The sequence below is a fragment of the uncultured Victivallis sp. genome, from assembly GCF_944391105.1.
Classification (GTDB): domain Bacteria; phylum Verrucomicrobiota; class Lentisphaeria; order Victivallales; family Victivallaceae; genus Victivallis.
Genome location: NZ_CALXSK010000011.1, coordinates 1 through 57671 on the forward strand (window position 1 = coordinate 1; position 57671 = coordinate 57671).

Annotated in this window: 48 protein-coding genes and 1 pseudogene (1 of these 49 running past the window's edge); 19 read left to right on the forward strand and 30 right to left on the reverse strand. The window is 57.7% G+C overall.

The window, feature by feature from the left end:
• The first annotated feature begins 310 nt into the window (after positions 1-310).
• Entirely contained in the window at positions 311-910 is a 600-nt protein-coding gene (locus tag Q0K10_RS05355; protein WP_294504247.1) for a hypothetical protein, read from the forward strand.
• Positions 911-1282: 372 nt separating this feature from the next.
• Here Q0K10_RS05355 and Q0K10_RS05360 read toward each other — a convergent pair.
• Together Q0K10_RS05360 and Q0K10_RS05365 are read right to left on the reverse strand one after the other, a co-directional pair.
• Positions 1283-1663, reverse strand: a pseudogene (locus Q0K10_RS05360) (transposase); the annotation flags it as partial.
• On the reverse strand, positions 1614-1913 hold the full coding sequence (locus tag Q0K10_RS05365) for a transposase (RefSeq protein ID WP_294504249.1): 300 nt from the start codon (positions 1911-1913) through the stop codon (positions 1614-1616). The pseudogene Q0K10_RS05360 and the gene Q0K10_RS05365, both read right to left, overlap by 50 nt.
• A gap of 117 nt (positions 1914-2030) precedes the next feature.
• Between Q0K10_RS05365 and Q0K10_RS15585 the strand changes: the two genes are divergently transcribed.
• Positions 2031-2342 (forward strand): PD-(D/E)XK nuclease domain-containing protein, encoded by a 312-nt coding sequence (locus tag Q0K10_RS15585; protein WP_366942964.1) that lies wholly within the window; start codon positions 2031-2033, stop codon positions 2340-2342.
• A 60-nt stretch (positions 2343-2402) separates the two neighbouring features.
• On the opposite strand, the gene Q0K10_RS05370 is transcribed toward Q0K10_RS15585, so the two are convergent.
• Both Q0K10_RS05370 and Q0K10_RS15590 read right to left on the reverse strand, forming a co-directional pair.
• A complete protein-coding gene (locus tag Q0K10_RS05370; RefSeq protein WP_294504251.1) occupies positions 2403-2951 on the reverse strand; it encodes a hypothetical protein in 549 nt (182 codons plus the stop codon).
• 174 nt (positions 2952-3125) lie between these two features.
• Positions 3126-3410 carry a DDE-type integrase/transposase/recombinase gene (locus Q0K10_RS15590; protein ID WP_366942958.1) on the reverse strand — a complete coding sequence of 95 codons (285 nt, stop codon included), beginning with the start codon at positions 3408-3410 and terminating at the stop codon, positions 3126-3128.
• A gap of 252 nt (positions 3411-3662) precedes the next feature.
• Here Q0K10_RS15590 and Q0K10_RS05375 point away from each other — a divergent pair, with 252 nt between their 5' ends.
• Positions 3663-4187, forward strand: a complete 525-nt coding sequence (locus Q0K10_RS05375) for a hypothetical protein (RefSeq protein WP_294504253.1) — start codon at positions 3663-3665, stop codon at positions 4185-4187.
• A gap of 67 nt (positions 4188-4254) precedes the next feature.
• Entirely contained in the window at positions 4255-4797 is a 543-nt protein-coding gene (locus tag Q0K10_RS05380; protein WP_294504255.1) for a hypothetical protein, read from the forward strand.
• A gap of 96 nt (positions 4798-4893) precedes the next feature.
• Here Q0K10_RS05380 and Q0K10_RS05385 read toward each other — a convergent pair whose 3' ends face one another.
• The 5 genes from Q0K10_RS05385 to Q0K10_RS05405 all read right to left on the reverse strand — a co-directional run bounded on the left by Q0K10_RS05385 (position 4894) and on the right by Q0K10_RS05405 (position 8865).
• Positions 4894-5217 (reverse strand): EamA family transporter, encoded by a 324-nt coding sequence (locus tag Q0K10_RS05385; RefSeq protein WP_294504257.1) that lies wholly within the window; start codon positions 5215-5217, stop codon positions 4894-4896.
• The gene (locus Q0K10_RS05390) at positions 5210-5611 is read right to left on the reverse strand and encodes a hypothetical protein (RefSeq protein WP_294504259.1); all 402 of its coding nucleotides are present in this window, start codon (positions 5609-5611) and stop codon (positions 5210-5212) included. Before Q0K10_RS05390 ends, Q0K10_RS05385 begins: the two co-directional genes overlap by 8 nt.
• A 3-nt stretch (positions 5612-5614) precedes the next feature.
• Complete coding sequence (locus Q0K10_RS05395; protein WP_294504260.1) at positions 5615-6490, reverse strand: glycosyltransferase family 2 protein; 876 nt, start codon at positions 6488-6490, stop codon at positions 5615-5617.
• Positions 6491-6507: 17 nt separating this feature from the next.
• The gene (locus tag Q0K10_RS05400) at positions 6508-7488 is read right to left on the reverse strand and encodes an SDR family oxidoreductase (protein WP_294504262.1); all 981 of its coding nucleotides are present in this window, start codon (positions 7486-7488) and stop codon (positions 6508-6510) included.
• A 93-nt stretch (positions 7489-7581) separates the two neighbouring features.
• Positions 7582-8865: a nucleotide sugar dehydrogenase gene (locus Q0K10_RS05405; protein WP_294504264.1), complete on the reverse strand. Its 1284-nt coding sequence runs from the start codon at positions 8863-8865 to the stop codon at positions 7582-7584.
• 423 nt (positions 8866-9288) lie between these two features.
• Between Q0K10_RS05405 and Q0K10_RS05410 the strand changes: the two genes are divergently transcribed.
• The 4 genes from Q0K10_RS05410 (at position 9289) to Q0K10_RS05425 (ending at position 15218) form a co-directional block, all read left to right on the forward strand.
• Positions 9289-10299 (forward strand): LacI family DNA-binding transcriptional regulator, encoded by a 1011-nt coding sequence (locus Q0K10_RS05410; RefSeq protein ID WP_294504267.1) that lies wholly within the window; start codon positions 9289-9291, stop codon positions 10297-10299.
• Positions 10300-10310: 11 nt separating this feature from the next.
• Positions 10311-11036 carry a DUF1559 domain-containing protein gene (locus tag Q0K10_RS05415; protein WP_294504268.1) on the forward strand — a complete coding sequence of 242 codons (726 nt, stop codon included), beginning with the start codon at positions 10311-10313 and terminating at the stop codon, positions 11034-11036.
• A 24-nt stretch (positions 11037-11060) separates the two neighbouring features.
• Positions 11061-13775, forward strand: coding sequence for a hypothetical protein (locus Q0K10_RS05420; RefSeq protein WP_294504271.1), 2715 nt, complete (start codon positions 11061-11063; stop codon positions 13773-13775).
• A gap of 96 nt (positions 13776-13871) precedes the next feature.
• On the forward strand, positions 13872-15218 hold the full coding sequence (locus Q0K10_RS05425) for a mechanosensitive ion channel family protein (protein WP_294504274.1): 1347 nt from the start codon (positions 13872-13874) through the stop codon (positions 15216-15218).
• Positions 15219-15234: 16 nt separating this feature from the next.
• Here the strand turns inward: Q0K10_RS05425 and Q0K10_RS05430 are convergent, their stop codons facing one another.
• From Q0K10_RS05430 to Q0K10_RS05445, 4 genes are all read right to left on the reverse strand, one after another.
• Positions 15235-15981 carry an NAD-dependent protein deacylase gene (locus Q0K10_RS05430; RefSeq protein ID WP_294504276.1) on the reverse strand — a complete coding sequence of 249 codons (747 nt, stop codon included), beginning with the start codon at positions 15979-15981 and terminating at the stop codon, positions 15235-15237.
• Positions 15982-16009: 28 nt separating this feature from the next.
• Positions 16010-17473 (reverse strand): MATE family efflux transporter, encoded by a 1464-nt coding sequence (locus tag Q0K10_RS05435; RefSeq protein ID WP_294504279.1) that lies wholly within the window; start codon positions 17471-17473, stop codon positions 16010-16012.
• Positions 17467-17925: a MarR family transcriptional regulator gene (locus tag Q0K10_RS05440; RefSeq protein WP_294504281.1), complete on the reverse strand. Its 459-nt coding sequence runs from the start codon at positions 17923-17925 to the stop codon at positions 17467-17469. The genes Q0K10_RS05435 and Q0K10_RS05440 overlap by 7 nt, the downstream gene beginning before the upstream one ends.
• Before the next feature lie 133 nt (positions 17926-18058).
• Positions 18059-18943: a helix-turn-helix transcriptional regulator gene (locus tag Q0K10_RS05445; protein ID WP_294504284.1), complete on the reverse strand. Its 885-nt coding sequence runs from the start codon at positions 18941-18943 to the stop codon at positions 18059-18061.
• Positions 18944-19175: 232 nt separating this feature from the next.
• On the opposite strand from Q0K10_RS05445, the gene Q0K10_RS05450 reads away from it, so the two are divergent.
• Positions 19176-20999, forward strand: coding sequence for a hypothetical protein (locus Q0K10_RS05450; protein ID WP_294504287.1), 1824 nt, complete (start codon positions 19176-19178; stop codon positions 20997-20999).
• Here Q0K10_RS05450 and Q0K10_RS05455 read toward each other — a convergent pair.
• Complete coding sequence (locus Q0K10_RS05455) at positions 20978-22900, reverse strand: hypothetical protein (protein WP_294504289.1); 1923 nt, start codon at positions 22898-22900, stop codon at positions 20978-20980. The two genes, Q0K10_RS05450 and Q0K10_RS05455, sit on opposite strands and share 22 nt — an antisense overlap.
• A gap of 214 nt (positions 22901-23114) precedes the next feature.
• Between Q0K10_RS05455 and Q0K10_RS05460 the strand changes: the two genes are divergently transcribed.
• On the forward strand, positions 23115-24371 hold the full coding sequence (locus Q0K10_RS05460) for a hypothetical protein (RefSeq protein ID WP_294504292.1): 1257 nt from the start codon (positions 23115-23117) through the stop codon (positions 24369-24371).
• A 10-nt stretch (positions 24372-24381) separates the two neighbouring features.
• Here Q0K10_RS05460 and Q0K10_RS05465 read toward each other — a convergent pair whose 3' ends face one another.
• From Q0K10_RS05465 to Q0K10_RS05495, 7 genes are all read right to left on the reverse strand, one after another.
• On the reverse strand, positions 24382-25035 hold the full coding sequence (locus tag Q0K10_RS05465; RefSeq protein ID WP_294504295.1) for a carbonic anhydrase: 654 nt from the start codon (positions 25033-25035) through the stop codon (positions 24382-24384).
• Between the two features lie 100 nt (positions 25036-25135).
• Positions 25136-28309: a hypothetical protein gene (locus Q0K10_RS05470; RefSeq protein ID WP_294504299.1), complete on the reverse strand. Its 3174-nt coding sequence runs from the start codon at positions 28307-28309 to the stop codon at positions 25136-25138.
• A gap of 79 nt (positions 28310-28388) precedes the next feature.
• Entirely contained in the window at positions 28389-30449 is a 2061-nt protein-coding gene (locus Q0K10_RS05475) for an alginate lyase family protein (RefSeq protein WP_294504301.1), read from the reverse strand.
• A gap of 35 nt (positions 30450-30484) precedes the next feature.
• The gene (gene metW, locus Q0K10_RS05480; protein WP_294504304.1) at positions 30485-31102 is read right to left on the reverse strand and encodes a methionine biosynthesis protein MetW; all 618 of its coding nucleotides are present in this window, start codon (positions 31100-31102) and stop codon (positions 30485-30487) included.
• Positions 31095-32216 (reverse strand): homoserine O-acetyltransferase, encoded by a 1122-nt coding sequence (locus Q0K10_RS05485; RefSeq protein ID WP_294504307.1) that lies wholly within the window; start codon positions 32214-32216, stop codon positions 31095-31097. Before Q0K10_RS05485 ends, metW begins: the two co-directional genes overlap by 8 nt.
• A gap of 88 nt (positions 32217-32304) precedes the next feature.
• Positions 32305-32811 (reverse strand): phosphoribosyltransferase, encoded by a 507-nt coding sequence (locus tag Q0K10_RS05490; protein WP_294504310.1) that lies wholly within the window; start codon positions 32809-32811, stop codon positions 32305-32307.
• Positions 32812-32830: 19 nt separating this feature from the next.
• On the reverse strand, positions 32831-35152 hold the full coding sequence (locus Q0K10_RS05495; protein ID WP_294504313.1) for a right-handed parallel beta-helix repeat-containing protein: 2322 nt from the start codon (positions 35150-35152) through the stop codon (positions 32831-32833).
• Between the two features lie 173 nt (positions 35153-35325).
• Here Q0K10_RS05495 and Q0K10_RS05500 point away from each other — a divergent pair, with 173 nt between their 5' ends.
• Positions 35326-35826 (forward strand): flavodoxin family protein, encoded by a 501-nt coding sequence (locus Q0K10_RS05500; protein ID WP_294504316.1) that lies wholly within the window; start codon positions 35326-35328, stop codon positions 35824-35826.
• A 77-nt stretch (positions 35827-35903) separates the two neighbouring features.
• Here the strand turns inward: Q0K10_RS05500 and Q0K10_RS05505 are convergent, their stop codons facing one another.
• The 3 genes from Q0K10_RS05505 to Q0K10_RS05515 all read right to left on the reverse strand — a co-directional run bounded on the left by Q0K10_RS05505 (position 35904) and on the right by Q0K10_RS05515 (position 40425).
• Positions 35904-38018, reverse strand: a complete 2115-nt coding sequence (locus Q0K10_RS05505; protein WP_294504319.1) for a polyribonucleotide nucleotidyltransferase — start codon at positions 38016-38018, stop codon at positions 35904-35906.
• Between the two features lie 236 nt (positions 38019-38254).
• On the reverse strand, positions 38255-39478 hold the full coding sequence (locus Q0K10_RS05510; protein WP_294504321.1) for a glycosyltransferase family 9 protein: 1224 nt from the start codon (positions 39476-39478) through the stop codon (positions 38255-38257).
• Entirely contained in the window at positions 39454-40425 is a 972-nt protein-coding gene (locus Q0K10_RS05515; RefSeq protein WP_294504324.1) for a hypothetical protein, read from the reverse strand. The genes Q0K10_RS05510 and Q0K10_RS05515 overlap by 25 nt, the downstream gene beginning before the upstream one ends.
• 138 nt (positions 40426-40563) lie before the next feature.
• Between Q0K10_RS05515 and Q0K10_RS05520 the strand changes: the two genes are divergently transcribed.
• On the forward strand, positions 40564-41892 hold the full coding sequence (locus Q0K10_RS05520; protein WP_294504328.1) for a flippase: 1329 nt from the start codon (positions 40564-40566) through the stop codon (positions 41890-41892).
• Between the two features lie 12 nt (positions 41893-41904).
• Here the strand turns inward: Q0K10_RS05520 and Q0K10_RS05525 are convergent, their stop codons facing one another.
• The 5 genes from Q0K10_RS05525 to Q0K10_RS05545 form a co-directional block, all read right to left on the reverse strand.
• On the reverse strand, positions 41905-42558 hold the full coding sequence (locus tag Q0K10_RS05525) for a hypothetical protein (protein ID WP_294504330.1): 654 nt from the start codon (positions 42556-42558) through the stop codon (positions 41905-41907).
• A 59-nt stretch (positions 42559-42617) separates the two neighbouring features.
• Positions 42618-44189, reverse strand: a complete 1572-nt coding sequence (locus tag Q0K10_RS05530; RefSeq protein ID WP_294504332.1) for a 3-phosphoglycerate dehydrogenase family protein — start codon at positions 44187-44189, stop codon at positions 42618-42620.
• 135 nt (positions 44190-44324) lie between these two features.
• Positions 44325-45176: a metallophosphoesterase gene (locus Q0K10_RS05535; RefSeq protein WP_294504334.1), complete on the reverse strand. Its 852-nt coding sequence runs from the start codon at positions 45174-45176 to the stop codon at positions 44325-44327.
• Positions 45173-47275 (reverse strand): GreA/GreB family elongation factor, encoded by a 2103-nt coding sequence (locus Q0K10_RS05540; protein ID WP_294504337.1) that lies wholly within the window; start codon positions 47273-47275, stop codon positions 45173-45175. The genes Q0K10_RS05535 and Q0K10_RS05540 overlap by 4 nt, the downstream gene beginning before the upstream one ends.
• Positions 47256-47507, reverse strand: a complete 252-nt coding sequence (locus tag Q0K10_RS05545; protein WP_294504340.1) for a hypothetical protein — start codon at positions 47505-47507, stop codon at positions 47256-47258. The genes Q0K10_RS05540 and Q0K10_RS05545 overlap by 20 nt, the downstream gene beginning before the upstream one ends.
• Here Q0K10_RS05545 and Q0K10_RS05550 point away from each other — a divergent pair.
• Positions 47484-48551: a glycoside hydrolase family 43 protein gene (locus Q0K10_RS05550; RefSeq protein WP_294504343.1), complete on the forward strand. Its 1068-nt coding sequence runs from the start codon at positions 47484-47486 to the stop codon at positions 48549-48551. The two genes, Q0K10_RS05545 and Q0K10_RS05550, sit on opposite strands and share 24 nt — an antisense overlap.
• Here Q0K10_RS05550 and Q0K10_RS05555 read toward each other — a convergent pair.
• Positions 48543-50969, reverse strand: coding sequence for a homocysteine S-methyltransferase family protein (locus tag Q0K10_RS05555; RefSeq protein WP_294504345.1), 2427 nt, complete (start codon positions 50967-50969; stop codon positions 48543-48545). The genes Q0K10_RS05550 and Q0K10_RS05555 overlap by 9 nt on opposite strands.
• 156 nt (positions 50970-51125) lie before the next feature.
• On the opposite strand from Q0K10_RS05555, the gene Q0K10_RS05560 reads away from it, so the two are divergent.
• From Q0K10_RS05560 to Q0K10_RS05585, 6 genes are all read left to right on the forward strand, one after another.
• Positions 51126-53060 (forward strand): hypothetical protein, encoded by a 1935-nt coding sequence (locus tag Q0K10_RS05560; protein ID WP_294504348.1) that lies wholly within the window; start codon positions 51126-51128, stop codon positions 53058-53060.
• A complete protein-coding gene (locus Q0K10_RS05565; RefSeq protein ID WP_294504351.1) occupies positions 53057-54034 on the forward strand; it encodes a radical SAM protein in 978 nt (325 codons plus the stop codon). Before Q0K10_RS05560 ends, Q0K10_RS05565 begins: the two co-directional genes overlap by 4 nt.
• A gap of 32 nt (positions 54035-54066) precedes the next feature.
• Positions 54067-54336 (forward strand): ACT domain-containing protein, encoded by a 270-nt coding sequence (locus Q0K10_RS05570; protein ID WP_294479136.1) that lies wholly within the window; start codon positions 54067-54069, stop codon positions 54334-54336.
• Positions 54337-54338: 2 nt separating this feature from the next.
• Positions 54339-55697 carry a PFL family protein gene (locus Q0K10_RS05575; RefSeq protein ID WP_294504354.1) on the forward strand — a complete coding sequence of 453 codons (1359 nt, stop codon included), beginning with the start codon at positions 54339-54341 and terminating at the stop codon, positions 55695-55697.
• 22 nt (positions 55698-55719) lie between these two features.
• Positions 55720-56784 carry a LacI family DNA-binding transcriptional regulator gene (locus Q0K10_RS05580; RefSeq protein WP_294504357.1) on the forward strand — a complete coding sequence of 355 codons (1065 nt, stop codon included), beginning with the start codon at positions 55720-55722 and terminating at the stop codon, positions 56782-56784.
• Between the two features lie 148 nt (positions 56785-56932).
• Positions 56933-57671, forward strand: the 5' portion of a protein-coding gene (locus Q0K10_RS05585) for a type II secretion system protein (protein ID WP_294504360.1). Its footprint extends 14 nt past the window's final position; the window shows 739 of its 753 coding nt (coding positions 1-739); it begins with the start codon at positions 56933-56935; its stop codon lies beyond the right edge, outside the window.

The window sequence follows — 57671 nt, forward strand, 5'->3', positions numbered from 1 at the left end:
TGGGAGAGTAGCACGGCGCCGGGAATTTTTTTACCCGCTCTCGCGTTTCGCACACACGAGCGCGGGTCTTTTTTTTGTATATACACTATGCCTGATCCTCTCCCAAAGCTGTTCCGCGGTATTTGGGGGAGAAGAAAATCAATTTCTCTCCCGTCGACAAGGTGAAACAGTTGCCCGCTGATTTTTTCCATTACTGATTTGCAATCAAAGTTTCCTAGGCTATCTTACTTTTATCGGCAGAATATGATGCCATATTGCATCATATTGACTGCTAATTTATGAATCTGGAGAAACTGTCTCCTGTTTTTTTATGAAAAATAGAACCATTATTCTCGCACATGGCAAAATGAAGTTATTTTATAAATCAATTAAAATAGCACAATATTTATTGATTGTTATATCAATGGGGTTATTGTGTTCTTGCATATCGGATGTTTCTCAAGATCCACAGTATAATTACGGCTTCATATATAATCATGTCTATAAAACAATTGATGAAATTTTACTGCATAAAGATCCAAGTAGTAAAAACCTTTATTTTTTGGAACAAATGGGTGATGTTGCCAAAGAATATAGGTATAATTATTTATCTACGAAAGGTAAAATGGTGATTTTGCCTAAGGGCACTTTATTTAGGGTTGAACAATTAATACGAGATATAAATCCTGAACAGAGTACTCTTTTTGTTAAAGTCAGAATATTAAATGGTCATTTTAAAAATATTCAAGCCACATGTTTTTTGCAAGTAGACAAATATACAAACCCAATAGAGCGCGATAAGAGTTATAAAGAATTACGGTTGATTGCAAAAATTCCAGATCCTGCTGTTGTAATTGATTTGGGAGAAATGCCGGAATATAAAGATGAAAAATCAATCCCGGAGCCGGAACCAATCACATACACACCGTAACCATAAATACGTGTACGACGGTTACAAACTGGTCGAACGACACGCTGCTGGTAGCTTCACGTGGCGCCGAAATCTGTCGGCGGTCTGGATGTGCCGGTAAGTATGACCTACGCGGGTGTCATGCGTGGGAATAAATGGTTCTGTTTTTCAGTAGAAAACAGGTGACACTTTTCTCCATGTTAATAAATTGACAGTCAATACGATGCAACATAACAGTGTGGAAACTCCTCCTCAGTAGTGTCCGATGTTTTGCACACATTTGTTTCTGAGCGATTACAGATGACAAACGTGAGTTGGCGCAGCCGAAGCAACCGACCGACCAGAGAGCTCCGGAGGAGCAGGTCGGTTGCGTAGGCGGAGCCTCCCGCCTTTTTACCTTATACCACCTTCGTAAAGTTTGCAAATATTCATGTACTGCCGAGTGCCCCATTTTGTTGTAGAAATATGCCTGAGTCTGGCGCCGACCAGCATCATAGCCGAGTACCCATCCGGAAAGCTGCCGACAACCCGGGTTCGGCGACGAATCTCTTTCATGATGCGCTTGAGACCGTTATTTGTCCGCAACCGGTTCCAGTGCTCATACGGGAAGTCCATATAAGACAACGTCACCTCCACGCTGGTTTCTACAAAACTTGCGATCCGTTCCAGTTTCATGGCTCTTAATTTTTCGGCCACCAGAGCGGCTTTCTGCCGGGCAGCCGCTTTATCTTCTTGAGCATGAATCGCTTTGAGCATCGCCACCACCTCGCGAAGATGTTTCCACTTCTCCCGCTTTCGTCAGGAGTTTGCGTTTGTAGCTTCCGGCCCGCGTATCCTGCCGATCCGGGCTGCGCTGATACCTCGAAGCCTGGCAGATCGCGTCGGCTTCCGCATTCAAAAGCGCATTCAGCGTGTCCTCGACGGACTGTCGGACAAGTCCGTCGAGATGCGTCCGAATCTCTTTTTCATCGATTTTAATCGCTCCGGAGATTGCCTTTTCGTTTTCTTGCGCTACATTTTCCATGGCCTGTTTCCCTTTCGATTGATTGTTGTGTGATACTGTAATCAATCAGAAAACAGGCCCTTTTTCAAGTGCCCTCTCTCAAAATGTGCGCAATTTTCCGGACGTTATCCGTATGACATTCAGCTCAGCAACGAGAAGTATTATCAAACGATTTTCTTTCTGCTGTTCCTGATGCTCGGCGTTTACATCGAGGCGGAATCCCGTACGAACGACGGTCGGATCGATGCCGTTGCCATGTGCGGCGAGTGGATCTACCTCTTCGAATTCAAAATCAACCGGAACGCGGAGTGCGCCCTCGATCAGATTTCAAGTACCCTCTCTCAAAATGTGCGCAATTTTCCGGACGTTATCTCCTGGATCGTCAAACCGCTATCCCAATATTCCGTTAACTGCTATTCCCAATACTCACGTGAACCACGTTTCATTTAGGCGCCTCATCAATATATTCTTATGAGGGCTAATCCAAATCATACCTGATGAAAGGAAGTATCACTCTGTGCGGTTACTTTTAAAATTATAGTAAATAATTCTTTGCCAGTTTGAGATTATTTTTTTATTCTTGGTTAGAGCAACCTGAGCGTCTTCTTGATCAAGTAAAAATGCCGGCACTTTTTCAGCTTTCATGAAGTTAATCACGCCTAAATAATATAGTACAACTTTTGCACTTAAATCATTATCTCTGATATGAAATGGATCAATATCAAAGTAAAATTTGTTTCCATTATAAAAAAGTACAAAACCATCTGCTTCAGGGGTCAGCCCCATCCAAGTAATCCATAATGTGAATATTGGTCTTGGCTGGAAAACACAGCTAACAATGATTGGCGTTTGATAATCTTTTTTTTGCGTTGCTCTATTAAGGTAATTGGTTATTGCATTATAATTTATTTTGTATAATCCCGTAGTATTTTTGAAATATGCTATTTGTTTAATTGACTCTTGGTAGCGTTGGTCAAAATTATTGTTTGTACAGCCACATCCAAAGATTATCCAACCAAGGAGAACAAACACCATTCTATTCATCATCAAAGTTTTCATAAGGTGCGCCTCTCTCTCCAATTGGACAAACTTTTATTAAAAGATTGGTTTAAAGCCCCTTGGTTTACTATATCCCGCAATTAGCTGATTGCAAGTTCCGAAATAGACTTCATCCGGCATCCGATATTGGAGTGCCGAATGAATCCGCCTGGAGTTGTAAAAGTTCACATAATGCTACCACCCCGAAGCGAAGCTGCGGCAAACTGATGTAATCAGCCCGTCTATGCTGATCAGAATGCCATGATCCCGAAGTTCCGCCATAAACTCCGAGCTGGTGAATTGGTTCCCTTGATCCGAATTAAAAATCTCCGGTTTCCCATAGGAATCCACAGCCATTCTTAATGTTTCGACACAATGAAAAGCGTCCATTGTATTCACTACATTATAAGCCAACTCCTTGCGGATGAACCAGTCGACGATTCCTATCACAAATGCCCGTTTGAATCGGAGCGGAACCAATCACCCGCTTTGAAATGTCTATTTCATCGCAATTCGTGCGCAGCACCCAACCATGCGCGGTATGAAACGAGATCGGCAGTTTCCCATCACGCGCCAACTCCTGAACCGCACGACGGTAATTCGTCTTGCTTGCCGCTTCAACAACCAGCTTTTCCAATTCATTGGTTTTTGTCTGATAACGCCCCAGGTGAATGAATCGCTTGACAAAACGGCAAGTCGATGCTAATTTTACTCTGTGTTTGCGTTTCCTTTATGTTGGATTTTGAGCAAACTCAAAATAAGGGGCAGATGCACCTCTGTCAAACAACACGTCCCATCACGAAATTTGGACATTATCGACTCGTTATGGAATGGATTTTTCTTGAAAAACTTGACGCTCTAAATGTATTTGTCAACGAATTTGTTTGGCATGATGCATTTATCAAAGATATAAAAATATTTTTACCTGTATATGTAGATGAGGATGGAGTAACTGGCGAAGGGACACGGTCATCCATTGCTTTGATTGTTTCAGACGGAAATGGGGAGGCATGGGAGTTTTTATTTATGAATGTAAGTGAGCATAATTTAAATGCTCAAAGCTACCTTGATGATTCTTTTGCCGAGATGAATTCCCTGCAGAACGAAATCACATGGCATTGGGGAGGAGAATATATTAAAGCGGAAAAAGTCTGTTATCGTAAACGCTCATCCGAGGTTTTAGCTTATAAGAGCATATATTCATATCCAAACTTATATTCAGAAGACGGAAGCATTGATTTGAAGGGAAGCATCTGACTGATATCGCAAAGAGGTTTCTGAAGATGATTTGATATCATTCAAAAGTCGTAATAAGGAGAAATCCATGTTGAGTTTCATGAAAAAACATCGTGCATTATCGATTTTCATCGGGGTCCTTGTCGTTCTGCTTCTTGTATTGCCGGTGGTTTCCCTGATCGGTCGATACTTCCTTCTGCAAACCTCTGCTTACCGGCTCTATCTGCTGGAGCAGGGGGAATCTTCCGATGAGGAGGTTGTAACCTGGTTTCGCGATGCCGCCGCAATCCCGGAACCGGATTCCGGAGATGTTCTTCTGCTGTCCCGTCTTATGGCGGAGCTGGACAACCGGGGGATTGAACTCGGAAAAGAGGAGCTGCTGGCATTGCGGAATCATCCGGCGCAAGTCATCCGTTATCAGGCGACTCTTCAACTGGGCTCCCGGCTCGATCCCCGGAATGTCGCGTTGCTGATTCAGGCATTGGATACCCCCTTTGTCAAATCGCATCACAACGTCATGCTTCTGTTGCGGGCCACGACCAGGATGGAGTTGCCGGATGATCCGCCACTCTGGAAAGAGTGGTACAAAAATCTCCCGGAGACTTCAGAATTCAAACAGAATCAGTATTGAAAATTCGGCCTTCTCCAGGGCGCCCATCAGGCGAAGCGGTAGAGTTCCGCACTCACTCGGAATCGTTCCCCGGACGTTGATCGTCAGTTTCCGCCGTTATTTCAGCACCAGAATTCCGATGACGATGAAAACCGATCCGACGATTTTGCGAATGTCAAGTTTTTCCCGCAGAAACAGCCAGGTCGCAAGCATGATGAAGACATAACTCAGAGAGGAAAACGCATTCATCCTGCTCAATGTCGTTCCGTTTGCCGCCAGAGCCAGGTACAGCGGCGATTGCATCATGCAGAGCAGTCCGAAAATAAAACGGCGACTCCGAAACTTCTGCCAGAAGCTGCAGTTGCTTTGGGCCGACGCCTTGATCAGCAACAGACCGGCCGCATTGAAAAACGCCATTGCAATTAAAAACAGATCAGCCATTTTTCTTCTCCGTCTCCGGTTGGTTGAGGCGATGAGATGACGTTGTGATGATCAGCACCCCGAGGCAGATCGAGGCCAGACCCCCCATCTGCAACCAGGAGAAGCGCTCCCCCCAGAACAGAATTCCCACCAGATAAGTCAGAAAAAAATTCAGTTCCATAATCGGATAGATGAATGACAACTGGTACTTTTTCCCCACAATCATCCACAGAATCAGCCGGAACAAATAGGTACTGCCCCAGATTCCGACGTAAACCAGCAGAAGCAGGAGCTTCGAAAACTCCATCTGCACCGGAAAACGCCCCGCTACAACCTTGGCCATGACGACGCTCAGAAGATTGCAAGCCATCAGGGCGCCGACCGCGGCTGCGGATTTCGCCGTATCGCTGATCATCGCTCAATTCCGTTCATGCAGCTCCCGGCGCATTGCCGATACCTGGTCGCAGACCAGACCGAAGAGAAAAACCTGCACCGTAGTGATCATCAGCATTTGTGAGGTCATGCTCAATTTCAGTCTTTCATAAAACCAGATGTCCCAGGCCAGACTCAGGAGCGAAAGGACGAAAAAGATTCCGGTGAGATGCAGAAACACCTTCAGCGGATCATACAGCATCGTCAGGCGCAGCATGAGCATGAGCGTATCCGTGCCGTGGCGAAGCTGCCGGACCGAACTCTTGCCGATGCGCGGTTTCACGATGATCGGCACATACTTGATTCGCCGCCCCGTCTTGAGCATCGTAAAGCTGCTCGTGGTCGAAAAACTGAATTTGTCGGAGGCCAGGTGCATGTATTGTGTAATCACCTTACGGCGGAAAATCCGCAATCCGGAGTTGAAATCCGGCAGTTTTTCTCCCGCAAGCCAGTTCGCGAAGTGGCGCAGGATGAATTTCCCCGGCCGGCGGCTGAGTGGCGCGGCACTGCCTTCTCCGCGGATTCCCACAACCATGTCATAATCATCCGCCGCCTCCATCACTTTACGGATGTCTTCGATGCGGTGTTGTCCATCGGCATCGCACATGAGGACATATTCCGTTTCCGCTGCGCGAATTCCGGTCTTCAGAGCGGCTCCGTAGCCGCGGTTCTGCTGATGGTGGATGGCTGTGATTCCCGGCGTGGAGTCGATGATCGCTCCCGTATCATCGGAGGAGCCGTCATCCACGATGATGATCCGGCAGCCGGGGAAATTCTCCCTCAGAGACTCCGCCACCTGGCGGATCGCTCCGGATTCGTTATATGCCGGGACAATGATCGTGACATCTGCTTCTTGTGGCATTGCAATTCCCCGATACGTTAAAGATTTTCATAATACCATTCTGTGGCGGCCTTGAGGCCCTGCCTGACGTTGAATTTCGGGGCGTAGCCGAGCAGCTTTGCGGCCTTGTCGATGCAGGCCAGGCTGTGAGGAATGTCTCCCGCCCGGTTCGGTCCGTAGATCGGCTCGATGCCGCTGATCCCGGGATCGAACTTGCTTAAATTTTCCCGCAGACAGATGAACAGTTCATTTAAGGTCGTGCGCTCTCCGAACGCGATGTTGTAGACCTGGTTGACCGCCTCCGGATTTTCCGTCAGCAGAGCCAGTTCGTTGGCCTGTATGACGTTGTCCACATAGGTGAAGTCGCGGCTGTAGGAGCCGTCCCCGTTGATGACGGGACTTTCGTGCTTCATCAGACTCATGACGAATTTCGGAATCACCGCCGCGTATGCACCGAACGGATCCTGACGGCGGCCGAATACGTTGAAATAGCGCAGCCCGATCGTTTCAATCCCGTACAGCCTGCTGAAATTTTCGGCGAAAAGCTCATCCACATATTTCGTGATGGCATAAGGACTCAGCGGTTTGCCGATTTCGTTTTCGACTTTCGGCAATGTCTTGCTGTCTCCGTAGGTCGAGCTGCTCGCTGCGTAGACGAATCGTTTGACTTTCGCCTCCTGCGCGGCGAACAGCATATTGACGAAACCGCCGATGTTGATCTCCGTCGAGGTCATCGGATCCTTGATCGAGCGCGGCACACTGCCGATCGCGGCTTCATGAAGCACGTAATCCACGCCCTCGACCGCTTCCCGGCATTTGGCCATGTCGCGGATATCGCCGACGATCAACCGGAAACGCCGGTTGCCGATGAACGGTGCGATGTTTTCCGGTTTCCCGGTCAGAAAATTGTCGAGAACGATTACTTCATTCTCCTGGGCCAAAAACCTTTCCACCAGATTTGAGCCGATGAAACCGGCACCGCCGGTAATAAGTATTTTGTGTTTTTCCACTTTCTGCATGATGAGGTGCCAAATTATCTGGAGTGATGAATTTCAATGATCCGTCCGCCCCTGGACGGTAGATTCCGGATGCCGTCTGCCGTAAACATGATGCTACAATCTTCCGCTTACGAGTTCTCTGGGCAGAAACCCCTTGATGTCATAGACAACCGCTTCGCTCTTTTTGTACCGGGCAACATCCAGAGTTGCGAATTCCCGGTGAGACACGGCCAGCACCACTGCGTCGTATGGATCCGACAGCTGCGATAGGTCGCGGAACGATGTCAACCCGTACTCCTTCGCAATTTCCGCCGGATCCGCCCAGGGATCATAGATGTCCACCTGACAGCCGAACTCCTCAAGGCCGCGAACCGTATCGACCGCATGGCTGTTGCGGATATCCGGACAATTTTCCTTGAACGTGATTCCGAGCTGCAGAATTCTTGCTCCGAGGACCTTGTGTCCCTTCCGGATCATCAGTTTCACGATTTCCGCGGCGATATACCGCCCCATGCCGTCATTGATGCGACGCCCGGCAAGAATCACTTCCGGAAGATAGCCGAGCGCCTGAGCCTTGTGCGTAAGGTAGTAGGGGTCAACCCCGATACAGTGCCCCCCGACCAGACCGGGTTTGAACTTGAGGAAATTCCATTTGGTCCCTGCCGCTTCGAGAACTTCACCGGTGTCGATGTTCATCAGATGGAAAATCTTGGCGAGTTCATTGACAAATGCGATGTTCAGGTCGCGCTGGCTGTTTTCAATCACCTTCGCAGCTTCTGCGACTTTCAGGGAGGACGCCCGGTGTGTCCCGTTGGTCAGGATGGTGTTGTACAGGGCGTCTACGACATCGGCCGCACCGGGGGTCGAGCCGGAGGTGATTTTCAAAATCCGGGTCAGAGTGTGTTCCTTGTCGCCGGGATTGATCCGTTCGGGACTGTATCCGCAGAAGAAGTCCCGGTTGAACTTCAGCCCGCTGAATTTTTCGAGAACGGGGACACACTCTTCTTCCGTGCAACCCGGATACACTGTACTCTCATAGATCACGATGACGCCGGGTTTCATGATTTTCCCCACTGTTTCGCTGGCTTTGTACAGTGGAGTCAGATCGGGCCGGTTGTATTTGTCCACGGGAGTCGGAACCGTGACGATGAATATGTCGCGATCCCGCAGATCATCCATCTCTCCGGAATATCGCAGAAAACGCGTTGTTTGAAGTTCTTCCGACGATGTCTCAAGAGTTGTGTCGACACCGCGGCGCAGGGAGTCCAGCCGTTCTTTCTTGATGTCGAAGCCGACCGTGTCGAATTTTTTCCCGAATTCGACCGCAAGCGGCAGACCGACGTAGCCAAGGCCGATCACGGCGAGTTTGAGTTCTCTGTTTTTAATTTTGGACAGCATTCATTCATGTTCCTTCTGTCACAATGCCTTCGTCCGGTAAAAACGGCCGGCGCCGATTGTTGAAAACGGGGCTTGCGCTGTGTTGAAAACCGCCGACGTTTCTCTTTTTCAGAGAATTCCTGCAATCCAGATAAAATAGCATCATTCACCGACTTTTCAACTTCCACCCCTGCTTCCGGTCCGGAAATCCGGCGAAAAAACTCTTTCGCTCATGCTGTCGCAGTCGAAGATCGCTCCGGGTAGTTTTTGCGAATGGCGGGAGGAGGGCGGGGGAAGAAGTTTTCTGAAGCCGGAGTGAAAATTTTTTTTCAGGAATTTTCCATGAATATTTTATTTCCCAAATATTCAAAAAATATTCCATTCATGCTATTGCACCTGTGGGAAAAGTCACTATAGTTAAAGATAAAAGAATGAGGAATTCAGATGAGAACGGCAATGGTATCGAATCCTGGCAGAATGAAATCCGATGTGACGATGAACGACATCGCCGAATATGCGAACGTATCCCAGACAACGGTTTCGCGGGTGATCAACAATCATCCGGGGATCAACTCCGCGACCCGGCAGCTTGTGCTGGATGCGATGCAGAAGTTGAACTATCGCAATTGCGTCCACACCAGGGTTGCGATTGCGCTTTGTCCTCTTCCGGAGCAGAATGATCCGCTGGCGCTGGACTGTTTCAGTTCGATTGTTGCGGGGATTCAGGAGAGTTTCAATCCGCAGGAGTTTGATTTGTCGCTGCAGGTTCTGCCTTTCGGCGCGGAGGAATTGCCGAAACCGGAAAATCCTCAGGGGGTAATTCTGCTTGCCTATCCGGGAGAACAGCTCCGCAGCCATCTGCGTGAACGGAAAATTCCCTATGTGATCGCATCGACGGACTGTTACACTCAGACGGAGGATCTTGTTGCTGTTGACGGGTTCAATGCCGGAGTGGCCGGGGCGTCGTGGCTGCTTTCCTCGGGTCGTACGCGTTTTGGTTTTCTGTTGACGGAATATGATTTGCCGCGTTATGCCGGATTTCAGATGGAGTTGATGCGTCGGGGAGTGCAGATCCGGCCGGAGGATCTCCGGCTGGTTCGTGATTCCGAGTACTCCTCTTTCATGGAGGAGGCCTATCAGTGGCTTGCGCAGGGTGATTTGCCGGAGGTGCTGGTCATCAGTTACATCGATATTTCGATTGTGATAAGAAAAATGCTGATGATGAACCATATTCGAGTTCCGGAAGATGTGCTGATCTTTTCATTTTCCCATCGTCCGAGGAAGAATTCGGAAATCTTCTATGCGAGTTTCGATCCCCGTTTGCTTGGGCGGCGTGCCGCATTGCGACTGATCGAAAAGTTCCGTTCTCCGGACGATTCGCCGATTCAGATCATGATCCCGATGCTGCCGGATGAAAACGAACGGAAGGCAAGAACCCTTAACACCCTATCATAAGGAGTTATGCAATGAACCGACACTTTTTCACACTTATCGAGCTTCTTGTTGTAATTGCGATCATCGCAATTCTTGCCGCGATGCTGCTGCCGGCATTGCAGAAGGCGAGAGAGAGCGCCCGGGCATCGACCTGCATGTCGAATCAGAAACAGATTGCGCTGGCCGCGGTTCAGTATACCGGTGACAACAATGATTTCCTGCCGATGACCGGGGGCGCAGGGGGAACCCTGGGAAATTATGCCTGCTATCTCCTGAAAGGGCGGTATTTGCCAAGTACCGGAACGTTTGGTTCTGACTGGTGGTTGTTTGAGAATGCGCCGATGGGGATTGGCTTCAAACAGAAAAATGCGGGTGACTCCAGTGACGTATTCAGTTGTGCCGGAATTTCTCCTGATGATCTTGATCCCACTGTCGGGTTTTACCTGAACGGCTTCGGTACCCCGAGCGGAGTTATGGGCAACACGGCCGGAATTCGGATCAATCTGATCAAACAGCCGACTGTGGTTGTCCTGACCTATGACGGTACCAATTTTGCAAATGGTTCCAATGAGAAATTCTGGGCTCCGGTCTGGCATGGGTTCTGGAATTATGATTATATGGTTGTCCAAATCGCATTCCGTCACTCTTCAAGGAGCAACGTTTCCCGGGTGGATGGTCATGTTGACCGGATTCAGCGGAATCCGGATGACGTGACGGAAGTCTCTTTCGCACGTGGCAGCGCGTTCGCTTACAAGTAATTCGGGTAGCAGGAGGTTTTCATCATGAAATTTCTGATTGTTCTTGTGGCGCTGTTTATTCTTGTCCCGGGGCTAGAGGCTGCTGATGGGCCACTCTCCTCAGTGAAAGGTGTGATTTACCGTTATCTTGATGCCGATGGGGAGCCCGTTCCCGGCAGTAAGTGGAACGATCCGGAGAATACGTATCTGACCGACGGCGCGGTCGATACCAAGCAGGTTGCCCAGACCGTCTTTCGTGAGCGGCAGGAAAAAGTTATGCGTGTCCGCTTTGAATTTCCGTTTCCGGTTACGGTGACACGGGCGCAGCTCGGCTGGATGTGGGGATTTAACGATGAGCACTGGTTCGATACGGCGGAGTTTTTTTCCGGAAATTCCGCAGAGGCTATGACGCCGATTTGCGTGTTTTCGAATCCCGGAGACCGGAAAGAGAACTGTGCGGTTTTTGAAATTCCGTTTCCCCAGCCGGTGTCGGCACGTCTCTTTGAGATCGTCATCTCCCAGAAGGCCGCGCCGAAGCGGTTTATGTTTGCCATATCGGAAGTTTCGCTTCTGGGGCCGGATTCGCAGTTGGGGCGTCTGCAGTTGGCGGGGAACCGGGAGAGCGGCGAACTTGTGTTTGTCCGTCAACTGCCGGCAAATGTGTACGATTCAGCTTCTCCGGTTGAGCCGGAGATTTTCATCGGAATGAGACCGGGTGAAACCGGCGTACTTGGTTACGCCGTATATGACTATTTCGGCAATCGCGTCGATGACGGCAGATTTTCTTCGCTCAGACAGGAGGAGATTTCATTGCCGCTCGGGAAGATGGAGCCGGGGTATTACACGATCGAAGCGGAAGCGGAGCTGACCGGTTCGGACGGTGCCGTGCGACGTTCCCGGGGATCGACGGCTCTGGTTGTTCAACCATTTCGGCTTCGGAGTGCGCAAGAGGCGAGGGAGGCCGATGCCAGGTTCGGGATTCAGCTCGGGTTCGGGACTCCGGAACTCTCTGACGCATTAACTCGGCTCGGTCTGCCGTTCCGCCGCGGACTGCTCTGTTTCGGCCCGCTGGCCGGAACGAAGGAGAAACCGGACTGGAGCCGTGAGGATCGTTTTTTGAAAGAGTATTTCATCGATCAGCCGAACATCGGCTGCTATGAAGTCAAAACCTATCCATCTTATTGTACGGATGATACTTCCAATCCGAACTGGTCGATCCGGAAACCGACCCGACGTGAGGAGTACATGGCGTTCATCCGTGAACAGGTTCGCCGCGTCCCCGCCGGGCAGAATCTCTTCGAGGTCTGGAATGAGCCATGGGACCACATCAACGCGAAGGAGTTTGCCGAGCTGGCACAATGGACCGTGCAGGCGATCAAGAGCGTTCGTCCCGATGCACAGGTCGGGCCGAATCTCGGGCCGATGGGGCATCTTGCGGGTGTCTGCAGGGCAGGCGGCATGAAAGATATGGATTTTCTTTCGATTCACCCTTACAGTCCGGATTTTACATCGACCCCGGAGAGTGCCGAGTTGCGGCAGCGGATTCGCAATTACCGCAAACTGTTGCGCGAGGAGCTCGGGCGGGAGTTGCCGCTTTATGTCACGGAGATCGGCTGGCCGACGCCGAAGTCCGGGCCGTGCGTGAACAGCGAGAAACAGCAGGCCGCCTACATGGCGCGCGCTTCCCTCATCATGCTCGCCGAGGATGTCAGGGGAATCATGCCTTACTGCCTCGGCCAATCGGAGAAGAATCCGGCCGACAAGGAACATTTTTTCGGTTTCTTCCGCAGCGACAACACCCCGAAGCCGGTGGTCGCCGCCTATGCGACGGTCGCGCGCCTCTTCGAAGGATGCCGGTTCCTCGGCGACCTGAAGCTTGGAACCGACATCGGCGCGATGCTGTTCCAACGTCCCGACGGCGTGCGGATTGCGGCGCTGTATACCGACGGCATCTCCGCGAAGATTCTCTTCCGCCCCGATGCGGAATCCGTGAGGCTGACCGACATCACCGGGCGCGAGCGGAAAATCGAGGTGCGGAACGGTAAACTGCCGCTCACGCTGACCGATGATCCGATCTATCTTACCGGAGTCGGTCCTGCTCTTGAAAAGCTGCTCTCCCCGACGGGTGGCGACTGGAGCCGCATCCGGAAACGCATGGAACGCAACTGCCGGTATGCTGAAACATTCGAAACCGCGTTTGCCGGGGAAACTCCACAATGGAAATTTTCTCTGCCGGGCGTTCCGGAGAGCGAATTCTCCGTTCGCTGGGATGCGGCCTGGAATCGGGAGTATCTGTTTTTGCATTTCGACATCACCGACATTCAGCCCGGATTCAACCCCGCATCGGGCGCGGGCATCTGGCGAGGGGATGCGATCGAACTCTTCATCGGTGCGGAACCGGATCGGATCGTGCCGGGATTTTTGAAGGAGGCCGACCATCAGCTGCTTCTGACTCCGTTCGGTGACGGCGGAAAAAAGGAAATCGCCGTCTATGGCGTCTGCGGCCGGGAGGAGTTACGGGAAAAAAACGTTCCCGGTGTGAAAACCGTCTATACACGCGGCGAAAAGGGATGGAAGGCGCGACTCGCGATTCCGTTCGCAGCGCTCGGACTGCCGGAAGGGCCGGGGGAGACGATCGCGCTTGAAGTCGCTGTCGACGATCTGGGGAAAAATTATCCGCGGCGACAGGGAAACTCGAACTCCTACGCAGACAACAGCGGGAATCCGGCCATCTGGTCACTGTTGCATTTGCGCCGTTGAAGGCATCTGCGCAAGAGCGGTGTTTCCCGCTTGACAAATCCATTTTTCGGCGGTAGTGTAAGATTGAGTTGAGCTGAGCCGAGGGAGGGATTTGTCATGAGGCGTATGGTATGGGTTCTGATGTTGTGTCTGGCCGCTGCGGTCGTTGCTCCGGCCGAGGAGGCGCTGTCGCTGCCGGAGCTTCCGGAACGTGTCGCCGAAACCAGTTCGGAGAAGAAAAATCCCGCTCCGGAAAAAGAACGGGAGGAGGATACCGAACTCGACCGGATCCTCTCCGGCGAACAGGCTCTTCCCGTTTTGAACGAGGAGCGGATCGCCGCAAAAGTCGATCGCCGCTTCACTGAGGCGGAAAACTGGTTTGTCCGCGAAAAGGATGCGCTTTTCACTCTGCTCATCGCTTCCGGTATCGCGATTCTTGCGGGCGCCGCGCTCGCATTCGGACTCCGGTGGCTCGTCGCGCGCAGCGACGCCGAATGCCGCAGAATGCGCTGGCAGTTCATCGCGGCGCTTTCCGGACCGGTGATTCTTATGGTCGTTTCCGGGGTCATCTTCCTCTTTCTGCTGCCGGTGCTCCACTCGCTGCCGGAACTTTATCCGCTCGACGCACGGCTCTTCTTCACGTGGATCACGCTGCTCGCGGCCCGGGCCGGGTTCCAGCTCATTACGCTGCTCGACGTCAAGATGCGCGCATTTGCAAAGCGCCCCGACAACAGTCTCGATTCGCTCATGGTCGACATCACGCGGAAGCTCCTGAAGATCGTCCTCGCGGTCGTGACCGTTCTCTTCATCGGGCAGAGCATCTTTCAACTGAACATCACAACTTTGCTGGCAGGCGCCGGCGTGGTCGGACTGGCCGTCGCATTCGCCTCGCGCGAGACGCTGTCGAATTTCTTCGGCACGCTCGTCATCATTCTCGACCGTCCGTTCCGGATCGGCGACCGTGTGCAGATCGGCGACGTGAACGGCCTCGTGCAGTCGGTCGGTATGCGCAGCACCCGCGTGATCACCGCGAACGAAAGTGTTTTTTCCATCCCGAACAGCCGCATCGCCGAACAGCCGATCGAAAACATCAGCAACCGCGGCGTAATCCGCTACACGCTGGTTCTGGGACTCGATTACGCAACCTCCGCCGAACAGCTCCAACAGGCGATGACGATTCTGCGCGAGATCACGACCGATTTCAAGGGAAAAGATCAGCCGCAGTATTTCCCCCGGATCTTCTTCGAGGAGTTCGGCGCTTCCGCGTTGAACATCCGGGTCATCATGTGGCTCAAGACCACGAGCTTCGATCGGGAGGAGCAGCTGCGGACCGAGGTGAATCTGACGATTCTGCAACGATTCAACGAGGCGGGACTTTCGCTCGCATTCAACACTGTGACGAACAATCTCACCGGCTCGGTCCAGCTTTTGCCGCCGCCTGTTCCTGCGAGTCCGCAGTCGTAATCAGGGGGAGGGGCGCTCACTGGTTTTCGAGCCAGCTTTCGAGGTCGCCGAACACCTCCTGCAGGTCGCTGTACCGTGCGGCGGCGTAACGGTCGAGCGGCGTCGGCTGGGCGTTTACGATCACGATTTTTCCGCCGCCGTAGTGGGTCGCCAGCGGCAGCGAAGCGGCGGGCTGTACGGTCAGGCTGCTGCCGAGCACGAGCAGCAGATCCGCTTTCCCCATCTCCTTGAACGCCTGATTGAGCAGCGACTCGTCAAGATTTTCGCCGTAAAAGACGATGTCCGGCTTGATCACGCCGCCGCAGGAACAGCGCGGCAGCTCATCGGCGAGCACTTTCGGCGCGATTTCTTTGTAGGAGAACTCCTTCCGGCAGCGCAAACAGTGGTGATGAGCGGGACTTCCGTGCAGTTCATAGACGTTTCTGCTGCCCGCTTTCTGATGCAGCAGATCGATGTTCTGCGTGTAGACGCTCGAAAGCATGCCGCGCGCTTCGAGTTTCGCGAGAACCCGGTGGACGGCCGCGGGATGGAAATCGTCGAGCCGGTAGATGAACTCCTTTGCCCATTGGTAAAAGAGGGAGGGATCTTCATAAAAGCACTCCAGTGAAAGAATTTCCTCCACCTGCCGGCCGTGCCACGGCTGAAGATAGACGCCGTTTTTTCCACGGAAATCACGGATTCCCGAGAGCGTCGAGATTCCCGCTCCCGTGAATGCGATGGTGTTGCGGGACTCCCGCAGAAATTGTTTGAGATCATCGTGCATGGTGAACAACTCCCTGTCTGTGAGCTGGTTATTGTGTGTCGCTCTGACTGTCGATTTCATTTTGGTGCGTCGCGAGTACCCGGAGTCGGTTCAAGAGTCCCCGCCCGGGTTTCATCGGGACGGCGCTCTGCTGCGGCGGGGCTCCGTCGGCAGGGAGGTGGTTGACCATGTGCCGCGCAAGCAGATAGCCGATGCCGCCGGCAAGCACGTCGGCCGCAAGCCGTGCCGCGAAGAGCGCAACGAGCGAATGCAAATAGAGCGCGAGCAGTGAGAGCGGAATCATCAATCCGATGATCCGCAGCGCATTCAGCCAGGCCGCCACGGCCGGTCGTCCGCAGCCGGTGAAGAAAAATCCCGAGTAACGGTGGATTTCAATCATGCCGAACCCCCACGGAATGATGTACATGCAAAGTGTCATGATCTGCTGGACATCCTGATCCGGCGAGAAGAACCGCACGAGCACCGGCGCCGCGAAAAAGTAGATCACCGCCATCCCCAGCAGGAACAGAAATGCAAACCGCATGGCAAATCTGCGACAGGCCCGGATCCGGTCGTAGAGTCTTGCTCCGTAGTTCTGACCGACCATCGAGAGCAGCGGGATGCCCAGCGCCATCGGGAAGATGAAGGCGACCATTTCAAGCCGCCCGGCCGCCGCTGTCGCCGCGACGGCCGTGTCTCCGAATGCCGCCGTGATCCGCGTGATGATCGTCGACCCGATCGGCATCATGAGCATGCCGAGCGAGGCCGGAATCGCGAACCGGATGACCAGTTTCCAGGAACCTTTGAGCTGACGCCACGGAATCCGTTCGAACCGGAGCAGTCCGTGCCGCTTGTAAAGCACATAAAGCACCACCAGTGTCGCCACGAGCTGTGAGCCGATGGTCGCGAGAGCCGCGCCGCGGATTCCCATCGCCGGAACAGGGCCGAATCCGAAGATGAAGATCGGGTCGAAAATGACGTTGATGAACATTCCGATAATCATCATGCCGCTTGCGACCTTCGAGTCGCCCGCCGCGATCAGCAGGTCGTTCCCCGTCATCGAGAGTGACGCGGTCGCGCAGCCGAAATACCAGATGTTCATGTACCCCTTGACCAGTTCCAGTGTCTCGCCAGTCGCGCCGAACTGTTCGAACGTCCATTCCGATGTGGCCATTCCCAGCAGCGCCAGCACGATCGAAACGAGGAAGATCAGCAGGATTCCGGAGGAGACGAGCCGCGTCGCCTTGCTTTTGCGCCCGCTCCCGAGCGCCTGTGCGGCAGTGGTCATCACGCCGGAGGCGAGCCCGCGGAAAAGACAGCCGATCAGCATGATGACCGGAAACGTGAACCCCATCGCCGCCAGCGGCGACTTGCCGAGCTGTCCGACGAAGTAGGTGTCGGCGATGTTGTAGCCGGACATGGCGAGTGTTCCGGCCAGCATCGCGCATCCGGTTTTGAGCATGGTTCCCTGAATGGAACCGCGGGTGTAAACGGCATCGTCCTTTTTCAGCATGATTTGGTTTCTTTCGGTTCGAGGAGGCGGCGGAGAAAATCTCCCACGGTCTCCAGTGCTTCGAGTTCCGCTGAAGTGGCGGAGCGGAACAGTTCGGCAACGTGCTCCTTGAAGTTCGCATCGATTTCCGCGAGATTTCTGCGGAATTCCGGCTCCACCGTGATGAGCACGCTGCGGCGGTTCTGCGGATTGACCTCTCGGCGCAGAATCCCCGCCCGCACGAGTTTCGCCACAAAAGCCGAGGCCGCCGGGGCGGACAGCCCGGTATGGCGCATGACATCATGGAGCGAACAAGGTTCGTTCCGCAGAATGGCGCTCAAATGATTCAGCATACGGGGCCCGAACTGTGCGAGCGGATCGTCGGCGTTGCGCTGCTCCCAATATTCGATCACGCATTTCCGCCGCAGATCCTCGACCAGCCCGTGCATCCGATAAAACGAGGTCAAATCCATATTCATTTCCAAAATGGAACATTTTTGTTTTGGAATTATAATATAACCCAAATGGAAGGAAATGCAATGGCGTCTCGAACTTTTCGGGATGGATTTCGGAGAAAAAGGGCGAGGCGGAGCTTCCGGACCATTGTCAGCCGGAAGGGTGGCAGTGGGCGCGGAACGCCCGCGGTGAACAGCCGTATTTCCCGCGAAACGCCGTGGAAAAATAGTAAGGGGAGGTGTAACCGCACCGCCAGCTGATTTCCTTGAGAGGGAGATCGGTGGCTGTGACCATGGATTTGGCGATTTCCAGCCGGAGATCGATCAGCCAGGCCATCGGATGTTTTCCCAGATGACGATGGAACAGACGAACCAGGGTAGACTGGCTCACTCCCGCATTGTATGCGATCTGGGCAAGTGAGATTTTGTGCTGGAACGAACCGTTCATGAAGTCCAACGCGGCAAGCAGCGGCGCGGGAAAGACGCTGCGTTTGGAGTGGAAACATTCCGCCAGCCGAAAGAGAAGCTCATACACATTTCCTGCAATGCGCGATTCGGAATCGTGTTCTTTGCAGCAGAGCTGTTTGAGCAGGGAGTCGATGCGCGACTCGAACTCCGCCGGGTTCTCCGGTTTCAAATGGCGCATCCCCACCAGTTTCAGCGATTCGACGATGGAGTCCAGCAGGCTGCCCGTGAGACAGAGGACTTTTTTCCGGTAAAATCGTCCCTCATCGGTCCGGATGATCGTATCCGCATTGTGATGAACCAGATAGATTTCTCCCGGGAAAACCTTCTCCGCGCAGTGATCATCCTCGTAGACGACCGCCCCGGCGGTTACCAGCTCGATGGCAAGGTCGGGGTTGTGGTTGTGCTGAAAATAGCTCGACCCGTTGCGTTCCACCTCGAAGCCGCTTCTCAGAAAAAGACTCCGGGCGGACATTGCGGAAGTCGGCCAGGTGTGAAACTGCATTTTCATGCTCTGATAGTAACCCGGACTGTACAGATCTCCGTGCTGGTTTTGCAACAGATTCGGCATGTTGAATCCTTTTGACTGTTTTTTGAATCTTTTATGACTCGGGTATGGTTCTCTTTTTGTAGAAAATAGCATATAATAGAAAAAAGACAAGCGTGAATTTTAGATTGATCTACGGAGCCCGGGAGGAGCTTCGGGGAAAACGGCACGTGATCCGGCGAGCCGCTTCCCGGGTGGGAAACGGCAGAAAAACAATACAGAGAGGAAAGAGAAAGGGATTTAGAGGAGTGTGAAAATGGAAAATACGATGCTGCTTTATCGTCTTCCTTACGGGAAATTTCTGCACACGGAGTGGGAAACGCTGGAATTCATGCGGGACGCGGGAATCGATCTGATCGAAATCTCCCCGATGAACACCGCCAATTCGCTGGGGGAGCCTTATTCCGATTATCCGCTGATCTGGCAGCGGGAACGCCTTTATGATTTTGATCTTCTTGATCGTCAGTTTGAAGAAGTTCTCTCGCACCATCCTTCCGCGCGGTTCATCACGACCGTCGATTTAAATTCTCCACTCTGGCTCACGCGGGAACTTTCGATGGATTCCTTTTACAATCTGAGCGACTGTTTTTACCACAAACGGTGGATGGAGCTGACGATGAGCTATCTGGATGCGTTTCTCAACCACTGTGAAACCCGCTGGGGTGACCGTGTGGAAGGGTATGTGGTTGCCTGCGGACGCACATTGGAATGGATTGAACATGCGAATGAAAAACTGACGACTCAGAAAGTTCTCCACTTTCAGCAGTGGTGTGAGAAATATGAGCCCCGTCAGTATCTTCCGCCTCTGATTTATCCGGGTGTTCCCCATCGGTACGATGCGGTCTACGATCCGGATACGGAGGCGAATTTCCCGGCGTGGCTCCGGTATGTCAATGCATCGACGGCGGATCTGGCGATCGAATTCATCACCGCAACCCGCGCCCGGATCCGGAAGGAGGCCCGGATCGGCATCTTCTATTCACACATCCGCAACAGCGGAATTTACGGACAGCTCGACTGCGAACGGGTGCTCGACACTGCTCCGCCGGATTTCGTGATCGGTGCGGCCTGCAACCGGCCGTTCGCCATCGGCGGCAATTCCGGTTACATCGGCGTGACGGAGATGCTGCGCCGCAGAAAGATCAATTTCCTGTTCGAATGCGACCGCATCACCAGCGACGCCAATCTGAAGCTTACGGATTACTTCACTCTTTCCGGTGGAATCTGGAACGGCTGGAAAAATCCGCGGGAGGATGTCGCCGGACTCAAGCGGGAACTCGGCATGTGCATGGTCAACCGGCTCTCATTCTGGTTTTTCAATATCTGGGGCGGAATGTATCGGGCTGAGGAGACCCGCGCCATGATCCGCCGTGCCGTCGAGGTGTGGAAGGAGTACGCCGCCCGTTCCTCCGGTTCCGCCGCCCAGATTCTGCTCGTGATCGATCCGGAGAGCAATTATCAGCTGCACAGTGAGGCGCAGATGTGCCGTTTCGGCGAGCTGGAAAACCGCATCTCCGCGGCCGGACTGCCGGCGGATACGGCGACCTGGGAGGATTTGAAACACGTGGATCTCTCCCGTTACCGGCTGGTGATCTTCCAGAATCTGGTTGTGATGGACGATGCGAAGGAGGCCTTGCTCCGGGAGAAACTCTGCTGCGATGGAAGAACGGTGGTCTTTCTCCATCAGGCGGGGATCATCCGCAATGGGGCGTATGCGCCGGAGAATGTCGAGCGTTTCACCGGATTCCCGGAAGAGCTTCCCGGCATTCACATTCGGGAGCAGGAGAACTGGACGGAGGTCTACGCCCCCGAGGCGAACGATCTGACGGAAGCGGAGATTCGCCGGTTGGCCGAACGGGCCGGAGTGCACATCTACGTGCAGGATGCGGCGTTTCATGCGTCCGCCGAGCTGCTGTCGATTCACTGCGGGACCGGGGGTGTCCGGGAGATTCGGCTTCCGTTCCGGGCGAAACGGGTCGTTGAGATCTTCGACGACCGGGTCGTCGCGCAGGATACGGACTCTTTCACAGATTCATTCGACGCCCCGGGGACGAACCTCTATTTCCTGGAAAGAGATTGAGTGTCCGGTTTTCCGGAGGGAGACTCCTCAGCCGCTTTTTCGGAAACGGACGGGGTGGTTTCCCACGGAATCAGTGCCGCGCGCAGCGAAAAGAGTACGCGCAGCAGAATGATTGCCAGAAGCGCGGCGTAGAGATAGGGGTGTCCGAAGAGCAGCAGCAGCGGCAGAAGGATGCAGAGTACTCCGGCTTGCCGGTTTTTCCGGATCAGAAAACGGATTCCGCAGAGAACGAGAGCGGCCGGAATCAGATAGAGCCACGGCCCGAGCACCCGCGGCAGTTCGAACGGAAGAAACGCGACGCCGGAATCGACCGGAAGCACGAACAGCGTCGCCGCGCAGACGAGGAGAAGTGTGAGAACGAGTTCCTTCCTGGACATCGTTTCCCAGCATTCGAGCGCGGCGAATGCCGCGAGCATGGCGGGGAATGCGCCGAAGACGAAGCGGCGCGCGTCGCAGAAAGTATGGCTGTATCCGAAGAAGAACCAGATGACCGGTACGCTCCAGAGTGCGAAGGTGCTGCGCAGTTTCGCGTTGCGCAGCAGCAGCATGCCGGTGATGCCGAGCGTCCATGCCGCGTGGTTCGCTCCCGCGAGGAAGCGGATGTTGCGCCCTTCGAGGAACGTGCGGAGCGTGAAGCCGTTGACCGGCCGCAGCCCGTCCGCGAGATCGGGGTAGTGCAGCACGTAGCCGAAGGTCATCGGGTTGCCGAACTGGTGGAAGTTGATCCAGAGCTGGATGCCGAATGCCGCGAAGAATCCGGCCGCTGCGATCGGCACGAGGAGTCCGAGCTGTTTCGGGTGGCGCAGCGCGTCGGGAAACTTCCCTGCGGCGATCCAGGCGAGCAGCGGCGCGAAGAAGATATTGTTGATCCGCAGCAGACAGCTGAAGCCGAAGAGAAATCCGAGCAGCAGCACGAAACGCCGTTTCGGCGGCATGTGCAGCGCGAGCGCGATAGAGCCGAGGACGGCGCAGAGACTCGGCGTGTCGCTCATGGCGTTGAATCCCGCGTTGATGAGTGTTCCATAGAAGAACCATGGACTGTTGCCGGGCATGGTGAACAGCGATTGGAACACCCCCTGATTCCAGAGTTCGACGTGAAAGTGGAAGAACGGCCATACGGCCCATGCGAGCATCGGGAGAGCGGCCTTGAGATTCGACAACCCGAGACGGCGCAGAATGAGGAATCCGAGCACGAGCGCGCCGGGAGCGAGCACGTATCCCGAGAAGTATGAGAAGGGAATCGCGATGTCGTAGTAACACTCCGCTCCCGTTGCGAAGAGGAACGGCAGGTAGAGAAGCCCTGTTCCGATCGTGAAACGCCATGGTCCGGAGAACTCTCCGTCCGCCATTCCGGCGGCGGTTTCGAAGTAGCCGTTTTCGTCTGCCGCCGCCGCAAATACGTTCTGCCAGTTGAGCAGAGTGTCGGAGAGCAGAAGCAGCCTGACGAGCACGATGAGTGCGATGAAAATGAGCGCCTCCTGCCGGGAGCTGAGCGGCGGCTTGTCCGGGAGCGGTTTCCGCCGCCGCAGATAACCGATCAGCAGAAGTCCGATCGCCGCCGCGCATGTGACCGTCAGGAGCATACGCACGGTCGGCTGCGGGAGAATCTGGACGGTTTCGCGTTTTCCGTCGATTCCTTTTTCGCTCACGAGTTCCGGCGAGAGAAAACCGCCCCCGGGCAGGGTGTAGAACGTGTTGGCCGTGGCGAGCGGGTGCTGCGCCGAGAATCCGGTGAACGGCTCCCCCTGAAATTCCACGGGGCCGGGCGGCTGGATGCGCAGAACTTTCGCATTCTGGTCGGGACGGTCGAAAACCGGAACCGGGTCTGTAAGCAGAAGCGTCCCGGCGGAGCAGGCCGCCGTCGCCGTGAGCAGCAGGAGTGTCAGAAAAAGTGTGCGCATCGATTCTCCGTCCGGTTTTCCCTTAAGATACACCGGGGAGGGCATTTTTGCCAGTGCTCCGGCTGAAAAGCCGTGTTTTTTCGCCGGAACGGCCGGGAACATGTTTTGCACTTCCGGATTTGAAAAAAACGTTCCGATGTGCTATTTCTAAATAGGCCGGGTATTTTTCATGCCGCAATTGATAGATCCATCATCCAGAACCGGGAGGCGAGCCATGTCTGAAACGGTGATCGGCGTTTCGAGCGTCAATCCGCATTATTTCACGATCAACGGCGAAATTCGGCTGCTGATCAGTTCCGCCGAGCATTACGGCGCTCTGATCAATCGCGCATTCGATTTTCGGCGCTATTTCCGTGAGCTCGAAAAGAACGGCTTCAACCAGACCCGGTTGTTCGGTGGAAGCTACTTCGAGCGGTCCAGCGATTTCCATTTCGACTCGAATCCGCTTGCGCCGGAGGCCGGGCAGCTTGTGCCGCTCTTTGCTGGGCCGGAGAGGGAACGGCTGCATCCCGAATATGTCGCGCGGCTGCGCGATATTCTTTCCACTGCCGATTCGGCGGGCGTCGTCGTCGAGTTCACGCTGTTCTGCGTCTTTTACAACGAGAACAACTACCGCGATTCCCCGTTTTACGATCCGGCGGTCGATCGCCGGGAGTTTTTCAACGCTCTGACGCCGGAGAAGAAGCGTTATGTGCGCCTGGTCCTGGAACAGCTGAACGATTTCGACAACGTCATCATCGAACTCGTCAACGAACCGTACTGGATGGTCCGCGATCCGGCGCCGGTGCTCCGTTTCCAGCAGGAACTTGCGGAATTCGTCAAAACTCTCGCTCCCGGGAAACCCGTCGCGTGGAACGTCGACAACACCTTTTCCTGCGCGTTTGACGAGGTTCCGGCCGCGAATGTGCTGAATTTCCATTACATGCGCCCGGAGTGCGTGCCCGCCAACTGGCATAGAAGTCTGCCGATCGTCGATGACGAGACCGGATTCTGCGGCTCCGCGAACCGGCCCTACCGGCAGGAGGCGTGGCTCGCGCTGCTGGCGGGAGCGGCGGGGTACAGCAATCTGGATATGGCCTATACGGTCGAGACGCCGGACGGGGCGGAACACTGTTCCGCCGGGTGCACGCACGGCGGAGGGAAAGGTTTTCACCGGGAACTGGCGGCGCTCGCGCAGTTTCTGGGGAAATTCGACTTCTCCCGCGCGCGTCCGGCGTTCCACGTATTCCGGCCCGACTGCCGGGCGGCGGCGCTGGCGCTCGGGGGAAAACACTTTCTCGCGTATGCGGCGGAGACGGCGGGGAAAGAGCTCGCCGTTTCGCTGCCCGCCGGAACGTATACGCTGCGCTGGTACGACCCCGTGACGACGGAACTTCTGCGGGAGGAGCCGCACGTTTCCGAAGAGCTCTGGATGCGTCCGGTCACTCCGCCGACGCCGGAGGAGATGCTTCTGGAGATCCTCCCCCGCTGAGGCGTGCGGTTCAGAGGGAATCGGACTCTCCGGCGAGCGGGAGGAACTCCTCTTTTTCGGAGTCGTAATCGTAGAGTTCGCCCTCGTGCAGGTTGAAGTACCAGCCGTGGATCTTGAGATTTCCGGCCTCGACCCGTTCGCGGATCCACGGGAAAGTCATGAGGTTTTCCATGGAAAGCAGGATGGAACTCTCCTCGCAGGCGCGGAGCTGGAGCTCCTCCGGCCTGTCGCCGAGACGCTCTTTGACCCGGTGGCGGGCCGGTTCGGCGAGCGTGAGCCAGCGTGTGAGGAACTCCGACGGATGATTGTGCCACTCCTCGGACATGAGGGTGTGGATTCCGCCGCAGCCGGAGTGGCCGAGCACGATGATGTGCTTGACTTCGAGCACGCATACGGCATATTCGATCGCGGAGCTCACGCCATGGAACGTCGAGTCCGGATGATAGGGCGGCACGAGATTCGCGACATTGCGGATCACGAACATCTCCCCGGGATTGCTTCGGGTGACATGGGCGGGGTCGACGCGCGAGTCGCAGCAGGCGATCATGAGTGCGGCGGGCATCTGGCCGTGCCTGAGGCGCGAATAGAGCTCGGTGCTGTCGGAAAAATAGGTTTTGCGGAAATGGCGGAAGCCGTGAATCATTTTCTGGATGGCCGGATCCATCTGTTCTCCCCTTTCTGGTTGTTCGTGTTCCGGAATATCGCGGAACAATACACGCCCTTGCACGACTTTTCAACTCCCGAAATCGAAACGGCGGGACATATTATTTGAATTTCACCTCGTAGATGCGGGGAAGCCGGCGGGCCGGATAGTAGAGCGCGTCGCGCGCTTCGTCGTAAAATACGTTCGAGACTTCCGGCAGCAGCAGAAGCGGGGACTCCTCCGGATTCTCCAGATCCAGAATCCAGCACCCGAAATCCCCGGCGCTGCAGAGCCACCGGTTTTTCCTCAGTACCGCCGGATGTTGAATCGCGTGATAACCCGGGATTCGGCAGCGGGCCGTCCGCTTGTCGGAGGCGTGCTGCGCGAGAAGCCGGAGCGGTTCCGCCGCGGGGTCGTCGCCGGGAAGCGTGTAAAAGGCGCTGCCGAAATAGGTGCCGTCCTCCCCCAGCAGCAGGTCGCCGCTGCGGCGGAGCAGGAAATAGCCCGCCGCCGACGGGAAACGGCGAATCCGGCGGATGCTTTCGGTTTTCGGATCCAATGCCAGCAGCAGCACTTGATTCCGGTCGTCGACCGTGAAATAGAGCAATCCGTCGCGGCCGGGAAAAAAGCCCGAAACTTCACCCGTTGCCCCGGTTTTCAGCTCCGGACGGGAACTCCGCGCGTCCCAGATGGTTCGCCGGTCTCCCCCCTCCGGATCGCAGGAGTGCAGCGAGAGCGGAATCGAATTGCCACGGTTGCACGCCCCGCAGAGATAGAAGATCCGGGTGCTCGTGACGGTCAGAGCATGGATCTCCTCCCCCGGAAGTTCCGTGAAGAGTTTCCACCGGCGCGATTCGAGGTCGAAACAGCCGAGCCACCGGCGGCCGCCGCACCAGAGACGCTTCCCCTCCAGATACAGCACCGCGTGCGGCCGGGAAACGGGGAGTTCCGTCTCCAGCAGCTTTTCCGCCCGTCCCGTCGATGGATCCCATTGGTAGAGAACGGCTTTGTTTCCATGCGCCTGCCGGAGCGTATAATATTTCCCGTCGGCGAAAAGACTCCCCATCTCCCATCCCGCCCCCGGCAGCGGAATGGAGCGGATCGCGAACGCTCCGTTGAGTTCGGCGAGTGTCGCTTCCCAAACCAGCTGGTCGGGATGTTGATGGAGCAAATTTCCCGTCGTCGTCCGATATGCGATCTCCCTCAAAGGGTCTGTTTCAAGACGTTGATGGAGCGAGCTCCCCAGCATCTGAAGCGAATTTCCCAGATCGTTCCGGCAGATGCCCCGGTATGCGAGACGCCGGATCTCGGGCGCATATTGCAGAAGTTCTTCGTCTGTAGACTGCTGGACGGCGACAATCGCCCTGTCCTCACGGGACAGCGAATGTCCGAACTCTTTCAGGCACTCCCACGGACACTCCATGATGAATCCGCCCAGTTCCGATTCGCGCAGCCCGAAATAATCCCTGGCCGCCGCTTCCAGCAGACCGCCGTAAGAGGTCCGCGGGGAGGGGCGGAAATTCAAATGCTCGACGGCATGGCGGATCCTCGCCCGGAAGATTCGTTTGAACGTCTCCGGCGAACCGTCGCTGTTAAGGTACTCACGCAGAAATTTCAGTTCGGCGAGATGGGCTTCATATTTCGACGCGGGAAGCGCTTTCATCGCCTCCTCCATTTCCGGGAGGCGGGTGTTCAGAAGCTCGCGGGCACACTCCCACGCCCCTCGCCGGTTCCAGATTCCGCGGGCTTGCATGAACGGGCCGGGGAAGTACCACTCTCCGAGTCTGACGAATTTTCCCGGCTTGTCGGCGTGTTTCCGGAAGAGAGCGAGTTCGTCCAGATCGGCCTGCCAGGCGAGGCGCATCGCCTTGACCGCGTCGAAATGCGGCAGAAGATCGATGCCGTAACGGATCGCCCCCTCCTGTTCAGAGATCGACTCCCTGTCGCCGGGAGAATGTTTCCGGTCAAGCATGAGGTGCATGGCGCGGATCTCGTCCGTCAGGCGGTTCAGCTCGGCGGCTTCCTCCGGAGAGGGTGTGACGCGCTGCTCATAGTCGAAGAGGTTGAAAATCGGGCTGTGCAGTCCGGTCGGATGGAGGGTGAAGCCCGCTTTTTGTTTCGGGAACTCCCACTTTGGATATCGTTTCAGGAACGCTTCCGCATCCCGGACAAAACGATTCAGAATTGCGATCCGTTCCTGCCAGGACAGGCCGAAACGCGCGTATTCTCCGAGCTGAAAAAAGATCTCTTCGTAGCGGTAGCGCGGATTTTCCGGGTCGAGCACCCGCATGGCGGTGATCACTCTCCGCATCTTCCGTGTGTGCGGCGGCAGATTGGAGTTCAGATTCGGCGAGCGGCGCAGCAGCGCATAATATTCGTCAAAATACCGTTTCGCCTCGGCTTCGGCGGAAAACGGCACTTCGGAACTCGGGGTGTGCAGGGCATCGCAGATTTCTGCGGCAATCGGTTCCATCGTCCGGAGATCAGGAAAGACACGGTCAAGCAGCTCGTTGCCGTCCGCGGAGATGAGGCGCAGTTCCAGTGTGATCTCCCGGGCGTCGGAGCCCTGACGGAATTCGCATCGAATCTGTGTTTCCGACGGCAGAATCGGATGGATTTCCCCGGTGAGCGTCCGTTCCTCCTGAATCGCGGAGAGATGGTCGCGTTCCAGTAACAGGATCTTTTCCGCGTTGACCAGACGCTCCTGAAGTTCGAGAAGCAGAGCCGCGATTCTGTCGCGCTCCGCCGACGGAACATCGATGATGTCGACGAACGCGATGGAGAGAATCCGGGCGTCCGGTGCGGCACGTTTCTTTGCCGCCTCGGCGATCCATCGCGGAGCCTGCCGCATATCCAGACTCCGGCTCAGCAGTTTTGCCCCGGTTTTCGCGTGGAACAGTTCGAGATGGCTGGCCGAGAGGAGCGCGATCAGGTCGGCGTGGGGAAACAGCCGTTGCAGAACGGCCCCGTTCAGGGCGTCGAGGTGGTGTTCCCGGAGGACGGCATCGATCTCGAGCCGTTCCAGCAGTTCGATCTCCGGATCGGAGGAGAGCGCGGCGGTCAGCTGGTCGACCGGTGTTCTCTCGCCGATCAGAACCACCTTTTCCGCGCCGCCGAGGAGCAGCGGAAACAGCAGCAGCGCCGACAGCAGAAACAGTGCGGCGCCCGTTTTGCGAAAGACGACGGGAGTGACGGATTTCCGATTCGGTATTTCCTGCCGCTTCAAGTTCCGCCGGAGGATCTCCGCACGAGTTCCGAATGTTCCGCCGATTTTCCGCTGGCCGGGCTGATTCATTTTCCGCTCCGTGACTGCTGCTGTTCGAGTTTTTGCTTCAGAGTCTTTCCGGAGATAAGACGTTTTTCTTCCGGAAATCTTAGCGTTTTTCTCCGGCCGGCCGGGCATCTGCCCCGACCTGTTCCGTGGCCGTGTTCAACCGGTCGAGGTCGAGGGTCTGTTCGCGGCCGCGGAAGGTGATGCGGAATTGCTTCTCCGACAACCGTTTCACCACCGGCAGTTCATCGTTTTGCCGAAGCGGAAACAGCAGCGTCGCAAAACGGAACTCCCGCTTCCCCGCCGCTTTCATCGTGACGGTCGTCGCCGGGTGCAGCCGCGCTTCATTCCGGCCGACGTACCAGCCCGCCATGCGCGGCTCCGTCTGCTCCGAGGCGGTCGAGACGGTCAGCTCTTCCGGGAACAGCGGCACGATCAGCACATCGTATTTCCGCCCGAAGTTGGACTTCACCGCCCCCGGAAACTCCGGAACTGCAACGGTTTTCAACGTGTCGAGGTGAAACAGCAGCTCATAGTCGTGGGCCGCATTGTCCCGTGGCGTCAGGCTGTCGACGACGCAGAAGAAATCGGGTTTGCAGAACCGCACCTCGCGTCTGTGCACCGCCGGACGATCCTGCCCGAACTCCGCATCGTAACTTCCTCGCGCGTAATCGAATTCCTGCGTAGACACCCAGCCCGCGTCGACCGGCTTTTCGAGCTTTTTCGGTCCGCGCCGGTTCTGCGGCTTCCCGTCGACCAGGATCGTGTTGTGATCCGCCGCCGAGATTCCGTAACGCCGGGCGGCGGACTCCTCGTACTGCCCGCCGCCGTCGTCGAAGATCAACTCCTCGTCGCCCAGATAGAGGTTGATGTTGAGTTTGTCCTGATGCTGGTGTCCCATCCCGAGCGACCCGGCGTCGAAGCAGAGATAGGTCGCCTCCGGCCCCCAGTCGGAACGCATGGCCGCAAATCCCGCCCACGGCAGGAAGCGCGACGCGCTCCCTCCCTGCGGCGGCACCCCCTCGGCGCGGCGGCTCGCCCCCCACTGAAAATCCCGCCGTTCGGGGAAGAGCCGGGACGCTTTCCCGAGCAGCGCGTCCGTACGCAGCGTGAAACAGTCGTTCGTACGCGGCTGCGTGAATCCCGGTGTCGCCAGCGCGAGATACGCCTCCGCCGCCTTTTCGAGCAGCGGCGCGAAGTCCGGCGGCAGCTCCTCCGTCCGGTGATGCAGCTGCGCGAGCCGGAACATCTGGCTGCCGCAGGTGAAAACCACACTGTGATAGTCGGGCGAAAGTTCGTCGTGCATCCCGTCCGGCAGGATCTGTCCGCGCAACGCATCAGAGAGGGTCCTGGCCGATTTTCGCCGGAACGCCTCCGCGTCGGAGAACTCCGGAAAGAGCGTGGCGAACGTATAGACCCCGTTCATCTCCATCAACAGCCAGTTGCCGCTGGTCGGGTGTTCGAGCAGATGCACGGCCTGTCGGTGCATCGACGCGAGCATCAGGCAGAGATTCTCATCGGTGAACTCCGGCGAATGGCGGAACCGGTCGAATGCAACCGGCCAGGACCCCATCAGCCGCAATCCCGCTTCAATCGTGCGCCAGGCGCTGCCCGGAGCATTCCAGTTCGGTGGACAGTCGGTCTGGGCGATCCAGTCGCGGAGCTGGATATTGAATGCGCGCGCGTATTTTTCGTCTCCGGTTGCCGCATAGGCGTTCGCCATGTCATTCCAGAAGCTGTGACGGTTCAACTGCCACAGCCACTCGTGGTTGACCGGGCCGCGGATCGCGGTCGGATCGAAGAGATACCGGATGCGCCCCTCCGGAAATGTCCACGGAATGTTGACTTCCATCATTTCGCCGCGAACGGCCCGCTCCGCCCGGTCGGCGTTGTATCCGCGGCCGGTCTCTGCACTCCCGGGATCCTGCGGCCGTTCCCGGAAATACCGCGCGACGGTTCGGATGAGGGTCTGCGTGTCGCTGTTCCGCAATGCCGCGGCATATTCCGTGCCGAAGCGGGCGGAGTCGAGATGGCGGAACAGCTCTTCCAGGTGGCTCTGCCGTTTCTCCGCGGTCAGTTCGGGGAGCGGTGACGCGGCGGCCGCCGCCAGCATGCCGCAACCGGCGGCCGCGGCGATCAGACGGGACTTGTTGAGTTTCGACATGGTTTCTCCAATCGTGTTTGGCGACGGTGACGGAATTACTCTTTTTCAAGCAGAAACACGCAGCCGACCGCAAAGAGATTCGGCCAGTGGCGGGTCAGCAGCGGGAAGGAGTGTCCGATCGGAATTTCCTGAATCACCTTGATTCCCAGATGTCTGCACAACCGTCTGAAATCCTTGATCGTTCCGAGGTGGATGTTCGGTGTGTTGTACCACTGGTACGGAATCTCCTTCGTGCGCGGCATCGCCCCGGTCAGCATGAGCTGCATCCGGCAGGAGAAGTAGCCGAAGTTGATGAAACTCACCGCCGCGAGTTTTCCGACCCGGACGATCTTCCGCATCAGCTGGTCGGGACGGCGCATCTGCTGGATCGTCTGGCTCAGAATCACGAGGTCGAACGAATTGTCTTCGGCAAAATCCAGTTCCGCATCGAGATCGCTCTGCACGACCGGCACACCGTTGGCGATGCACTCCGCGATGAGATCCTGATCGATCTCCATGCCGAGGACTTTCGCGCCGCGTTCGTGTTTGAGCATCTTGAGAAAACTGCCGTCCCCGCAGCCGAGATCGAGCACCCTGTGTCCGGGATCGACCAGTTCCGCAATGACCGCGAGGTCGGGGCGGTTTCTGAGTTCGGAGTGAAAATGCTTAGCCACGGCGCGCCTCCTGACAGTTTCTCAGAAAATCACGGACCATCCGGCCGAGCGCATCGACCTCCAGCAGGAACGCGTCGTGTCCGTAACCGGATTTGATTTCGCAGAATGAGACGTTCAGCCGGTTTTTCAGCAGTGCATGCACGATTTTGCGCGATTCCGCCGTCGGAAACAGCCAGTCGCTCGAAAACGAGATGACCAGAAACGCCGCTTTCGCTTTCGAGAACGTTTTGGCCAGATCCCCGCCGCTGCGGTTGGCCATATCGAAATAATCCATCGCACGCGTGATGTAAAAATAGCTGTTCGCATCGAAGAGTTCGACGAACCGCCGCCCCTGATGCTCCAGGTAACTCTCCACCGCGAAGTCGCGCTGGAAATCGAAGCTGTAACTGTCGGCATCCTGAAGCTCTCTGCCGAACTTGCGGCTCATCGATTCATCCGAGAGATAGGTGATGTGCGCGAGCATGCGCGCGGTCGCAAGTCCCCCCTCCGGCACCCGGTCGGGCGAGTAGTTCCCCTCGTTCCAGCGCGGATCGTTCTTGATCGCCTCGCGGCCGACCCAGTCGAACGCGATGCTCTGCGGGGAGAGCTGCGACGTCGTCGCAATCGGAATGACGCCGTCAACCATATCCGGATAGTTGATCGCCCATTCGAGCGCCTGCATCCCCCCCATTGAGCCGCCGACGACCGCAAGCAGCCGCTTGATGCCGAGATGTTCGACGAGCTGCTTCTGCGCGCGAACCATGTCCCGGATCGTGATGACCGGGAACGTGAGATTGTAGGGATTCCCCGTGTCCGGATCGATCGAACGCGGCCCGGTCGACCCGGCGCAGCTGCCGATGACATTGCTGCAGATCACGAAATAGCGGTTTGTATCGATCGCCTTGCCGGGGCCGACCATCTCATCCCACCAGCCCGGTTTTGGGTCCTCCGGCGTGTAGCGTCCGCAGACGTGCGCATTTCCGGAGAGGGCGTGCGTAATCAGAACCGCATTGTCCGCTTCCGGAGTCAGCGTCCCGACAATTTCATAACGAATGTTCACCTGCTTGAGCACCCGTCCGCAGTCGAGCGGCAGCGGCTCCTTCAGTTGAAAATTCAATGGTACAGTGATCAGCACCTTGATGCGCTCCTTCCCGGACATAATTGTCAAATTATGTAATATACACGTCCGGAACGCAGAATGCAAGTTCGGCCCCCCTCCGGCCTCAGTCGATCGCGGCGATGTACGGCAGATTGCGGTAGCGTTCGTCCGCGTCGAGCCCGTAGCCGACAAGGTAACGCTGCGGGCAGAGAAAACCGGCCCAGTCGGCGTGTGCGAGCCCGTTCGGGCGCGGGATCTCCTTCTCCACCATGACGGCGGTGCGGACGCCGGAGGCACCGAGCGCACGGAGTTTTTCGCTCACATGCTTCAGTGTCGTGCCGGTGTCGAGCACTTCGTCGAGGAGCAGAATCTCCCGTCCTTTCGGATCGAGTTTCAGCGTCGAGCGGAAGTCGAGACTCCCGGTGCTCGTCCGGTTCGCGTAGCTCGCGACCCCGATCGAGTCGAGCCAGATCGGCAGCGCGATCGCGCGCGACAGATCCGCGGCGAAACAGATTCCGCCGTTCATCAGCGCGATGACGGTCAGCGGTCTGTCGCGGTAGAATTCGGTGATCTCGTTCCCCATCGCGGCGATTCGTTCGGCGATGCGGTCGGTCGAAAAAAGAATATCCATGTGCGTCGGTTCTCCCGGATTATTTCTGTGGTATGACGACATTGCCCGCCGCAACGATGTTTTCCACCGATTCCGGGTCGTAGAATACGCCGGGGTTCGGCACGTTCGGTGAGGCGATGTAGCGGTTGTTCACGATCTTCACATCCGACGCGCTTGTGACGAAGAACGCCGCCCGGTAGGGGAGGGGATCGCGCCGCGGCGTCGGATTCTCGAACGTGTTGCCGCGGAATGTGACGTTCCCGGCCGAGCTGATGAATGCCACGAGCCCGAAGCTGTTCCGGAAACGGTTGTTTTCAAACAGAATGTTCGAGAGAATCGGGTAGCGCGTCCGCTCGGTCGACGGATCGGTCTTCATGTAGACCCCCATGTAGATGTCGCGCGCCTTGCCGTCGTTGGCGACGTCGCGCGGGTTCACGCTGTCGAACGTGTTGTTGCGCACGACGATGTTGTCCGCGCCGTAACCCTCGCTCCAGACGTTGAAGGTGTAGCCGGTTTCGATCTTGATCGCGCCCATTTCGTTGTGGCGGAAACGGTTGTTTTCCAGCGTGATGTCCCGTCCGAGCAGCAGGATGCCGCGCGCGCGGTTGTCGTGGAAGAAGCAGTTCCGCACGATGATGTTGCGTGTATCGTAATTCCAGTTGAAGAGGATGAAGCCGTCGTCGATCGGTTCCGGTACCGGATCGCGGAACGTGATTTCGTGGATTCCCTTTCCGTTGTCGATCGTCCGGGTCGAAACCACGGTGGAACGGAATCCCGACGGAGAGTAGTCGCCATGACGCAGTTCGACCGGCGTGCCGGGCGGATAGGTTTCGATCGCGCGCATGTTTCGGGTGCGGACCGAATGCGTTCCGGATTTTTCCGCATAGCCGGAACAGTCGTGTGCATTCAGGCAGTCGTCCGCGCCGAGGCTGAATTCGCACTCCTCCATGCGGAAGAATCCGCGTGACCGCGCGATGTGGCAGTGGTCGGCCGTGCAGGTGATGATCCGGCGCGGAATTCCCTTCGGCGCGACGATGTTGACCCGCCGGAACTCCCAGAACTGCTGCGTGCCGCTGACCACAAACGCATGTCCCGCGCAGGAGAAGATGTTGACGTCCTCGATCGTGAGGTGACGGTTGTCGGAGAGCACGAATCCGTTCATGTCGTAATAGTAGTGCTGCATCCGGAAGAGCTGTCCAGGCTGGAAACAACTCAGATCCTTCGCGTGAACCCGCAGAAGATTTCCGGAGAGCCACTCGGTTTCCGGACGGTTCTGTCCTGCGAAGAACTCGAATCCGCGGTCGAATCCGCCTTCGATTCCGACCGATTTCGTCGCGGGATCGTAGCTGCTCACGATCGCAACGCGCACATCCCGGCGCGGAAACGTTTCGTACTCGACGAACTTGAAGTCGACACTCTCCGGCGTGACCGCCGCGACCTCGACGAGACTGGCGAGCGGATCTTTTTCCCACTCCCAGTCCATGTTGAAGTTGCGCAACACAAGCCGTTCACACTGTTCCACGAGAAAGTTCGGCTGCCGCTTCTTGAGCCAGACGAATGTCGCACCGCCGCCGTCGAATACAAAGTCGCGCATCTCGCGGAAGCGGAGCGAAACATCTGAAGTCATGCGGTAAACCCCCGGTGCAATCGTGAGACGGGCCGCGCCGGTCCGGCGGCAGTGTTCAAGTGCGCGGTTCAGCGCCGGGATATTGTCTGGATTTTCCGGCGAAACGCCGAATTCCGCCGCATCGACGACCGTACCGCCGGAATTGCGCGGCGGATCGATCGTGAATTCCTTCGCCCCGGTCGGCAGTTCCCCGAGACTGCCGGTGAACGGTTTCGCGTCCGGCGTCGCCGCCAGATAGACTTCTCCGGTTCCTTCTGCAAGCGTAAAATCCATGATCTCCCCCTTGAGTTTGCGGAATGTGTGAATTTGAAACGAGTAGTCGTCCGCCCGGCTTCCCGTGCGGAATTTGATCTTGACCTGCCGGAATTCACCCGCGCCCCCTTCGTTCCGGCGCATGGTGTCGAGTGACGAGTCCGGACGCGAGAACGGCCGGCAGAGAAAGTGGAGAAATTTCTTCTCCATATCAGGCGAATCGATCCGGTATCGAAACGTCACAACGTAGTCGCTTCCCGGCTTCAGTACCCCCGGCCGCGTGCGGAGCACGGGTGTCCACGTTTCATCGCGCCCGGTCGTGTCGATCCGCAGGAGTTCGCCATTTTCGCTCACGCTTCCGACACTCTCGCCGAGCGCGAAACGGGACGGGTCGCGAAAGCCCTGAAGGATCGTCGCCGGCTCTTCCTCCGAAGCGGTCAGCGCGACGGCGGCAAACAGAAGCAACGCGATTTTTGCAATCATAACGACGACCTCTTCCGATTGTTTTACGGTTAAGATAGCCGCTTCCGGAAAAAATGCGAGTGTTTTTTTCAAAAAGCCGGTCCTTTTTCTTGAAACTTAGGAACTCCTGAATTATATTGCTCTTTACTGGCGGGGGACCGTTCCCGGAAGAGGAAGTGGAAAGGAGAACAATCATGAAGGCGTTGGTGGTCTATTCATCGAAAACCGGAAACACGGAAGCGATTGCGGAGGTCGCGGCCGAGGCGTTCGGGCGCGATACGGTTCTTTCTCCGATCGCCGAAGCGCCGGACTACCATGAATTTGACCTCATCGCGGTCGGATTCTGGATCGACAAAGGCCATCCGAATCATGAGATCCAGAAATATATCCGGAGATTGAAGGGGAAGAAGGTTGTACTTTTCTTCACCCTCGGCGCGAATCCCGATTCCGATCATGCGCAGGAGTGCCTGAGAAACGCGGAGGCGATGTTCGCCGGAAATGAGATCGTCGGCCACTTCATCTGCCAGGGGAAGATCGATCCCGCAAACATCAAATGGATGCGCCAGATGGTCGCCGGCGGCCCGCGCATCTCCGCCGGAGACGCCCGCTGGGGGCAGGCCGCGGAACATCCCGGCCCCGACGACCTCGTCCGGGCGCGGGAGGTGTTTTGCGAGATTTTCCTGCGATTGCAGTGAGTTGTGCTGCAAAAAAACGCCGCGGTCTCTTTGGGAAACCGCGGCGTTCCGCCTTTTCTGAAAACGGGTGAATGCGATTACTCGCTCATCTCCTTGAGCGCCGCCTTGCGCGACAAACTGATCTTGCCGTTGGCCGGATCGATGTCGAGCACTTTGACCGAGACGTAATCGCCCTCATTGCAGATGTCCGTCACCTTGTTGACGCGGTAGTCGGCCAGCGCGGAGATGTGCAGCAGCCCTTCCACGCCCGGGAGAATCTCCACAAATGCGCCGAAGTCGCGGATGGAAACGACCTTGCCGCGATAGATCTTGCCGATCTCGGGCTCCGCAGTGCAGGCCGAGACGCGCAGTTTCGCCGCTTCGAGGTGCTCCTTGTCCGGAGCCATGATCTTGACGGTGCCGTCCTCCTCGATGTCGATGGAGGTGCCGGTCTCCTCGGTGATCGCGCGGATGTTCTTGCCGCCGGGGCCGATGAGTGCGCCGATCTTGTCCGGATTGATCTTGACCACTTCGAGGCGCGGAGCGCGCGGCGAGATGTCCGGACGCGGGGCGGCGATGCACGCCTCCATCACGTCGAGAATCTTCATGCGCGCAATGCGGTTGCGCTCCATGCCCTCGCAGAGCAGATCGATCGGAATGCCGGGCAGCTTCAAATCGAGCTGGAATCCGGTGATGCCGTCGCGGGTTCCGCACACCTTGAAGTCCATGTCGCCGAAATGGTCTTCCGCGCCGATGATGTCGGTGAGCAACAGCCGTTTGCCGTCTTTCCCGGTCACAAGTCCGCAGCTGATGCCGGCCACCGGGGCGGAGATCGGAACGCCCGCATCCATGAGCGCGAGCGTCGCGCCGCAGACCGACGCCATCGAAGTCGAACCGTTCGAACTCATGATCTCCGAAACGCAGCGGACCACGTAGGGGAAGTCCTTCGGAACCACCTTGGAGACCGAACGCTCCGCGAGGTTGCCGTGGCCGATTTCGCGGCGGCCCGGGCCGGTGATGCGGCCGACTTCGCCGACGCTGAAATTCGGGAAGTTGTAGTGCAGATAAAACCGCTTCTTCGTGATGCCGGTTTCGCTTGTGAGGTCGTCGGTTTCCTGGGCATCTTTTTCGTTGCCGAGGGTCGCGAGCACGAGCGCCTGGGTTTCGCCGCGCGAGAAGAGCGCGCTGCCGTGAACCACGGGCAGGACGCTGACTTCGGCGGAGAGCGGCCGGATCTCGGTGATCGAACGGCCGTCCGGACGGAACTGTTTTTCCAGGATCACGTTGCGGGTCGTTTCGCGGACGAGGTTGTCGAATCCGATCGCGGTCATGAAGCCGTATTCGGCGTCACTCATATCGGCGAACTGTTCGCGCAGCGCCTCGCGGACTTCGGAACGCAGCGCATCCATCGCGACCATGCGGTCCTCCTTGCCGGGGATCGTGCAGACACCTTCGATGCGGTCGGCGCAGAACTTCTGCATGGCGTCTGCGAGCGCTTCGGGAACGAGGTAGAGTTTGTAGTCTTTCTTCGTGCGTCCGGCGCGTTTGGCGAGTTCGATCTGGGCGTCGCACTGTTTCTTGACGGCTTCGTTCGCGAGGTACATCGCTTCGCGCATCTGGGCTTCGGAGACGAATTCGGCTTCGCCTTCGATCATGATGACCTGGTCGGGACGGCCGGCGTAGATGAGTTCGAGTTTGCTCTTCTCCATCTCGGCGCGGGTCGGATTGACGACGAATTTACCGTCGACGAGGCCGACGCGGACCGCGCCGATCGGGCCGTCGAACGGGAGATCCGAGAGCATCAGAGATGCGGAAGCGCCGACCATCGCGAGCACGTCGGGCTCATTCACGCCGTCGGCGGAGAGCAGCACACATGAGATCTGCACCTCATCGAAGAACCCTTCGGGGAAGAGCGGACGGATGGGGCGGTCGATCATGCGGCAGGTGAGGATCTCCTTGGTGGAGGGGCGGCCTTCGCGTTTGATGTAGCCGCCGGGGAACTTGCCTGCCGCGGAATATTTTTCCCGGTAGTCGACCTGAAGCGGGAAGAAGTCGGTTCCCTCGCGCGGGGCGCCGGAGCAGGCCGCGGCGAGAACGATGGTGTCGCCGAGGCGGACGAGGCAGGAACCGTTTGCGAGGCGGGCGACTTTGCCGGTGGAGATCTCCATCTCCCGTTCGCCGTCGAACTTGAAAATGATTTTTTCTTCAGCCATGATAGATTTCCTTTTCTCCTGTTGGGCTGTTTTGGGGAGGAAAGGCGTGCTCCGGTCGCGTCCGGCCAAGGGCCTTTCGACTCGCGGAATCCCGGTATCAACCCCCGGAACGGATCCCGGATGCTGATAACGACCGAATTCCACAAAATCAAGCCGAAGCCGGAGACACTCCTCTCCCGCATACAATTGAAGTAATATATCGCATTATTGTAAAAAAAACAAGTTGCAAGGCTTGTTTATTCATCGGTTTCTTCGATATTCCGGACTCCATCCAGGACGGGAAGTCGGGTTTCCAGCTCTTTTTGAACACGTTCCGCCGCCACGGCCCGGATACAGTGAAATCTTTCCGCTTTTCCGGAATAGACGCATTGCCAGCGGCAGCCCGCATGGGGACAGCCGCCGCTGATCACACGGGGGGGGCGGACGCCGGGAAGCCATGAGAGATTCTCCGGGTAGGGCAGGAAGATTCCCGGCTGTCCTTGTCCGGCTATGGTCAGGGCGGGAATCCCGGACATCGCCGCAAGATGGATGCCGCCCGTATCGTTGCCGATGACCAGCTGCGCATGGCGGATTGTCGCAGTGAATTCTTCGATGCTTTGCCGTCCGGTCAGATTGTGCTGTCGCCGGCGGCACGATGCGAGCAGCGTTTCCGCCAATGGAGACTCATCCGCAGTTCCGCAGACGACGACGGCATATCCTGCCTCTTCCGCTTTTCTGGCGATTCGACCGAAGTTTTCCGGTGGCCAGATCACTTTTTCGCTCTTGCCGCTGCCAGGCAGAAAAACCACATACGGGGCTGCCGAAAGTTCTGCGGGGAGGGGGGGAAGTTGAAGCTGCGGCATCCGGCAGGTCGTTTCGTTGTCCGTTTCAAGGTGGTTCAGAAAGCAGCGGTTTCGGAGGAGTTCGTGTGCATTCCGCAATTCGCCGGAATCGATTCGTCTGGTGTAAGCCCGTTCCGCAAAACGCATCAGGCGGAAGTGAAGATGATCCGGTGTCGAGGCGAATGCGATGCTTTGCGGCGCACGGACTGCGAGCGCAAGCAGGTCCTCGACCAGAACTTCCCGGTAAAACCGGGGCTGTAACAGCAGATCGAATTGTTCTGTCGCGACCCGTTTCAACTGTTCCCGGCGGTAGCGGGCGTCGGTGAGGAACGCCGCCGGATCAAGTTCCGTGCAGCGGTCAAACCCGAGTTGCCGGGCCAGCGGCATCCAGAGTGGGCGCCCGAGCAGGGTGATTTCATGGGTTTCCGGCGGGTAAATTCGCCGCAACGCCGCTGCGAACGGCAGAAACAGTGCGAAGTCCCCGATCCGGTCGAGACGGATCACCAGAACCCGTTTTCTTCGATGCGTCTCGTTCCGTTCCCGGGCCGGCAGAGGTCGGAGCGTATAGCGGGCAAAGTCGGTCAGCAAACTGAGTTTATGATTCAACCGCATGGTCAGTGCAGCTTTCTCGCCAGCCATCGGCCGAGTCGCCGATGAAACGGATTGGCGTAATCCTCCCGAAAGGTCTCGGCGTCGAGTTTCATATTCGGCACGATAAAGTTCGGATGGCACAGGGGAAACTCCATCGGAATGGCCGGAATCCGGGCGAATGGACTGTCGGCCGTGTGCATTGCATCCGGCGTGCAGCCGATGTTGATCACCAGATTGTGTCGTGGTGTGATGGAGAGAGCATGGTTTTTGAAATGGGCATAACTCCATTGGGCATCCCAGGTGTTGAACGCTGGATCGCCCCGGTAAACCTTCTCAAGTATTTCCGTCCAGCGCTTTCGCTCGGTCCGGTCCGGGAATGTTGCGGAGAGAGCCCCGGATCGGACGAAATCCGGGAAATCCTCCATCTGCGGAGAGTAACAATGCCATGCCCTGCGCCAGGTGGCCCACCCCCAGATGTGGGGATAGCGGGAGAAGTAATAACTCTCGCTTAATTTCGGCTTGCTCAACAAGCTGTTGACGCCGCTGATGTTCATGATCCGCTTATCGTCACGATAGCGTTCCAGCATCTCTCCGCAGAAACGGAAAAAGGTTGGATCAGGCAGGCAGTCCTCTTCAAAGACAATCCCCTCTTCGACTTCGGAAAAAAACCAGCTGATCGCCGACGGTACGGCACTGCGGCACCCGGTGTTGGTGTCGAGAAACCGGGTTTTTACTTCGCACTCCCAGTCCACTGCGGAGGCCAGTGCACGCGACTGCCGCATGCGCTCCCATTCGCCGGAGTGGTCTTTGCGCGGGCCGTCGCAGGCGAAGAACAGCTTCGATGGATGAACGGCGCGAATTCTTTCAAAAACCCGCTCCGCCATTTCCGGACGGTTGAATAATATCAGCAGTATCGGCGTTTGAAACGCCGCCTTGTCCATGACAGTCGTCGGTGTTTCGGTTCCGACGATCGATTTCTCTCTCTTGCTTTCCATATTGGTGACTCTGATTCCGATTCCCTTAGTATACTCTCATTCGCCTCTGAAAGCAAGCTCTGTTGCGAATTTCCACGACGGATTCTTGAAACTGCGCCATCTGCGGGGTATGTTAAGAGCCGGAATATCCCTGTGAGAATGAGGTTGCGGAAAATGTTCGAGGCATTGCGTCGACAAATCGGCTTTTGGGCCGGGCACAGCGGTGTTCGTCGCTACGGCGCGAACACGCTCTGGATGCTGGCAGAAAAAGGAGGGCGCCTCGTTCTCGGATTTCTGGTGGGGATTTACGTCGCCCGGCAGCTCGGCCCTGCGCAGTATGGATTGCTGAATTATGCGATCAGCTTCATCGCGCTGTTTTCCGTGCTTGTGACGCTCGGAATGGATCCGGTGCTTGTGCGGGAACTGGTTAAACGGCCATCCCGTGCGGATTGCATCCTCGGCAGTGCCCTGGCGTTGAAGGCCGCGGGATTCGGTGTAATGGTTGTCGCGGTCGGCGCAATACTGCTCTTTTCGCCGATGACGAATGGAGAACGGTTGCTTTTGGCGATCGTTCTGGCAGGGTATGCGTTTCAAATTTTTCAGGTTTTCGATTTTAGTTTTCAGGCACGGGTTCTCGCCAAATACAGCGCTGTTTCGCAGATCACGGCACTGCTGGTGGTTTCCGGCGCCCGGCTCTGGTTTGCCTGGCGGGGGGCTCCTCTCTGGTGTTTCGCACTCGCTGAATCGATTTACATGGCCTTCTCCGCACTCGGTTATGTGCTGTTTTATCGTTATCTGGGCGGACGCTTCCGGGCATTGCGGGTAGAACGTGAAGAAGTCAAATTTCTGGCGATGGAGTCACTTCCGCTGTTTCTGGCAGCATTCGGAGTTATGTTTTATTTGAGGTTTGATCAGCTGATTGTGACCTGGTTGCTTGGCGATGCGGCGAACGGACAGTATGCCGTGGCTGTGCGGCTCTCGGAGGTTCTGTTTCTCTTTCCTCTTGTGGTCGCCGACTCGTTTTTCCCTTCTCTGATCGGGACACGTTCCACCTCAATTCGGCGTTATTATCAACGGACGGAACGGCTTATGCGATTCCTGTTCTATTCGGCTCTGGCGATTCTTCTTCCTGCCGCATGCGTCGGATATTTTCTGATTGTTCTGCTCTACGGGGAGGCGTACCGGGAGGCTGCGTGGCTTTATGTGATTCTTCTTGCTAAAATTCTTCTGGTTTATCCCGGTCAGGTGAATGCGAAGTGGTATCTTGCGGAAAACATGCAGAAGATTTCCATGGCGGTTTCGTTCTGCGGGTGTGCCTTGAGTGTGGTTCTTGATTATCTGATGATTCGGCTTTGGGGCGTGACCGGAGTCGCGGTTGCCGCTTTTCTAATCAATTTCGCTACTTATCTGGTTTTTCCGCTGCCGTTTCGTAAGGGACGGCAGGGCGTGCGGCTTTTCCTGCGGGCGATGTTGCCGATATTCCGCTGAAGTGGCGGCTGCTCATTCTGCCTTGACCGCTTCGCTGAAGATCTCCGAATAGGCTTCGTAGGCTTTGTGATAGCGGGAGGCGTAGGGTTTGCTGAAGCTTTTCGCCGTGTACTCCCGGTAGCGCCGGATCTTCGGCAGTGAGTGGGTGCAGAAAATCCGCAGCTGATTCACCGTCGAAATTTCCACTTCACTCAACACCTGCTCTCCGCGCAACCGTTCCGTGTCCGTGTACCGGATTCCGAAATGTTTCAGCGTCGGATTCTCTGCGTCAAGAATCGCATTCCCGAGTTTTGTAAAACTGCCCAACCCGCGCACCATCTCCCGCAGCAATTCGATCAGATCGCGGATTCCCTGTTCCCGCGCAGCCGTGTCAGGGCTTGAAAGCGTCAGCAGAATCGAACTCGTGTCGTCCGCGGCGATTTCAAGCAGCCCGGAGATGGTTTCGTAATGTTTCTGCCGCCACCTTTCATCGTGGGCGAAGAGTTCCTGATCGTCGATCAACCGGCTCGCGTGGTCGTATGCCGCATCGCGCCGCCCGAGCAGCGGCGGCAGATTCAGCTTGATGAGCTGATCCGCGTTGCGCGGCGACCGATGAATCGGCGCCGCCGGCCGGATCCACTCCCAGGTGCGCTTGACCCGGTTCAGAAACTCATTGTGCAGATTCATTTCTCTGTGGTTTCCGTTCTGCCGCCCGGAGTTTCCCGGGCGGCGGTTATGTCAACAGCTTACGGCAGATAGGTGAACTGGAACGCCTTGCTCGCATTGACCGCTTCGCGGATCTTCTCCACAAGCATCTCCGGAACTTCGACGTTCGTCTTGACCACCGTGAGCGAAAGCCCGGACTTCAGATCCTGCGGCGCACGGATGTCGACGATGTTGATGTTCTTTTCCCCGAGGATCCCGGCGATACGGCCGATCACGCCCGGTTCGTCCTTGTATTCGACGAAAAGATGATGACCGGTCGGCTCAAGATAGAGCTGATCGAAGTCGTTCAACCGCGAGATCATGAGGTTGTTCTCCGTGATCGTTCCGCGCGCGCTGGCCTTGTAGATCAGATTGCCGCCGACGAAGAGGTCGATGGTCATCGCTTCGCCATAGTGCTTGTTGTTGTCGACTTCCCGGTTCACGAGCTCGATCCCCGCGTCGGAGAGGTAATGCTCCGCGTCGGAAGGAGTGGTGTCGGGCGCGAATTCCGCCGCGATTCCGGCCGCAATCGGCGGCGTCATCCACTTCGCGTACTTCGCAAGGTCTCCGTAGAAGCTGGTTTCAATCCGGGTCGGATTCTCCTTGCCGAGATAGGCATTCGTCAGGCTGGTCAGCACGTAGGCGAGCTTCTGATATTTTGCGTCGAGCCCATCCGGCAGCGCCTTGTTGACCACGCAGTTCGTGATTCCCTGCTCGAAATAGGCGATAGTCTGCTCGGCGGCCCGCTTGGCCGCGACGAAATTCGCTTCAAACGTATTTGCTCCGAGGTGGGGAAGCATGAGGTCGCAGACATCCGCGATCGGCTTTTCGCCGGCCACGTCCTTCGGATAGACGTCGTTGCAGAAGAAGATCTTCTTTTCGGCCTTGACCGCACGCAGATCGGCTTCGTTGAGGATTCCGGCACGCGCGCAGTTCAACAGCATCGCGCCGGGCTTCATGAGTTCGAGCAGCCGGCGGTTGATCATTCCGCGTGTCTCGTCGTTTTCGGGAATGTGCAGAGAGATGAAGTCCGACTCCGTGAAAATGTGTTCGACACTGGTCAGTTCCACCCCGAGTTTCTCCGCCAGCGCGGGCGAGAGCATCGGGTCGTAACCGAGAACCTTCATTTCGAACCCCGAGAGCCGCTTCACGAGCAGCTGACCGATGTGACCGAGTCCGAGGATGCCGATCGTTTTCCCGGTCAGTTCATGCCCCATGAACTTGCTCTTTTCCCAGTCGCCCTTGCGGGTCGAGATGTCGCCCGCTACCACGTGGCGGCTGACCGCGAGCATCATGGCGATGACTTCCTCGGCTACGGCGTTCGAATTGGCGCCGGGCGTGTTCATCACGTCGATGTCGTGCTTGCGCGCATACTTGATGTCGATGGTGTTGTAACCGGCTCCGGCGCGGACGATGAGCTTCAGGTTCGGCAGAAGGTCGATGATTTCCGGTGTGATCTTTTCGCTGCGGACGATCAGAACTTCCGCATCGGAATTCGCCTTGACCAGTTCGTCGAGCGGGGTCGCCGCATCGAGCACCACTTGATAGCCGCGGTCGGACAGCATGGTGGCTGCGAATTTGTCCAGTTTGGTCGGAATCAAAACTTTACGCATGATGATATCTCCAATGTGAATGATGGCCCGCCTCAAAATGAATCAACGCGAAGCGGAATCTGCGGAGCCCCGCAGCCGCTTTCCTCTTAATATACCATGTTCCATCCCTTTTTTCAAGGAACGGTTTCCGGCGAATCAGGTGAATTCAATGAGAACGACCTCCCGGCGGCAGCGGAAACGAAACCGCAGAGAGCGGTTTCCAATCCCGGAACTGACGATCATCCGGGTTCCGGCCCCATGCCGTTCGAAGAGGCCGTAGTCGAGACGGCAGCCATACCGGCTCGACGCATACAGCGGCCCGAACAGGGGAAAACGCACCTGGCCGCCGTGGGTGTGGCCGCACAGAATCAGCAGAACCGGATCGAGCGCCCGCAGCGAATCCAGCGCGATCGCTGTATCCGGACGATGTACGAGCAGCACCGGAAATCGTCCCGCCGGCCACCGTTCCGGCAGGCGGGGATCCCCGTTCATGAGTTCGTCGCAGCCGTAAAAATAGAATTCTCCGCACTCCACCCCGCTGTTGCAGAGGTAGCAAATGCCGGATGCACCGTAAAGCCGTTGCCAGTAGTCCGCGGCCAGCCATGTCTTGCCGCGCTCCCAGTTTCCCGGAATCGCAAGCCGGACGGGGGCGCAGTCGCGGAACTGTTCGAGAAGTTCTGGCAGCACATCGAGTTCGACGGCATCCGCTGCGAGATCTCCTCCAAGGCAGAGCACGTCCGGGCGGAAGGTTCGGATGTGTTCGGTCGCCAGCGCGGCCAGCTCCCTGTCACGCGGAGTCCCGCCGTAATGAAAATCTGTCGCAAACGCGATCCGCTTTCCCGCGGTTCCCGGGGAGGGCGCAGGCAGGAGATACTGCACGGCCGACACTTTCCCCCGGGCCACGACGTCCGCCTGACCGTAGCCGATTTTCCGCACCCACCGCCGCAGCCGTTCCGGCCGCGGGATGGTCAGCGGGTAGTAGATCGAACGGATCGACCGGATCTTCAAGCATCCAGCTCCGCGATGATTTCTTCCGACAGCGGCCGGACGGCCGCGAGCACACATTTGCGCCCGCCGGGCACTTCGATCGAGTCCCCGACCTTGCTGTTCAGCACAGCCTGGCCGAGACGGGTACGGTAGGCGAGGAACTTCCGCTCCGGATCGCCGTCCCACGCGCCGAGCAGCTGATAGACTTCGACTTCGCCGTCATCATATTTGAGTTCGACTTCCGAACCGATCACGGCGGTATCCTCCACCCGCACGGAACGCATGTTCACGGGCTGGATGCGGCTGAGCTCCCGTTCGAGTTCCGAGCGGCGGCGTCCGAGGAAGTTGCGCCGTTCCTTGGCCGCATCGAATTCCGAATTCTCGCGGAAGTCGCCGTGAGCGCGCGCGGCCTTGAGCGCCTCGCGGTTTTCCGGAATGTGGATGTTGATGATGTCATCGAGCTCCTGCATGAGCCGCTTGTGCGACTTCACGCTGGTGTAGTTCGGTTCGTTCCCCGCGGGGGCGTCGGTGTCGATCTTGCCGATGCCGGCCTTCAGGATCCGCTGCCCCGCGCCGTCTTCGAGATAGCTGCGCAGTTCCGGCGAGACGCGCGAAAGTTTCACCATCAGACTCTGCCGTTCACCGGAGCTCAGGAACAGCGCTCCCTGCAGCGCGGCGGCGAACATCGAGACATCGTCCCCCGCGGCCTGGATCAGCTGTTTCTGGAAATCCGCGTTGTTCAACAGCAGCGTCCGGAGTTCGCGAAGTGCCGCTCCCCACGCCTTCGGCAGATTGTCCTGCGACAGCGCACGGGAGACATTGTCGACGTTCAGCAGCTGAGGCAATTCCGTGCTTTCGCGCTTCTTGCGGTTCTTCCAGATCCAGAGCAGGAAGTCCGACGTGCACGATTTCTGTTCGATGAAGAGATCGTAAAGCACTTCGTCCGCAACCGCTGCGCAAAGGGCGTTCAGCGATTTGAGCGGTACGCGCATCGCGCATTCGGCCAGATACTCTTCCGGGAAGATTTCCGCCGTGATCCGCGCAAGCTGCTCGAGCTCCTTCGCGGGGAGTTCCCCCCAGACCGCGAGGCAGTTGAGGTCCGCCGTCGCGGGACTCGCCGGCCAGAAGAGAGCCTTCCCGGTCAGCGGAGAGAGCATCTGCTTGAGCTGTTCGGAGGTCGCGCGCGGTGCGAGGCGGGCCACGATCGAGGCGAGCAGCTTCGAGTCGCGCGCGGCGGTATCCGGCTTCAGATTCGAGAAGAAACGATTGAATGCCGCCGCTTCGGCATCGGAGAAGTTGCCCGCTCCGGCCTTTTCCTCAGCGGAGAGCAGCAGATCGACCTCTTTGAGGCTGCGGCCGTCGCACGCGCGGCGCGTTGCGGGCGCGGCTGCCCCGGCGGCATTGTCGGCCCAGTATTTTTCGAAGGCGGCAGCGTCGAGATTCTTCGCACAGCCGTTTTTCGCCATGAGTTTGGCGACATCGTCACTGACCGGAACGAGCGCCTTGCGTTTCACGATATTCCGGAAATCGGCGGAGGAGACCATGCCGCGAGTCGAATCGATGAGCTTGATGAGTTCCGGACCGGGCGTGAGCAGTACGGCTTCGCGCAGGACGATGTCGAGCGGCACCGCTGCGGCTCCGCCGGTTCCTCCCCAGGTGTTGATCGCGAGAGACCCGATGCTGTCGAGCGACCCGGCGATTCCCCAGCGTCCCGAGCTCGGCAGAAAGACGATCAAGCCGTTTTTGAGTACGCGGAGCCGCTGCAGCCGTGCCGCAAAGTCATTGAGCGCCACATTCTCGTCGCGCACGCCGAGCGCCTTCATGATCGGCGGACGCGAGAGGTAATTCGGCAGAACCGCCTTCACGGCCTGCGCAAGCAGTTTGCGGAACACGGGGCTGTCGGTCATCGGCAGCGCGGCAAGTCCGATGCAGAACGCACCCTGCGCGTCGTCGAGTTCGTCGTTGCCCCACGCTTCCCAGAGCAGATTGAGTTCCTCCACCACGGAGGCGGGGATCGGATTGCCGGCGGTGGCCAGCAAGGCGAGGAGTTTCTCCAGGGTTTTCTTGTCGGGCGAGGTCGTCGCAGCGACCAGAAGATCTTCAAAAGCGGCTGAATCCATCGTTGTCTCCATGTAAGCGCCGCGCCCCGCGAAGGGAGCGCCCTGCGCGTTTTCTTGCAAGTGGATTAATATAACCCGCATCGAAATTTTTTTCAATAGGTCTGCTCTGTTTCCGGTAAATTCGTCTCTTTTTTTTTGCCGGGGGGTGGAAAAAACGGAACTGCAGAGCTACTGTTATTCCCGGAATCAACCAGACAGGATTGAAGTTATGACGAACTTTCACTCGTTTCATCCCGGCGAACTCTGGCCGGACGATCACGGCGTGCACATCAACGCCCACGGCGGCTGCCTGCTCCGGCACGACGGAAGGATCTACTGGTACGGGGAACACAAGGTCGAGGGCCGGCGCGGAAATCTCGCCTGGGTCGGCGTCCACGTCTATGTCTCCACCGATCTGTACAACTGGCGCGACGCCGGAATCGCGTTCGACGTGAACGACGCCGGATCGTCAACGGTGCGTCCGGGCTGCGTGATCGAGCGCCCGAAAGTGCTCTTCTGCCCGAAGACCGGAAAATTTGTGATGTATTTTCATTTCGAGCGGGACTCCACCTATCAGGACGCCTCCGTCGGAATCGCGGTCGCCGACGCGCCGGCCGGGCCGTTCCGGCTGGTCGAAGTGACAAGATTGAACCCCGGAGTCTGGCCGGGGAACACGCCGGAGGAGCTGCGGGATCCGGCCGGAATCGCGCAGAGCGCGGCAAGACTCGGACAGATCGCCTGCGGCGAGAACCCGGAAGCGAAGCAGGGGTCGATCCTCGGCGCCTGCGTGCCCGGAGGGCAGGAGGCGCGCGATATGACGCTTTTCGCCGATGACGACGGCCGGGCGTACCTGATCTACTCCTCCGAACGGAACAGCACCACGCATGTGGCGGAACTGACCGATGACTATCTTGGACGGACGGGACGATACTGGCGGATCTTTCCGTTCCGCTGGATGGAGGCCCCCTCGCTCTTCAAGCACAACGGAAAGTATTATTTCATCGGTTCCGGCTGTACGGGCTGGGCGCCGAACGCTGCGCGCTCCGCGGTGGCGGATTCGCTGACCGGGCCGTGGATCGAGCTCGGGAATCCCGCCGTCGACGAAGGCGGCGAGCTGACTTACGGCGCGCAGAGCACCTGGATCGAACCGCTGGGGGAGGGGCGTTTTCTTTTCATGGCCGATCTCTGGCGTCCCGACGACGCAATCGACGGGCGTTATCTCTGGCTGCCTGTCGAATTCGAGGGGAATAGACCGGTTCTGCGTGCTCCGCGCGAGTGGTCGCTCGATTCACTCTGAGAGGCCGAGCAGCCGTTTCGCGTTGCGGACGGCCGCCATTGCATCCGCGCCGTAGACCGCGCCGATCGATTCCGCGAAGTTCTCATCGACGGCCGCTCCCCCGACGAGAATCGGGATGTCAAGCCCTCTTTCCCGCGCGAGGTCGACGACGACTTTCATCTGCGGCATCGTCGTGGTCATGAGTGCGGAGAGTCCGATGAGCTTCGCCTTTTCGCGGATCGCGGTTTCGACGATCGTCTCCGCCGGAACATCCTTGCCGAGGTCGATGACCCGGAAGTTGTGGTTCTTGAGCAGCAGCGCGACGATGTTCTTGCCGATGTCGTGAATGTCTCCCTTCACCGTCGCCAGCACGAAGACGGGGCCGTCCTCGCGGGCGCCGCCCGCCTTGAGCAGCGGTTCGAGTTTCTCCATCGCCTTCTGCATGGCCGAGGCGCTCTGCATGAGCTGCGGAAGGAAATACTCCTTGCGCTCGAAGCGGTTGCCGACCTCCGTGATCGCCGGAATCAGGATATCGTCGACGATCATTCCGGGGTTCGTTCCGGAGGCGATGAGTTCATCGAGGAGCTTCAGGGCTTCGCCGCGGCGGCCGCTCAGCACGGCGTCGTAGAGACGTTTCGTGAGCGGAAGTTCTTTGGTTTCAGCCGGTTTTGATTCCGGTCCGGATGCCGGGGCCGGTGCCGGAGTCGCCGCGAAGCGGTTGATGTAACGTTCGAGTCGCAAGTCGCGCCCCGTCAGCGCGTCGGCGGCCGCGATCGTATCGAGGATGCCCGGCGCCGCGGGATTGGCGATCGCCGAGGTGAGTCCCCGCCCGATCGCCATGCCGAGGAACGCCTGATTCACCACCGCACGCGACGGCAGACCGAAACTCACATTCGAGAGTCCGCAGGTCGTTGCGATTCCCGCCCGGCTGCGGCATGCTTCGATGAAGTCGAGCGAAATCGCGGCGGCGTCCGGATTCGCGGAGATGGTCATGATGAGCGCGTCGGCGACGAAATCCGATGCGGTATAGCCGAATTTTCGCGCATGTCCGGCGATTTTCGCAAGAACCTGCATACGCTCCTCGACCGTCGCGGGAATCCCCTGATCGGTCAGCGGCAGCAGCACGAGCATCGCACCGTACTTCGCCGCGATCGGCAGAATCGTCCGGATCCGCTCCTCTTCCAGAGAGATTGAGTTGAAGAGCGCCCGTCCGGGATAGAGCCGCAATCCCGCCTCGACCGCCTTCGGGTTGGTCGAGTCGATGCAGAGCGGGGTGTCGACCGTGAGCACGAGCTGCCCGACTGCGCGGTGCATCGTTTCGGCTTCATCGATTCCGGAGAGGCCGAAGTTCACGTCGAGCAGCGCCGCGCCCTGTTCGTTCTGTTCGCGCGCAAACTGTTTCACCAGTTCGAGCGAACCGGCACGCAGTTCGGCCTGAAGCGCCTTTTTGCCGGTCGGATTGATCCGCTCGCCCACGAGTGCGAACGGCTCCTCCGGCGCGAGGCGGCGAAACCGGCCGGGGGAGGCGACGACGCCGCGCTTTTCCGGCATGACCGGATGCGGGCAAATGCTGCCGAGAACCGAGTTCAACTGCCGGATATGTTCCGGCGAAGTGCCGCAGCAGCCGCCGATGAGGTTCGCTCCGGCGTCGACGAGTGTGAGTGCTGCCTGTGCAAACAATTCCGGCTCGAGATCGAATCGGGTCACGCCGTCGACCAGGTGCGGCATTCCCGCGTTCGGTTTGGCCACGAGCGGGATCTCCGCGTAGGGTTTGAGTTCGCGGATGATCTCCGCCATCGCCTCCGGGCCGGTCGAGCAGTTGCAGCCGAACGCGTCCGCTCCGAGCGACTGGAGCGTCACGAGCGCCGAAACCGGATGAACTCCGGTCAGCGTCCGGCCGCCGGGTTCGAAGGTCAGGGTGACGATCGTCGGCAGATCCGAGAGTTCGCGCACGGCAATGAGTGCGGCGCGCGCCTCCTGCAGATCCATCATCGTCTCGATCGCGAATCCGTCGAGACAGCAGGTCGAAAGCAGTGCGCGCAGCTGGCGTTTGTAGAGTTCAACCGCCTCATCGAATGCGAGTTCTCCGTAAGGCTCGATGAGTTTTCCGGTCGGAGCGATGTCGCCGAACACATACCGGTCCGGCAACGCGCGGCGCGAGAGTCGGGCGAGTTCCCGGTTGATTGTTCCGGTCTGTTCTTCAAGCCCGAATTCCGCGAGTTTGAGCGGGTTGGCGCCGAAGGTCGGGGCGTAGATGATGTCGCTTCCCGCCGCAGCGTAATTCTGCTGCACATCGATAATCGCGTCGGGGTGGTCGAGAATCCACGCTTCGGGACAGACCCCCGCGGGCATTCCGCGTTTTGCCAGTTCGGTTCCGGTCGCTCCGTCGAGCCGGAGAATGCGTTGCGCGGCAAGGTCTTTGAATTCACTGCGTGTCATGCGTTGTCCTTCCTGCAAGGTTTTTTCCTTATAAGATACCGCTCTTTCCGCCAAAATTCAACCGGTCGGGGTTTGAAACCGGCGCGGGAGAAGGTATATTTAGAACAAAACGTAATTTTTTCAGGCGTTGAACCAGAGATCAGGAGGGTGAGCGTCATGGACGAGTCGCAGAATATGTTTGCGCCGGGCGCCGGGTTTTTCACGGGATGCAACTATTGGGCCAGCCACGCGGGGACCGCGATGTGGCGCGACTGGCGGCCGGAGGTTGTGGCGGAGGATTTCCGGCTTCTGGGGGAGAATGGCGTTGAGGTGGCGCGGGTGTTTCCGCTCTGGCCCGATTTTCAGCCGATTCAGGCGCTCACGGGCGGAGGGCAGAGCTTTGTCGAAATGCGGTTCGGAGAACTGCCGCTGCCGGAGACTCCGGCAGGGCGCGCAGGCGTCGACGAGACGATGGTCGAACGGTTCCGGGAGCTCTGCCGCATCGCTGCGGAGAATCGCATCCGGCTCATCGTCGGGCTTGTGACCGGATGGATGTCCGGGCGCATGCACGTGCCGCCCGCGTTTGAGCGGGTGAACGTGATTTCCGATGCGACCGCGGTCAAGTGGCAGGTGCGGATGGTCCGGTATCTCGTCCGCTCTTTGAAGGATTGCCCGGCCATTGCGGCGTGGGATCTCGGCAACGAGTGCAACTGCATGGCTTATCCGGTTTCCGCCGACGAGGCGTGGTGCTGGAGCGACGCGATTACGGCGGCGATTCGCCGCGAGGATCCGACGCGTCCGGTGGTTTCCGGCATGCATTCGCTCACCTGCGACGGCGGAGCATGGAAGATCGTTGACCAGGCGGAAGTGACGGACGTGCTCTGCACGCATCCGTACCCGCTTTTTACGCCGCATTGCGCGACCGATCCGGTCAACACGATGCGCAATGCGTTTCACGCCGCCGCCGAGACGAGACTTTACGGAGACATTGGCCGGGTTCCGGCGTTCGTCGAGGAGGCCGGCAGCCTCGGACCGTCGTTTTCGAGTGAGAAAGTGGCCGCCGACTATCTGAACAATATGCTCTGGAACAGTTTCGCGCACGACTGCCGGGGGTTGCTGTGGTGGTGCGCGAACGACCAGACCCGGCTTGAACACGCCCCCTACGACTGGGTCGCGATGGAACGCGAACTCGGGCTGCTGCGTCCCGACCGGGAGGGAAAGCCGACGCTGCGCACGATGAAGGCGTTCGGGGAGATGCTCGACCGGACCGGACTGCGCAAACTCCCGCCCTTCCGGCGTGACGCGGTGATGATTCTCTCGCAGGATCAGGATCAGTGGGGCGTGGCCTATGCGGGATTCCTGCTCGCGAAACAGGCGGGATTCGACATCGAGTTCCAGTTCGCCGATCAGGAGCTCAAACCTGCGAATTTCTACATTCTCCCGTCGATTCGCGGAACCCGGGTGATGCCGGGGCGTTGTTACCATCGGCTGCTGAAGGCGGTGCAGGAGGGCGCGACTTTGTTCGTCACGTCGGATGGCGGTTCGCTCGAACCGTTCAATTCGGTGTTCGGGATCGACATTGCTACGATCAGCCGGGCGGTCGCCGAGACGGTGATCTCTTCGGAGGAGCACGATTTCCATCTGCGCTGCCGTTCGGAGTTCCAGATCGACCTTGTGAACCGCGACGCGGAAATCCTCGCGGTTGACAGCGACGACGATCCGATCTTCTGCTGCCGGGCGTTCGGACAGGGGAAGGTGCTCTTTCTCGCCGCTCCGATCGAGCGGGCCGCCACGGAGACGCCGCGCGCGTTTCTCCCCGGCGGGCAGGAGCTCTATCGGCTCTATGCGCTTGCGGCGGAAAAGGCGGGGGTGCGGCGGCGCGTATTCCGGACGAATCCGCAACTTACGCTCACCGAGCATGAAGTCGATGACGATACGCTGCTTGTGGTGGCGGTCAACAATACCCCGGCCGCATTCACGGACGAGATCACCTGCTCGCCCGAATGGGTGTTCGATTCGATGAAGTGGGGGGAGAATCCGGTCGTCTCCGGATTCACGGTGCAGGGGAACTCCGGCTCCATTCTGAAATTCCGCAGGGCGAGGCGATCTTGAAACATCGAATCAAAGCGGCTCATTTTCAGCTGACGGATCGCTGCAATCTCTCCTGCCGTTTCTGCGGACAGGCGAAAGGGATGCTTGCTGACGGGCACGGAGAGCTGCCGGTGGAGTTCTGGCTGCGCTGTGCCGGGCAGCTCGAACCCGGTGCGGTGATCACGCTCTGGGGGGGAGAGCCGCTGCTGTATGCCGGCTTTGATGCGCTTGCCGAAGCTCTTTCCGGTTCCGGACACCCGCTTGAAGTTGTGACGAATGCGACGCTGGCGGATCGTCATGCCGGAACGCTGGGACGGTGGATCGACCGGATCCACGTTTCGCTCGACGGTCCGGAGGAGCTTCACGACGCGGTGCGCGGGCGCGGAGTGTTCGCCCGCGTGCGCCGCAATCTCGAACTGCTGCGTGAGCGGCGCGGAAAACTGATTTTTCTCTGCACGGTGTCGGATGCGAACGTCGGAAGGATGGCGGAACTGCCGGAACTGCTTGCGGAGCTCGGGCCGGATGAGGTGATTCTCCAGCAGCTCATGTACCTGACCGGGAGGGAGATCGAGCGTTACCGGACCTACAGTGCGGCGCATTTCAACTGCGACTACCCCGAACTCGCGGCCTGGCGGCGCGACGATGATGCGCAGTACATTTCCGAATTCCGCCGCCAGTGTGCGATGGTTGCTGCCCGGAGTTATCCGGTCAAGGTGCGGATTTCGGAGCACGCCTATCCGGATGTGCTCACGGGGACGGCGTTGTGCCTTGCTCCGGAGTCGCGGTTGCACATTCGCTGTGACGGCGAGGTCGGGTTCTGTACGGATTACTTCGGTTTCTCGATCGGGAATGCGAAGGAGAAGAGTCTGAGTGAACTCATCGACTCTCCCCGGGCGGAGCTCTGGCGGCTCGCCCTGCGGGAAGAGGCGCTGCCGGTCTGCAGTCACTGTCCCTGGCGGCGTCAGCTGCCGTACCGGGAGGCGGACGGGAATTAATTGGAAACCATAGGGAAGAAGGAATCATCATAATGAAAGCAGTTGTCTCCGTCATCGGACGGGATTCGGTCGGCATCATCGCCAAGGTCAGCGCGGGGTGCGCGGAGTCGGGAGCGAACATCCTTGACATTTCCCAGACCGTTTTGAATGAATATTTTACGATGATCATGATCGTCGACATCAAGGCGCTCACGGTTCCGTTCAACGACTTCGTCGACCGGATGAGCGCGCTCGGACGGCGCGAGGGGCTTGAGATCCACGCCATGCACGAGGACATCTTCAACTCCATGCACAGGATCTGAACATGTTTGAGACGAAAGACATCCTGGAAACCATCAGCATGATCCGCGAGGAGAAGCTCGACATCCGCACGATCACGATGGGGATTTCGCTTTACGACTGTCAGTGTGACGATCCAAAGCGGCTTGCCGTGCGCATTTACGACCGGGTCATGAGCCGTGCCCGCGATCTCGTCCGCACGGGGGAGGAGATTGAGAAGAAGTACGGCATTCCGATCATCAACAAACGGGTTTCGGTGACTCCGGTCGCGTTGATGGCGGGCGGGCTCGACGTCGACGGAGCGGTCGGAATCGCGAAAACGCTCGACCGTGCCGCGCACGAGCTCGGGATCAACTTTATCGGCGGTTACAGCGCGCTGGTGCAGAAAGGGTTCACGAACGGCAGCCGGACGCTGATCAGTTCGATTCCGCAGGCGCTCGCCGAGACGGAGCGGGTCTGTTCGTCGGTGAACGTCGCGAGCACGAAAGCCGGAATCAACATAGACGCGGTTGCGGAGATGGGACAGATCGTCCGCGAGACGGCGGAACGCACGAAGGAGAACGGTTCGATCGGCTGCGCGAAGCTGGTCATCTTCGCGAACGTGCCGGAGGACAACCCGTTCATGGCAGGGGCGTTTCACGGGATCGGCGAACCGGAGACGGTCATCAATGTGGGAGTTTCCGGGCCGGGGGTGGTCGCCTCCGCGATCCGGCGCAAGGGGGCGTGTGACCTGACCGAGATCGCCGAGACGGTCAAGCGCACGGCGTTCAAGATCACGCGGGTCGGTCAGCTCGTCGCGCGCGAAGCGTCGGAGAGGCTCGGAGTTCCGTTCGGAATCGTCGACCTTTCGCTCGCTCCGACTCCGGCGGTGGGGGATTCGGTCGCCTACATCCTCGAATCGATGGGGCTTGAGAAGTGCGGCTGTCACGGCACGACCGCGGCGCTGGCGATGTTGAATGACGCGGTGAAGAAAGGCGGCGTGATGGCCTCCTCGCATGTTGGCGGTCTCTCGGGCGCGTTCATTCCGGTTTCGGAGGATGCGGGGATGATCGAGGCGGTGCGCTGCGGCGCGCTGAATCTCGAGAAACTCGAAGCGATGACGGCGGTCTGTTCGGTCGGGCTGGACATGATTGCGATTCCGGGGGATACGCCGGCGGAGGTGATCTCCGGCATCATCGCCGACGAGATCGCGATCGGCGTGGTGAATTTCAAGACCACGGCGGTGCGTCTGATCCCCGCATACGGTTGCAAAGTCGGGGACACGGTTTCGTTCGGCGGACTGCTCGGCGAAGCGCCGGTGATGCCGGTGAACACCCGTTCTCCGGCAAAGTTCATCGCGCGCGGCGGTCGGATTCCGGCGCCGATCCAGAGCTTGAAGAACTGATTTGGAGAGGGTGTTCGGGAGGATGAAGCCGGGAATACGCGAAAAGGCGGTCACGATCAAGGACATTGCGGAATACTGCGGGGTGTCCAAGAGCCTCGTCGGGTATATCCTGAGCAATTCGCCCACGCGCCACGGTTCGCCCGAGGTGCGGCAGCGGGTGCTCGAGGCGGCGCGAAAGCTCGGTTACCGGCCGAACCGGGCGGCGAAGATGCTGGTCGGCCAGAGCAGCCGTTTGATCGGCATCTGCATCTGCAGCCAGATGCCTCCGGTGCTGTTCCGCTGTCTTGCGGCGATGGAGCGTGAAGCCAAGAAGCGCGGCTACCAGCTGATGATCAGCGAGAGTTTCGGGATGCCCGAGGACCTGCTTCAAAGTTATTATACTTTTATGGAATACGGGATCAACGGCGTGATTTTTCTGGGCGTCGAACATCCCCGCGACCGGGAGCAGATCCGGGCCGGCTTTCTGGATGCACGCAACCTTCTGTTCATGGGACAGTCCCCGCTGGAAAGCGCCTGCTGTGTCGATGTGGACTGGGGTGCGGGGTGTTACGCCGGAGCGGAACACTTCATACGGTGCGGGCGGAGATGTCCGGCCCTGGTGGTGGATCGGCTGCCCTTTGGATCGATTTTGAGCCGGATTCACGGATTCCAAGAGGCGATGCGGCGCGCCGGGCGTGTGGAGGGGAGGGACTTTTTTATCTCCCGCCTCGATTACACCCTGGACCGGGAGCGGATGCGCAACGAGATCATCCGGGTCCTTGAGGAAGAGCTGCTGCCGAACCGGGTGGATGCGGTCATGATTCAGAATGACGTTTATGCCGCAAGTCTGCTTCAGGCTTTGTCCCGGCGCGGCATCCGGGTGCCGGACGATATGGCGGTGATCGGGTTTGACGATGAACTCTTCTCCTCTGCAACGATTCCGCCGCTGGCCACTGTCGACCAGAATGTGGAACAGCAGGCGGTGGCCGCCATCAATCTGCTTGTCGCCCAGATCAATGCCGACGGGGAGCTCCCGGCGGAGCAACGCAGCGTCCGTATTCCCTGTTCTCTGGTTCTGCGCGAATCCGCCGGAATCCCCACTGCCTGATTTTTTCGAAAAATCGTTTTTTTTTGCGTCCCCCTCTTGACTTTGATCGCAAAGTTTGGTATAATATAAAAAAAACGTGGAACGTTCCACAGTGATGGGTTTCATCCCGATGGAAAGGAGTGTCATAATGAGAAAAAGTCGGTGCAGAATGATCTGTAAAGTTCATAAATTCACATTGATAGAACTTCTCGTCGTGATTGCGATCATCGCGATTCTGGCCTCGATGCTGCTTCCGGCGCTGAATCAGGCGCGGGAACGGGCGAAATCCGCGAATTGTGTCAGCAACTTGAAGCAGCTTGGGCAGGCATTGCTCGCTTATGCGGACGACTCGAAGGGGTGGGGGCCGTCCTGCTATTTTGACAACGGCATCTGGTTGTTGCCACTATTGGATGGAGGGTACATTCCAGGTCCATCCTATACGCTTTCCTGGAACAATGCGACGTTTGATACCAATACGAAAGGGGTTTTCTGCTGTCCGTCGGTCACTTTCCCCGGCACGATGAAGTATACCTACGGAATATTGACTTACGGGAATTGGGGAATGTTCCACCTGACGGGAGGAAAACTTTTCCTGATCAACAATTCGAACGGAATCCCCAAGCCGTATTCGACAATGAATTCAAATCTTTCCCATAGCCAGTCCTTGATTCTCGGAGATTCCAGTGTGGTTGCTTCGGCAGCCGACTCCTATTTCCGGATCGATATGGTCACCAGCTGGAATGGAGAGGCGAGTTTGCTTCACAGCGGCGGGCTGGGGAATTTCCTGCATGCGGACGGTCATGTCGCCGCTCTCCGGAATTACGAATTGAGGAAGCACTGCAGCTGGACCTATGGAGCAGAACAGGATATTACGGTCAAATACGCACTGCCGGGCATGACCGCTCCAC

Coding starts and splice junctions, on each gene's coding strand:
- Q0K10_RS05555 (WP_294504345.1), bottom strand. CDS start 50,969: ATGACACGCAGTGAATTCAAAGACCTTGCCGCGCAACGCATTCTCCGG.
- Q0K10_RS05430 (WP_294504276.1), bottom strand. CDS start 15,981: ATGCACGATGATCTCAAACAATTTCTGCGGGAGTCCCGCAACACCATC.
- Q0K10_RS05365 (WP_294504249.1), bottom strand. CDS start 1,913: ATGGAAAATGTAGCGCAAGAAAACGAAAAGGCAATCTCCGGAGCGATT.
- Q0K10_RS05450 (WP_294504287.1), top strand. CDS start 19,176: ATGGAAAATACGATGCTGCTTTATCGTCTTCCTTACGGGAAATTTCTG.
- Q0K10_RS05520 (WP_294504328.1), top strand. CDS start 40,564: ATGAGGTTGCGGAAAATGTTCGAGGCATTGCGTCGACAAATCGGCTTT.
- Q0K10_RS05490 (WP_294504310.1), bottom strand. CDS start 32,811: ATGGATATTCTTTTTTCGACCGACCGCATCGCCGAACGAATCGCCGCG.
- Q0K10_RS05500 (WP_294504316.1), top strand. CDS start 35,326: ATGAAGGCGTTGGTGGTCTATTCATCGAAAACCGGAAACACGGAAGCG.
- Q0K10_RS05390 (WP_294504259.1), bottom strand. CDS start 5,611: ATGATCAGCGATACGGCGAAATCCGCAGCCGCGGTCGGCGCCCTGATG.
- Q0K10_RS05410 (WP_294504267.1), top strand. CDS start 9,289: ATGAGAACGGCAATGGTATCGAATCCTGGCAGAATGAAATCCGATGTG.
- Q0K10_RS05395 (WP_294504260.1), bottom strand. CDS start 6,490: ATGCCACAAGAAGCAGATGTCACGATCATTGTCCCGGCATATAACGAA.
- Q0K10_RS05400 (WP_294504262.1), bottom strand. CDS start 7,488: ATGCAGAAAGTGGAAAAACACAAAATACTTATTACCGGCGGTGCCGGT.
- Q0K10_RS05440 (WP_294504281.1), bottom strand. CDS start 17,925: ATGGATTTGACCTCGTTTTATCGGATGCACGGGCTGGTCGAGGATCTG.
- Q0K10_RS05570 (WP_294479136.1), top strand. CDS start 54,067: ATGAAAGCAGTTGTCTCCGTCATCGGACGGGATTCGGTCGGCATCATC.
- Q0K10_RS05460 (WP_294504292.1), top strand. CDS start 23,115: ATGTCTGAAACGGTGATCGGCGTTTCGAGCGTCAATCCGCATTATTTC.
- Q0K10_RS05420 (WP_294504271.1), top strand. CDS start 11,061: ATGAAATTTCTGATTGTTCTTGTGGCGCTGTTTATTCTTGTCCCGGGG.
- Q0K10_RS05550 (WP_294504343.1), top strand. CDS start 47,484: ATGACGAACTTTCACTCGTTTCATCCCGGCGAACTCTGGCCGGACGAT.
- Q0K10_RS05370 (WP_294504251.1), bottom strand. CDS start 2,951: ATGAAAACTTTGATGATGAATAGAATGGTGTTTGTTCTCCTTGGTTGG.
- Q0K10_RS05525 (WP_294504330.1), bottom strand. CDS start 42,558: ATGAATCTGCACAATGAGTTTCTGAACCGGGTCAAGCGCACCTGGGAG.
- Q0K10_RS05435 (WP_294504279.1), bottom strand. CDS start 17,473: ATGCTGAAAAAGGACGATGCCGTTTACACCCGCGGTTCCATTCAGGGA.
- Q0K10_RS05575 (WP_294504354.1), top strand. CDS start 54,339: ATGTTTGAGACGAAAGACATCCTGGAAACCATCAGCATGATCCGCGAG.
- Q0K10_RS05505 (WP_294504319.1), bottom strand. CDS start 38,018: ATGGCTGAAGAAAAAATCATTTTCAAGTTCGACGGCGAACGGGAGATG.
- Q0K10_RS05445 (WP_294504284.1), bottom strand. CDS start 18,943: ATGCCGAATCTGTTGCAAAACCAGCACGGAGATCTGTACAGTCCGGGT.
- Q0K10_RS05465 (WP_294504295.1), bottom strand. CDS start 25,035: ATGGATCCGGCCATCCAGAAAATGATTCACGGCTTCCGCCATTTCCGC.
- Q0K10_RS05540 (WP_294504337.1), bottom strand. CDS start 47,275: ATGGATTCAGCCGCTTTTGAAGATCTTCTGGTCGCTGCGACGACCTCG.
- Q0K10_RS05515 (WP_294504324.1), bottom strand. CDS start 40,425: ATGGAAAGCAAGAGAGAGAAATCGATCGTCGGAACCGAAACACCGACG.
- Q0K10_RS05355 (WP_294504247.1), top strand. CDS start 311: ATGAAAAATAGAACCATTATTCTCGCACATGGCAAAATGAAGTTATTT.
- Q0K10_RS05470 (WP_294504299.1), bottom strand. CDS start 28,309: ATGAATCAGCCCGGCCAGCGGAAAATCGGCGGAACATTCGGAACTCGT.
- Q0K10_RS05455 (WP_294504289.1), bottom strand. CDS start 22,900: ATGCGCACACTTTTTCTGACACTCCTGCTGCTCACGGCGACGGCGGCC.
- Q0K10_RS05475 (WP_294504301.1), bottom strand. CDS start 30,449: ATGTCGAAACTCAACAAGTCCCGTCTGATCGCCGCGGCCGCCGGTTGC.
- Q0K10_RS05530 (WP_294504332.1), bottom strand. CDS start 44,189: ATGCGTAAAGTTTTGATTCCGACCAAACTGGACAAATTCGCAGCCACC.
- Q0K10_RS05415 (WP_294504268.1), top strand. CDS start 10,311: ATGAACCGACACTTTTTCACACTTATCGAGCTTCTTGTTGTAATTGCG.
- Q0K10_RS05405 (WP_294504264.1), bottom strand. CDS start 8,865: ATGCTGTCCAAAATTAAAAACAGAGAACTCAAACTCGCCGTGATCGGC.
- Q0K10_RS05495 (WP_294504313.1), bottom strand. CDS start 35,152: ATGATTGCAAAAATCGCGTTGCTTCTGTTTGCCGCCGTCGCGCTGACC.
- Q0K10_RS05375 (WP_294504253.1), top strand. CDS start 3,663: ATGTTGGATTTTGAGCAAACTCAAAATAAGGGGCAGATGCACCTCTGT.
- Q0K10_RS05380 (WP_294504255.1), top strand. CDS start 4,255: ATGTTGAGTTTCATGAAAAAACATCGTGCATTATCGATTTTCATCGGG.
- Q0K10_RS05425 (WP_294504274.1), top strand. CDS start 13,872: ATGAGGCGTATGGTATGGGTTCTGATGTTGTGTCTGGCCGCTGCGGTC.
- Q0K10_RS05560 (WP_294504348.1), top strand. CDS start 51,126: ATGGACGAGTCGCAGAATATGTTTGCGCCGGGCGCCGGGTTTTTCACG.
- Q0K10_RS05510 (WP_294504321.1), bottom strand. CDS start 39,478: ATGGCTGGCGAGAAAGCTGCACTGACCATGCGGTTGAATCATAAACTC.
- Q0K10_RS05545 (WP_294504340.1), bottom strand. CDS start 47,507: ATGAAACGAGTGAAAGTTCGTCATAACTTCAATCCTGTCTGGTTGATT.
- Q0K10_RS05385 (WP_294504257.1), bottom strand. CDS start 5,217: ATGGCTGATCTGTTTTTAATTGCAATGGCGTTTTTCAATGCGGCCGGT.
- Q0K10_RS05580 (WP_294504357.1), top strand. CDS start 55,720: ATGAAGCCGGGAATACGCGAAAAGGCGGTCACGATCAAGGACATTGCG.